The sequence below is a fragment of the Rhizobium sp. 57MFTsu3.2 genome, assembly GCF_012932765.1.
Classification (GTDB): Bacteria; Pseudomonadota; Alphaproteobacteria; order Rhizobiales; family Rhizobiaceae; genus Rhizobium; species Rhizobium altiplani.
Window position 1 is genome coordinate 1 of record NZ_JDWI01000022.1, and the last position, 56,293, is coordinate 56,293.

The following is a 56,293-nucleotide window of genomic DNA, read 5'->3' on the forward strand; positions in this document are numbered from 1 at the left end:
CTCGCGCCATTTGGCCACCGTCTTCGAGTTCAGGCCGTAGCGGGCGGCAAGGGACCGGGTACTTTCTTGCGACGCTTGGAGTTCGGCTCGAAGACGCGGCGTCGTGCGGGCGCTGCCGTGAAGAATACTTCCCATAATGCATCCTCTTCCTGACGACTCAGGTTCAATGATGCACCATCACACTCAGGGACTACACACCTAGCGTGGTTTCGCCTCAACGGAGCTCGACTGATGCCAAATATGATTAACGATCACCTTTCGCTTCTGCCGACGTCAGCCGGCAGGGCGAGCGCGACACTGCGGCCGCGCCTTTTCCACTACACGACACTTCAAGGGTTTCTCGGTATTGTCAGTTCGAAAGTGATGTGGGCGACAAACATCCACTATCTGAATGATTCAGAGGAAGTTCGTATATGGGCTGGGCTACCTGAAGGCGGAACCAGAAGCGTACGAAGGCCGCATCGTCAAGACAGCAGGCCATATTGCTTCGGGTAGCTTCTCTCATCGATTTCTTCCAGCAGGGATATGTCTACACGGAGTCCTTTGCGGAGGACGACGATCTCCTGAGCCAATGGAGGGCTATGGTGCGGGTGGAGGAGTATGCTTGAGGAGTTCATCGATCACTCGTTGGCGACGATCGATGCCACCACGCCCTTGGACGATGAACGGGTCGAAGAGTTCGCAAACCAGATTGTCACTCGTTACCAGCAGCTAGCCTGTGCCTTCAAGGATCCGTCCTTTCGTGAGGAGTGCGAATGGCGCATCATTCCGAAGTTCGTACCACGTGACCATCAGTCCGTGAGAGTCCGCGGGACGGCGACGATGCTGGTGCCGTATTTTGAAGTCGACCTTGATCTGGGCAACGATAGTGAGGGCCGCACAAACCTCGGGTTTGACACGGTGATCGCGGGACCCAGCCTGCAGAAAGAGCGAATACTCCAGGCAGCTTCGCCCCCTACCGATCACTATAGCAGCGCTCTCTGGCAGGGGCCAAGAGCCTTCCTGCAATGGACGGACTGTTCGAGCGATACTAGCCCCGAAGCTCGTAAAGCTCGGTCTGCCCCGTTCGGCCCCTGACGCTGACAGTGCCGATAGGTAGGAAACTGAAATTCTCCGCAACTGCGTCGCGGACCGCGCTGCTGACGAGGATCGAGGTTCCATAGTCGCGGTTCAGGCCCTCCAGTCGCGAGGCGATGTTTACAGTGTCTCCGATCGCGGTGTATTGCCGGCGGGTTTCGGCGCCGACGCTGCCGACGACGGCCGGTCCGGTGTGCAGGCCGAAGCGGGTGACGAGTTCGGGGCGATCGGCGGCGCGATTGGAAGCATTCATCTCGTCGATCGCCGCTTTCATCGACAAGGCACAACGGCAGGCGTTTTCGATATGCCGCTCGTCATGAACCGGCGCGTTCCACATCGCCAAAACGGAGTCGCCGATATATTGCACTATGGTACCGCCGTGGCGCTCGACAATCATATTGAGGGTTTCGAAATAGGTGGAAAGCAGGGCGACGACCTCTTCGGGCGAGCGCCATTCGGAGATGGTGGTAAACTCTTTGATGTCGGTGAAGAGGACAGTGATCTCCTGCCTGGAGGCGGAGCCGATCGCTGATTGGCCTGTCATGACAATCCTGCGGACCAGTTCACGCGGCACGTAGAGCGAGAACATCCGGATGGTATCACGGGCGGAACCGAGCGCTTTGCCGAGCGCGTTCACCTCGGATATCCAGGAGCGCGAGACGCGGCTCTGCTTGAATTCCAGATTGCCCAGTTGCCTCGCCTCGTCGGCCAACGCATAGAGCGAGCGGCTGATCAACCGGGAGATGATGATCGCGGCGATCGCGCCCGCCGACAGGAAGGCGGCCGCGGCAGCCAGATTGCGCCTCAGGGTCCGCTCGACAGGACCGACCAGGTCGTCAAGCGGTGCTGCGATGACGACCGTGTAGTTTTTCAGCATGCCGGCTATTTCCGCACGAAAGCTTTGGGCCAGATACTCGCGGCCATTCACCAGAAAGCGGACGACATCGCCATCTGGCCGGCTGCGGTCCTGTGCCAGATTCGCGACGGCCGGGATGGCTGGGTCTGTCGCTGCCACGTCTGCAACAGACATCAGCCTCCCGCGACGCATCTGATCGCGCAGTTTCGTCATGATCGCGGGGTCGGAGTGAACGATCAGGCGGCCGGTGCTGTCGAATACGTAGCCATGCGCCTCTTCCGAGATCGTCCCGGTATCGACAACCTCTCCCAACGTCACAAGCATCACATCGGCGCCGATAACGACCTGGTCCTTCCCGGCTACGGGCGTAGCGAACGTCAGTGTGAGGTAGTTGGTCGCAGCGGAAATATAGGGGCCGACCGATGTCGTCCGGCCCTCTGAGACCGCGGCCTTGTACCAGGGCCGGGACCGCGGGTCGAAGACATCGTCGCCGTCTGCGCGGCGAGCGAGAGGGCGAATGTCCTGGTCGAAGAACGTCCAGGTCGTCACTGGAATACCGATGACCTTCGTGATCGCACGAACGGCGAATGCGGCGTCGGCCGGAGCATTCAAGGCGTCGCGCCACGCCGGATTTGTCGCAAGGTTCGTGGCCTGAATGTACGTCCCGTCAGCAAAGCCGACATAGACCCCGTCTATGTGGAAGGACGACTTCAGTTCTCGCAGCAGCAGGGCCTGCTTCGCCAGCAGATCCTGGGGTGGCGGCGTGAGCATTTGCGGGACGGCGGCGGCCGTCTCGATCGCGGTGTATCCGCCGTTGAACACGTCGCGGTAGTTCTCGATGGTGCGCAAGCCGAGTTGACGCATTTGTGCTTCGCCAGCGGAGAGGGCGGTCACCTTGCCTTGGGTATATGCCATCCACACGAGCGGCAGCGCCGTGCAAGCCAGCAGCCCGACAATGATGACGCTGAGGTGCAATCGCAGGGGAAATGCCCAGTCCGATGCACTCCTGGTCCCTGTCGCGGGCGGTGGCGTAGCGCGGTCCACCATCCCTACCCCCCAAGAGCAATCGCAATGCCGACCAGCGCGAGGCCTAGGCACGTCATCGTTATGCCTGCGTTGAGCGGCTTTGCGTCCGAAAAATGCGCCCAGGCACAGCCTGTCAGGAAGAGCAGGGCAATCAGTAGAAAATTGCTGGTTCTCAGCGCAAGGTCCGCACTGCTGATCATGAAGAAGGGGATAACCGCAGGCAGCGATGTCGCCGATACCAGGAGAAAGACGATGACGGCGGCGAGAAAATCATCTCTCGACAGACGAGTGTTGGCAGGGCTTCCTCGCCGCGCGAGGCCGAGCATGGCTTGGTAGAGTGCCTCTTCATCCGCTGCCGCGGAAACTAGCGGTTCGCCGTCGATCGGAAATTCCTTCCGGAGCGCAGCAATGGCGTCCCGCTCGTTTTGAGCGGCCCTGACCTGCCGAAAGACGTGTCCGCGCCGGCTCTTGTAGAATACCACGCCCAAGACGAACAGCACGGCGTCGATGATGCCCCATGCCACGTTGCAGCCGATGGTCGCGACGATCAGCTCGCGGACGTCAAGGCCCCCTTCGGTGAAGATGACCCGTGAGCCGACGGTAAATGTCAGCGCCATAATCAGTCCGAAGAGGACTTCGCCGAGGGCATCACCCGGGTCGATTACATCGGCGATCTGTGGCCTGCCGGATGCCATGAAATGCCTGCTCCTTCGCGGCTGCTGAATTCCTCATATGGAACGATCCACGACTTCAACGAAGCAGCGCGGACGCAAAACTAATGATGAGGATCCCCGAGATCCGTCGCTGTCTTGTCTCCGTGGCAAGCGAGACATTGAGCGCTCTTTTCGAGTCCTACGACCTGGGGGTCGACGCCTTGGAGCGCTTCCTCGGCCAGCTCGACGGATGAGCGGCGCATCCTTGAATCTGAACGGCTTTGCTCGAACCTCGAGGCGGAGGTGGTGGTGTACTGCAATGAGCGATACGGCCAGGAGATGCGTTCGCAATATGCTTCAATCGCCTTCATCGCCACGGGCTCCGATGCCTTGAGAATACGTCCTGGCGAGTGCTGTGCGCTTCCATGCCGTCTTGGCGCACCGTGGCATCGCGTGCTCCGTTGGCGCGGAGGGCCAAGCTTCTCCCCGCTTACCCCGCAAAGCGCAGGACGTTCGCAAACCCTGTCGGCCGGTATCGCGCGCTTTCCGCTCCGAATTATTCGACGGGCGGCTCCCAGGTCAGGTAGAAGCCGACGTCGCCGGGGATGCCCCCCGGAAAATTGATGATCACCGCCTTCAGCCCATAGCCCTGGGGCTTGGCCGCCGTCTCGAAGAGATCGTAAAGTTCCCTTGCCTTGCCCTGGAGGGTATTCTGCCAGCCGGGCAGGTTGTTGTTGATGTGTCGACCGCCATCCGAGCAGAGGCTCGACGGGAAGCTGTAGACCATCGCTTCGTATTTTCCGTCCGCGGCGGCTTTCATCACCAGCCGTTTGATGACCGCCCGCTCTGTCTCGCCGATATGCTTCTGGAAAAAATCCTCGACGAACTCTGCATGTTTCGTCGCCTCGCGGGCCTTTATCTTGTCGTCGCGTTCCATCTCCGCAAGCTGAAGTTCAAGGGCACGCTTGCGCAGATCTTCGGCACTGGTCATCGACTGAGGGGTCGTCTCGTTTGCAGTCATCGCCATGTCCTCCGAGTTTTCCAAAGGATAAGATGAGTACGGGCGTCAAGGCAGTAAAATACACAGGGGATGAGGTAGTATACGGTATATTACGCCGTGGGCCACTGGCTGATCTTGTTCCCAGTGCATGTGCTCGGCAGACAGAGTTGAAACGGCCCCTGGGGGGAAGCCGCCAAGTGCGGCATGGACATTTGGTGATCGAAGGGGCGTCGACCGCATATTAATTAGTAATCTGTAATAAAATCCCGCAGTCGCCGTTCAGGAAATGTTGCTGGCGGTCCCTGGAACATTTAGCGCAGTCGCAGGTTGCTTCTGGAAATTAGGAGCGAAGCGATGCTAATTCTTGAAGAAGTTCTCCTCGTTTCTGCCGATCGGGTGGCCTGCTGTCGCGGTCAGCTCGAACTGGATCTCGACCAAATGATCCTGCAACTCGAACGGTCGGGCTTCTCCCGCAAGGAGATCCTGGTCGCCATGAGCGAAATGATCAGCGAAGAATTCTCGGCGCTTCCCGACATGCCGAAATTCCATTGACCGGCTATCACCTTGCACGTCCGATATGGTGAGGCTTCGCTCATTGCGCTATGACATCGCGATGAGCGAGACGTTTCTGATCACCGGCCCGGACAATCCCCCAGCCACCATCCTGCTTGCCCACGGTGCCGGCGCACCGATGGACTCGAAGTCCATGACGGCGGCTTCCGAAGCGCTTGTCGGTAAAGGCTTCCGGATCGCGCGCTTCGAGTTCGCCTACATGGCGGCGCGGCGGACGTCGGATGCAAGAAAACCGCCGCCGAAAGCCGAGACCCTCATCCCCGAATACATGGAGGCGGTAAAGGAGGTCGCGAGCAGCGGGCCGCTCATCATCGGCGGCAAATCCATGGGCGGACGAGTGGCCAGCATAATTGCCGACGAGCTATATGACCAAGGCGCGATCTGTGGATTGTTGTGCCTTGGCTATCCTTTTCATCCACCCGGCAAGCCGCAACAACTGCGCACCGCGCATCTGAGAAACCTGCGTTCGCCGACGCTTATCTGCCAGGGGACGCGCGACGAATTCGGTACGCGCGAGGAGGTCGAGACCTATCCGCTTTCCCCCGCAATATCATTGCGTTGGCTCGAGGATGGCGACCACGATCTCGCGCCGCGCAAGAAGATATCCGGCTTCTCCGTCGCCGATCATCTCGCCACGATGGCAGCGAGCGTCAAGGCTTGGGCAGACGAAAACTGCCTTCGCTAGGACCGGGTGCGAACGTCAATTCGACTTGACGCATGTAAATGCTTTATGCATGTTCGCCTGCAAGATGTGACGTGCATTTCTGCGATCCTTTCTCGCATGTTTGGGGGCAGCATGATGAAGTGCGTAGCATGTTCAGGGCTCTTCTCATCCATTCTCGCCGCAGCGCTTGCGATGAGTAGTGCCGCCTTCGCCGCCGATCTCGTGATCGCGATGCCGAACTGGCCTTCCGGGCAGGCGACGGCGAATATTCTCAAGGTCAGCATTGCCAAGGAATTCGGGCTCAATGCCGATGTGCAGGAGCTCGGGACGCTACTTGCGTTCAATGGCATGGAGAAAGGCACGGTGGACATCCAGCCGGAGGTCTGGCAGCCGAACCTCGAAGATGTCATCAAAACCTTTGTCACGGAAAAGGGTGCCGTGGTTCTCGCCAAGCATGGCGTGCCGGCATGGCAGGGCATCTGCGCGACGCCGGCTGCCGCCGAAAAGGGGCTGAAGTCGATCGCGGATCTCAGCGATCCGGTGAAAACAAAGATTCTCGACACTGATGGTGACGGCAAGGGCGAGCTGTGGCTCGGCGCGCCGACCTGGGCTTCGACGGGGATCGAGCGGGTGCGGGCAAACACCTACGGCTACGCCAAGAACCTGACGCTGGTCGAGTCGGAAGAAGAAGTCGCCATGGCGGGGCTGGATATCGCGATCGCAACAAACCAGCCGCTTGTCTTTGCCTGCTACGCGCCGCACTTCATCTTTGACCTGCACAAGATCGTCCGCCTTACCGAGCCGCCGCATGATGCCAGCAAGTGGAAGCTCGTCGGTCCCAGTGATCCGCTCTGGGTCACCAAGTCCTCCGCATCGACGGCCTGGGATACAGCCAACTTCCGCATCGGATACGGCGCCGCTTTCGCCAAGAAACGCCCCGAGATCGCGGCGTTTCTGGAAAAAGTCGATCTGACGCCGGAGGAGGCGACGGCGATGAGCTATGCGCTTGAAGTCGACCGCATACCGCCGCTCGACTACGCGAAAAAATGGGTCGCCGACAACGCAAAGCGCGTGGATGGGTGGGCTAAGCAATGACGGCACGCTGCAAATTTCCGGTGAAGAGGAAAGAGGCCATCCGGCCGCGCAAGCTGACTTTGGCTCTGCTTGCTGCGGCAGCCTGCCTCGGCCCCCTGGCTGCCTGGGCTCAGACACAGATCTATGACTCCAAGACGCACACTTGGGTCGACTACGACAAGAGGAAGGCTCGCCAGTATTACGCGCGCAACAACCAACCGCCTGAAGCATTCCGGATGCAGACCGTGACCTTCAGGACCGCGGAGCCGCCAGGAACGATCATCATCGACGGCAACCAGCATTTCCTCTACCTCACCCAGCCTGGCGGGCAGGCCATCCGCTACGGTATCGGCGTCGGGCGCGAAGGCTTCGGTTGGGCCGGGATCGTGCGTGTGGGCCGGACAGCGGAATGGCCGACCTGGACACCACCGGCCGAAATGGTGGCGCGTGACCCAAACGCGGCCAAGTGGGCAGCCGGGATGCCGGGCGGACCGGAAAATCCATTGGGTGCCCGGGCGCTCTACCTCTACGAAGGCGACCAGGACACCATCTATCGCATCCATGGGACGGCGGAACCTTGGACCATCGGTCTCGACGTTTCCTCCGGCTGCATCCGTATGAACAATAACGACATCGTCGACCTCGCCTCGCGGATCAAGATTGGCGCCAAGGTCATCGTGCTGATGCAGGGGGCGGCGCTCTACAAGGGCGTCTGACAATAGGTCCGGCACAAGCGCCGGAAATGGAGAAAACAACGCTAGTCGGGGGACAGGATCTTGGGGCAGAGAATCGCGAGGGGAATTTCGATCGGCTGGGCGATAACGGCAATGGCGAGCGCGGCGTTGCTCGGCGCTTGCACGCCGCCGACGCCGCCAGCGCCTGACAGCATGGCCCGCACCACGTTGCAGACCGCACCGGCGGATCTCCAGCTACTCTGCGCCAATTCGGCGGCCGGAATTGCCGGCGCGAACGCCAAGGTACTGCCCACGGCCTCCCGTCAACTGCCCGACGGCACCTTCGGCGTCGATCTCGATGCCGGCGGCAAGAAGTTCTCTTGCATCGTCGACAACAACGGCACAGTCCGGTCAGTGCAGCCGGCGCGGTCCGGCTGACGGCACGCCCCGCGAGGTCGGGCGTACCGCCATTATGCTCAAACGGCGGTCAGTTCGATCTTGACGGCAGGGAGCCGGCTGCAGTTCGCCTGTACGCTGATCGCGCCGGTCAGTCCTGTCGCTTCCAACCAGAAGCCGGCCGTGCCGCCCTGTAGCGGAATCGATGCCGGCCCGACAATCTTCGCCGGTCCGTCGACGTGCATGGTGACATTGTCATTCATGAAGGGCAGGCGCTGTCCCTGCTGATCGAGCGCGCGGATGATGACGCGGGTCGTGTCGCGCTCCCGGGCCTTTAAAGTCGGGCTGTCGGCAACGACCTGCAGCGTTGTCGGCAGCGGGTCGGCCGCGAGCGTCAACCTGGCAACCGGCTCGCCCGCAATGTAGCCGGTGAATTCGCCATCGATCCATTCAAGCCCCCACGTGCCAAGCTCGTCCGGCGTGAAATGGCGGTGGTCGAGAACGACAGGCGGATGCGGCAGGTGCGGATAGTTCTCGCGGTCCGGGCCGATCCGCTTCGTCACCGCGCCGTATCGCAATTCGACCTCATCGCAGTTGGTCAGGATGATCAACGGCAAAACGCCGCCGATGTTGCGCTCGCCGCGAGCCCAGAAGGTGACGGGCTTCATGACGACCTCTTCGGACGGATCGCATTGGCTCGCGTAGACATAGGCGGCAAACTTCGGCTCGCGGAACATGTCCATGACGCCGTGGTAGCAGATGCGGTCGCCGGAGCCGAAGTCCTTGTGGGTGTTGTAGTCGAACATGCACCAGCCGATCGCACCCGCGATATCAGGATCGCCATAGGCTGCGTTCAGCACCTCGAGATGTCGGCGGACATGCTCGGCTTGGCGAGCCTCCTGGTCGTAGATCTTGGTGGGATACATGTGGCCACCAAACTCGGTGATCATGTAGGGCACCTTGTACGACAGACCGGTGGATTCCTGCTGTGGACGAAGCGCCGTGCGCGGGCGGTTGTTGCCGGGCAGTTCCTCGTTGCCGAGGATGAAGTCGTTCATCGTGTAGACGTCTTCGAGCAGTTCGCTGTCGGTTATGTAGCGGACGCCGCCGGTCTGCCGCGTACGGTCCAGTTCACGGGCAAGTTGGTTGGTCTCGACATAGAAATCGTGGCTGTCCTGTGATTCGTTGATGCGAACGCCCCAGATGATGATCGAGGGATGGTTCCAGTCGCGCTCAATCATGCGCCGCACGTTGCGGATCGATTCCTGCTGCCATTCGACGTCGCCGATATGCTGCCAGCCTGGGATTTCCTCGAAGACCAGAAGACCAATGCGATCGCACCGATCGAGGAACCACTTCGATTGCGGATAGTGCGACGTGCGGACAATATTGCACTTCAGCACGGATTTCATGATATCGGCGTCGCGTTCCTGGGCCGATCTGCCAGCGGCATAGCCGACATAGGGGAAAGCCTGGTGGCGATTGAGACCGCGTAGCTTCAGCGGCCGGCCATTGAGAAGAAAGCCTTCGATCGTGAACTCGGCGGTGCGGAAGCCGAAGTGCGACGAGACGCGGTCGGAACCGTGACTTGTCTTCAGTTCGACGGTGACTTCGTAAAGCGCCGGATTGTCGATATCCCAGAGCGATATACCGGTCAGCTCATTGAAAGAGAGAGTAACATCTTCACCGGTCGTTTCCGCGGAAGCCGTGGCGAGCACGCGCCCATCCTCATCCTTCAGGGATGCGGATACCGAGCCCAGGAAGGTGAGTTGTTGCAGATTGGCAAGATCGACACGCACGCTTGCCGACTTTTCCTCCGCCAACACATTGTGGGTTTCGATCTTCAGGTTGGCGATGGAAACCGGGTCCGTGACCTTCAGCCAGACGTCACGGTAAATGCCGGCATAGGTCAGGTAGTCGATGCGGCCGCCGAAGGGCGGGATTTCAGGGTTTTCGCTGCCGTCGATTTTCACGGTAATCAGATTGTCGCCGACCACCAGGCTGCCGTTGAGGCGCGCCTCGAACGGTGTGTAGCCATCCTTGTGCGCGATGATCTCTTCACCGTTCAAATAGACGACGGCATCGGCCATGGCGGCGTCGAAGACAAGCGAGACCTCACGGCCCTCGAATTCCGGCATCCAGCGCAGGATCTTTTGGTAGGTGAACGCCCGCTGGTAGCTTGTCTCGTCGAAGTAGTTGAACGGCAGTTCAACGGCCGTGTGTGGCAGGCTGACGGTCGCTGAGCCATCGAAGCTCCCGAGCAGGCGCTGGCCGAAACCCTCGTGGAAACTCCAGCTCTCGTTGAAAGAGACGACGGAACGCATCTCAGGCTCCCATGCAAAAGGCGTTGCGAACAGATTGGCGCTGCTGAAGGGCGCGTGGAAACTCAAGCATCGATGGTTCTTTCTGGATTGGAGATGGCTGACTGGTAGTCAGCGCTGACGTCCTAGTGGCGCGCGATGCTATCCTATGGATATTGGGCGCCGTTGGTCGTGGTGTAAATCGAATAGAGCGATTGGGTGGCGGTGATGAACAGTCGGTTCTTCTTTACGCCGCCGAAGGCGATATTCGAGACCGTCTGCGGCACCTTGATCTTGCCGAGGAGCGTGCCGTCGGGCGCGAAGCAGTGAACGCCATCGGCAGCGCTGGTCCAGAGATTGCCGCTGACATCGAAACGGAACCCATCCGGCACGCCGCTGTCTATCGAGCAGAAATACCGGCTGTTCGCGAGCCTTTTGCCGTCCACGATGTCGAAAACGCGGATGTGGCGGGGGACATCATGGTTTCGGGAGCCGGAATCGGCGATGTAGAGCTGCTTCTCATCCGGCGCGAAGGCTAGGCCGTTGGGCTGAATGAAATCCGTGGCAACAGCTTCGATCTCGCCCGTCGATGCGTCGATGCGGTAGACGTTGCGGGTTTCCTGTTCGGGCTCGGACTTATGGCCCTCGTAGTCGGACATGATGCCGTAGGTCGGGTCGGTGAACCAGATCGAGCCGTCCGATTTCACGACGACGTCGTTCGGAGAGTTCAGGCGTTTGCCTTTGTAGCTGTCGGCCAGCACCGTGATGCGGCCGTCGAATTCAGTGCGAGTCACGCGGCGGCCGCCGTGCTCGCAGGAAACCAACCGGCCCTGGCGGTCCCGGGTGTTGCCGTTGACGTAATTCGAGGGAGAGCGGAAAACTGAAACGCTACCGTCGGGCACCCAGCGCATCATCCGCTCATTGGGAATATCACTCCAGATCAGGCAATTGAGGTCCGAGAACCAGACGGGACCCTCTGCCCAACGACAGCCGCTATAAAGTTCTTCCAGCCGGGCGCTGCCGGCGATCAAGCCACGGAAACGGTCGTCACGAATGTCATAGAGCGCATCTTCTGACACGGGTCAGCTCCTCCCAAAGCGATGTGACGATCTTCGTAAACGTAAACGGTCAAGTGTTCCAGAGCCCGGCGCCGGCAAAAGCGCCGGGCTCTGCATTTTTTAGAGGGCTGTGTCCGGATGCGGCGAGCCGTCATAGGCGCCCCAGATCGACTGGTCGAAGCAGATCACGGACCCGGTCATGAGGCCTGATTCCGGCGAGGAAAGATAGGCGCAGGCACGCGCCACTTCCTCGGGATCCACGAGGCGGCCGAACGGCTGGGCCGCGGCCGCCTTTTCCAGCCAATCAGCCGGTGCGTCGTGATATTCCCGCTGAATGCGGTCCTCGCCCTCGGAGGCCATCCAGCCGATATTGAGGCCGTTGACGCGGATGCGGTTGCGTAGAAGCGCGTAGGCGGTGTTCTTTGTCAGGGTTTCCAGTGCACCTTTCGAGGCGCAATAGGCGGCAATGAAGGGCTGCCCTGCCTTGGCCGACATGGAGCCGATATTGACGATGGTGCCCTCGATTTTTTCGCGCCGCATCACTTTTACTGTCTCCTGCATCAGGAAGAACGGGGCACGGACATTGACGGCGAACATGGCGTCGAAGAGCTCCGGACTGGTGTTCAAAATTGTGCCGCGGTCGGTGATGGCGGCCGCATTCACCAGGGCATCCACGCGACCGAATGTCTCGTCGCAGACTTGAACGACGTTTCTGGCATCCTCGACCTGACCAAGGTCGGCCTTCACATAAACGACCTTGGCCCCGGTGGCGGCAGCGATCTCATGGGCCTTGGCCTTTCCCTTCTGCTCGTTGCGGCCGCAGATGACAAGGCCCTTGGCGCCGCGCTCGGCGAAGAGGCGGGAGATCGTTGCCCCGAGTCCCTGAGTGCCGCCGGTTACGATGGCGATCTTGCCGTCGAGGCGGCTGTGGTTTGTTGTCATGTACTCCTCCTTTGAATGATGGCCTATATGCCGAAAGCTCCCGGCACCAAGGCGCCGGGAGCTGATTTCGTCAATGCGGATGCGTCAGCTTAGTCGCCGCTCGCTCTGTTGCGCCAGTGCCGAGAGGAACCGCGCGTCATCCCAATCCTCCCGCAGCGCCTCGTGCATCAGCTGCGCTTGCGTCTTCGGCGCGAGGCCACCAAGCGGTGGGTCGCGGTCGAGGTTGGTCGGGAACGAGTAGCCCTCGGCGCAGGCGGCAACGGCATAGCCGATCTCGATTTCGGACAGCTTGCCCCTCAGGGCCTTCAAAGCCGGGAACAGCTTGGCGCTCATGCGCTCGCGGTTCACGGTCTCCATTGCCCGCCCGAATGCCGAGGAGACCTGCAACAGATTAGCGACGCGCTTGATGTCGGTCGAGCGGTTCGTACCAGCCGCGTGGAACAGCGCCGGATTGAAGAACACCACGTCGCCCTTTTCGAGCGGCAGCTGGACATGATGCGTCTCGAAATAGTCCTTGAACTCCTGGCGCTTGAGCGCGAGGTAGCCCGGCTCATAGGTCTGGCTGTGCGGCAGGAAGAGGGTTGGACCGCTTTCGAGCGGCATGTCGCAATGAGCGATCGCGCCCTGCAGGGTCAGCACCGGCGAGAGCCGGTGCACATGCGCCGGGAATTGCTCGATCACCTTGGAAGACTGGAAGCCGAGATGGTAGTCGCGGTGCGCGGACTGTGCCGCGCCACCCGGATTGACCCGGTTGACCTGGGCGGTCATTTGATAGCTTGGGCCCAGCCAGGCTTCGCTTGCGATCGCGACGATGGGGTTTGCGTAGTACTCGGCGAAGTTCTCGGGATCGGCGAGGCAGTGCTTTTCCAGCGAGTTCCAGATGCGGTCATTGGCACCCGGCTTAGCAAAGTGATCGCCGCCGCCGCTCGCGGTTCGGTGTTGCTCCTCGATGATCTCGCTGAATATTGCGCTGGCGCGGTCGATGACGCCGGGATCCCTGTAGGCGCGCTTGAAAACGACGACGCCCGGGCCGTCGCCAAAGGCTTCGCAGATCTCGGCGAGAACCGCTCTGCGGCCGCTGGCGATCGCTGCAGCGACCTTGGGGCTATCATAAATCAGAATGTTCTTTTCGACGGCGTCGGCCGTCGGATAGTCGGCGAGAGCCGTTGTCTTTTCGGCAAGCTTGCGGAAGTCGCCGAGATCGCAAGCATCCTCGGTCAGCCAGACGCGATCGGCGCGCAATTTCTGAAGGTTGTCGGTTTTCATCAGGTGCTCCTCCCTTTCCGATGAGGGCACTATACGCCGCCGACTGGTGTGTTATAGATCAGGAATCCATCAAAAAACCATCAAGACGGATTGTGTGGCACACCGGTTTCTCGTCAAGGATATCGCCTTCCAGGCCGGGCTGAGCACAGCGACGGTGGATCGCGTTCTCAATGGCAGGAGTGGTGTCAGGCATCAGACGATGATGCGGGTGCAGGCTGCGATCGCAGAGCTGGAAAAGCAGCAGATCGGCGGCGAGGTGAGCGGGCGGAAGCTCGCCATCGATGTCGTGATGGAAACGCCGGACCGCTTCAGCACCGCCGTTCGCGATGCCTTTGAGGCGGAGGTCGCCACCTTTCTGCCGACGGTGTTCCGGTGCCGCTTCCATTTCGCCGAGGTGATGAAGCAGGCAGAGCTGGTGCAGTTGCTCGACCGGGTCCGGCTGCGCGGCACGAACGGCATCGTCTTGAAAGCACCGGATGTTCCGGAGGTCACTGCTGCGGTTTCCCGCGCAACGGACGCCGGCATTCCGGTAGTCACTTTGGTGACGGACCTGCCGAATTCCTCCCGCAGTGCTTACGCGGGCGCTGATAATCGAGCGGCCGGTGAGACTGCAGCCTATCTTATTGGCGAGCATTTCGGCGACGCGCCCGGGCGGGTTCTCGTCACGCTCTCCAGCGGTCGATTTCGCGGTGAGGAGGAGCGCGAGATGGGCTTTCGCCGCGTGCTGCGCGAACGCTATCCCCAGATTGGGATGATCGAAATCAGCGAAGGCCACGGAACGGATGCAGCGACGGGCACGCTGGCCGCTCGTGCAATCGCGGCGGATCCGGCGATCAACGCGGTCTATTCCATCGGCGGCGGAAACCAGGCAGTGCTGGCCGCCTTCGAGGCGGCGAAGCGGCCGATCCGCGTGTTCGTCGCGCATGATCTCGATGCGGACAATCGCGCGCTGCTTGCCGACCGCAAGATCGGCTTCGTCTTGCACCACGATCTGCGCACGGATGCCCGCTCGGCCTTTCGCGCCGTCATGGGCCGTTCTGTCAGGGGCGGAATTGCGCCTCCGGCATTGTCGTCGCTGGAGATTGTTACACCTTACAACATGCCTGCTACGGATTGAGGTTTGCCTTTCCCTTAGCGGTAAAATCGCGATAGTGCTTTCGCAGGAGCGAGGGAAACGGTATGGAATACAGCGATATAGGGACAGTTGCGGCCTGGCTGACGGAGCAGGGGCTCAAGGGCGCGTCGGAGGCCGAACTGTTGACCGGCTTCTGCGACGCCTGCCGCGAACGTGGCTTGCCGCTCGATCGCGGCATGGCTCTGATGGACACACTGCATCCCGTACACGAAGGCCGGGCATTCCGTTGGGACAGCCAGGAGGAGATCGAGACCGAATTCGAGTATGGCTCCACCAGCGAAGGACCGGCATTGGAGAGCTGGCAACGTTCCGCCTTCTACTATCTGTGGGCGGGAGAGGAGAACGAGGTCAGACGGCGCATCGGTTTTGGCGATCCGGCCGACTTCGCCATGCTCGACACGATGCAGGCGCAGGGCCACACCGATTTCGTCGCGATGGTCCACCGGTTTGCCAAGGCCGGCACGATCGGCGAGATGGATTGCTTCTTCTCTCATTTCGCGACCCGCCATCCCGAGGGATTTTCTGATCACGATCTCATCATTCTGCGGAAGCTGGTGCCGGTGTTGGCCCTTGCGATCAAGTGTATCGCGCTGGCGCGTATCGCGAGGACCATCGCGGAGGTTTATCTTGGCGATGACGCCGCGCGGCAGGTATTGGAAGGCAAAATCACCCGAGGCAAGTCGGAGCGGATCTCGGCGGCTCTCTGGTTCTCGGATCTTCTGAACTATACGAAAATATCCGACACCGCGCCGCCGGAAGAAATCCTGCCGATGCTGAACGCCTATAGCGATGTGGTCATTTCCGCGATCCATGAGGCCGGTGGCGATGTGTTGAAGCTTATCGGCGACGGTGTCCTGGCGATCTTCAAGGCGGACGAGCCTGCCGATGCCTGTGCTGCGTCGCTGCAAGCCGAGCGATTGCTGCGGCAGAAGCTGAAGGCGTTGAACGATGAGCGCGCGCTGGAAGAACGGCCGACGACCGAGGTCTATATCGGCCTGCACATCGGTGATGTCTTCTATGGCAATATCGGCAGCCGCGAGCGACTGGACTTTACCGTCATCGGCCCCGCCGTCAACGAAGTCAGCCGGATTGCCTCGATGTGCCGATCGGTCGATCTCAACGTGCTGATGTCGTCGGAGTTTGCGGCGACGATCCCGGAGAACGAACGCGGCGCGCTGGCCTGCATCGGCCGTTACGCGCTCCGTGGCGTCAAGCGCGCGCAGGAGCTTTATACGCTCGACACGGCGCGAATCGAGATCTGACGCCTTCTGTCCGTGCGCCGTCAGAAGAAATTTCACGGCGTTGTCGCCTTCTGCCGATAGAGGATTATATCGGTCGAAGAGGCGGGTTGCCTCGTAGATCGGGCGAAGCGGCGACAGCCCGCTTTCTCTCATCCAAACAGGAGGACGGCATGCAGATCAATCGTACAGGTTCAGCGCAGTGGTCCGGTGGACTGAAGGACGGCAAGGGGCAGATCTCCACGCAGAGTGGCGCGCTCAAACACTATCCCTACGGTTTTTCGAGCCGTTTCGAAGGCATCCCAGGGACAAATCCGGAGGAACTGATCGGGGCGGCGCATGCCGGCTGCTTCACGATGGCCTTGTCGCTGATCCTTGAGGAGGCGGGTCTCAAGGCGACCGATATGGAAACGATGGCAAAGGTGACGCTCGAGAGCGTAGAGAGCGGCTTTGCCATCACGGCGATCCATCTCACGCTGACCGGCACGGTTCCGAATGCCGATGAAAGGACATTCATCGAGCTCGCCAACAAGGCCAAGGCCGGATGCCCTGTCTCCAAGGCCCTTTCGGCTGTCCCGATCTCGCTCGACGTCAAGCTCGCCTGAGCCTTGAGGTGAGACCGAGTGCCGCACCGAGGTGTCGGCACTTCGTCACCTGTCCATCTTTCCAAGCTTCGATCGACTGAATCTATGCGCCCTGCGGCCCAAGCCGTCGGGGCGATTTTCCGTGCTCGCCACGCGCGCAGATAAGCGGGAACGGCGAGAGTTGGCAGATGCCCATCCTATTTACACCAGATCGGCCGTGAGTCTCAGATGCGGCCAAACCTTGACAAATTACGAATGATGTCTTACGACTGACGAAATTCAAAAATCGTCAGTCGTAAGTGAGTGCGCAAAATTGATTAACGATGCTGCGGAAAACACGATCGAAATAACGCGCCAGGAGAATGTGACCCGCATTCTCGACGCTGCCGAGCGGCTTTTCCGTCATTACGGGTATTCGAAGACGACGGTGGCAGACATCGCTCGTGATCTCGGCATGTCGCCGGCCAACGTCTATCGCTTCTTCGCCTCGAAGGTGGAGATCCACCAGGCGATCTGTGGCCGTATGCTGGTTCACAGCTACCAGATGGCGTACGACGTCTGCCACCTGCCGATCAGCGCTTCCGACCGGCTGCGACGTTTTGTGCAGGGCCAGTATCAGATTACGGTCGACACCATGCTCGATCAGGAAAAAGTGCATGAGATGGTCATCGTCGCCATCGAGCGCGACTGGCACGTAATCGAAAGGCATATCGACAGTATTCATGAATTGCTCGCCGATGTGATCCGTGAGGGGATCGCTGCCGGCGAGTTTGCCGAGCAGGACGCGGATGTCGCGTCCCGCTGCTTCGGGGCTGCAACAATCAGCCTCTGTCATCCGCAGATGGTGGCGCAATGTCTTGCCAAGACCAACCGCGCCACCGTCGACGAACTGGTCGAGTTCTCGATCAGGGCGCTAAAGAAATAATTCGCGGCAAGGGCCGCAAATCAACCGATAGCCGATTTCAGGAGTGCGAAAGATGATTTCGCTGAAGAGAGTTCAGTTGCCGTCCGTAGTCAGTCTCGCGCTCCTCGGCGCCGTCGCACTTGCCGTATCCGGATGCAGCGACGAGAAGAAAGCCGAGACGAAAGAGGTCATCCGGCCGGTAAAGGTCGTGGAGATTGCCGAGGCCGGCGATACCCGCGCGCTGGACTATTCCGGTGCAGTGAAGGCTCGTGTCGAGATGAACCTCGGCTTCCGGGTCGCCGGCAAGATCACCGACCGCCGTGTCAACATCGGCGATCGCGTCAAGCCGGGCGATCTGCTCGCCCAAATCGACCCGACGGACTATCAACTGGCGGTCAAGACCGCCGAGGCGAACCTCGCCGCCGCCGAAAAGGGCGTGGCAACCGCTGATCTCGCCAACAAACGCGCGCAGCAACTGTTCGACAAGAGTGTCACGGCGAAATCGCAGATGGAGCAGGCAGCCCTTAGCTATGATCAGGCCGTCTCGACGCGCGATGCCGCGGCGTCGTCGGTCGACCAGGCTAGGAACCAGGTCGCCTATACCGAGTTGAAGGCCGACCGTAGTGGCATCGTTACCTCGATCAGCGCCGACACAGGCGCGGTCGTCGCGGCTGGCACGCCTGTCGCGACCGTCGCGCTTGATGGCGAGAAGGAAGTGCAGATCGCCGTTCCGGAGAACGACATCGCGCAGTTCAAACCCGGCAAGACCGTCAAGGCCAGCTTCTGGTCGGACAACAAGCTCGTGCTCGATGGCAAGGTGCGTGAGGTTTCCGGCAGTGCCGATGCGCAGTCGCGCACCTTCTCGGTCCGCGTCAGCCTTCCGAACGACGATCGCGTGCTGCTCGGCATGACGGCGACGATCGAGGCCGCCGTTGGCAATGCCGAGACCAACGTCGCCATTCCGCTCAGCGCGCTCGCCGAGAAGGATGGCAAGAGGATCGTCTGGATCGTCGATCGCAATGCATCGACCGTCCATGCCCGCGAAATCAAGGTTACGGACTTCACCGGCGCTGGCGTCCACGTCGCCGACGGCCTGAAAACCGGCGACCTCGTCGTCGCGGCCGGCACGCAGTTCATGGCCGAGAACCTGAAGGTCAAGCTGCCCGAACAGCAGTCGGCGCAGGCCGAAACCGGCGACGTCATCCGTTAAGGCCTGGTCAGGAGAGGATTATGACCATGGACAACTCCAACGCCGAAAAGCGCCCCTTCAACCTGTCACGCTGGGCGATCGGCCATCCGAGCATTGCACGCTTCCTGTTCGGCCTGATCCTGATCACCGGCGTCCTTGGCTTGATGCGCATGGGCCAGAAGGAAGACCCGGACTTCACCTTTCGCGTCATGGTCGTGCAGGCCATCTGGCCGGGCGCCTCCATCCAGGAGATGGAAGACCAGGTCGTCAACAAGATCGAGCGCAAGCTCCAGGAAACGCCGCATATCGATTGGGTGAAATCCTACACGCGGGCCGGCAGCGCCATCATCACCCTGCAGGTGAAGGGCGATACCAACAGCCAGCAGGTCGCTGACGCCTTCTACCAGGTGCGCAAGAAGGTCGGCGACATTTCCAGCGAGTTGCCCGAAGGGCTGCTTGGACCCTATTTCAACGATGAGTTCGGCGATACCTACATCACGCTGCATTCGATCAGCGGCGAAGGTTACAGCTATCCGGAGCTGAAGAAATTCGCCATCCAGGCGCGTGACATGCTTCTGACGACGCCGGGCGTTGAGAAGGCTGTCATCATCGGCGATCAGCCAGAGAAGATCTACATCGACGTATCCTCGAAGGCTCTGGCCGAACGCGGACTGACCGTGCTCGACCTGCAGAACGCGATCAAGGGACAGAACAGCGTCGATCCGGCCGGCTCCGTCGACACCGGCATACGTTCGGTGCGGATTTCCGTCGAAGGCGACGTAACGAAGGCCGAGGACATCCGCGAACTGCGGCTAAAGGCCGGCAATCAGGTCACGCGTCTTGGCGATATAGCTACCGTCTATTCGGGCCTCGAGGATCCCTATCAGCGCAAGTATCGCTTCAACGGGCATGAAAGCGTCCAGGTCGGCGTCGTCATGGCCAAGGGCTTCAAGGTCACCGATGTCGGCAAGGATGTCGAATCGACCTACGAGCGGTTCGCGGGATCACTGCCCTACGGTGTCGCCGTCGACCAGATCTCCAACCAGCCCGACGTCGTCACCGATGCGATCAGCGAGTTCATGCATGCGCTTGGCGAGGCCCTGATCATCGTGCTGATCGTCTCCTTCCTGTCGATCGGCTGGCGCTCGGGTCTCGTTATCGCCATCGCCATCCCGCTCGTGCTGGCAGCGACCTTCGCCATCATGTACGAGTTCGGCATCGATCTGCAGCGCATTTCGCTCGGCGCACTCATCATCGCGCTCGGCCTACTCGTGGACGATGCCATGATCGTCGTCGAGCTGATGGAGCGAAAGCTAGAGGAAGGCCTTGTAAAGATCGAAGCGGCCAGTTTTGCCTACTCCTCGACCGCCTTCCCGATGCTGACCGGCACGCTGATTACCACCGCGGGCTTCATCCCGGTCGGCTTTGCGGCGTCGACCGCCGGCGAATATGTGCGTACGCTGTTCTACGTGGTCGGCATTGCGCTGGTTGTCTCATGGTTCGTGGCGGTCTATTTCACGCCATGGCTCGGCTACATGATCCTGAAGCAGCGCCACCATGCGGGCGAGCATCACGATGCCTTCGACACGCGGTTTTATCATCGCCTGAGAGCGACGGTCAGCTGGGCGGTGCGCCATCGCATTATCGTCATTGCCATGACGCTGGTGACCTTTGCGACCAGCCTTTGGGCGTTCCAGTTCATCCCGCAGAACTTCTTCCCGCAATCTTCGCGCCCGGAAATCCTTGTTGATCTCTGGCTGCCAGAGGGCACCAGCATCAAGGAAGTCGAGACGCAGGCAAAAGCGCTCGAAGCCAAGATCATGGATGACAAGGACAAGAAGTTCGTCGCCACCTACATCGGCGAGGGCGCCCCGCGCTTCTTCCTGCCGCTCGACCAGCAGCTCCGCAATCCGAACTTCGCGCAGCTTCTCGTCATGGCAAACGACGAGCCGGCGCGCGAGCGGTTGATTGTCAAGCTGCGGACCATCCTTGCGGAAGACTTCCCTGATATCAGAGGCAAGGTCGATCGTCTGTTCCTTGGCCCGCCGACGGGCTGGCCGGTGCAGATGCGCATCATGGGACCGGATCGTCAGGAAGTCCGCAAAATCGCCGACGAGGTGAAGGCGAAGTTTGAAGCCAATCCGCAACTCGGTGCGATCCACGACGACTGGCTGGAGCCGGTGCCGGCGATGAAGCTGGTGATCGATCAGGACCGTGCCCGTGCGCTTGGCGTTACGTCGCAGCGTGTTCGCCAGATGCTGCAAACGGCTGTCTCCGGCGCCCCGCTCGATGATTTCCGTGACGGCGAGGAGACGGTGTCGATCGTCGCCCGTGAGCCGGAAACCAATCGCTCGCTGTTGTCGGCCGTCAACTCGGTCTACGTGCCGACGGACTTCGGCGGCTTCGTCCCAGTCTCCCAGGTTGCCAAGGTGGTGCCCGTTCTGGAGCAGGGGATCGAATGGCGGCGCAACCGTCTGCCGACGATCAGCGTTCGTGCAACATTGCCGGATGGCGTCCAGTCGAACGACGTAGTTATGAAGATGTATGCCGACATGCAGCCGCTACGAGACAGCCTGCCGGCCGGTTACAAGATCGAGATCCAGGGTGGCGCGGAAGATTCCGCCGAAAGCCAGGCCTCGATCGCGGCCAAAGCACCGATCATGCTCGTCGTCATCGTCCTCTTGCTGATGGCGCAGCTGCAGCACTTCGGCAAGGCGATGCTGGTGCTGGCGACCGGTCCGCTCGGGATCATCGGTGCGGCTGCGGCCCTGCTGATATCGGGCGCTCCGTTCGGCTTTGTCGCCATCCTCGGCGTCATCGCGCTGCTCGGCATCATCATCCGCAACTCGATTATCCTCGTCGACCAGATCGACCAGGACATCAAGGCGGGGATGAACAGGCAGGAAGCGATCGTCGGTGCTGCCGTGCGGCGGTTCCGCCCGATCATGCTGACGGCGCTGACGGCTGTCCTGGCGCTGATCCCGATCTCGCGCGGCGTTTTCTGGGGTCCGCTCGCCTATGCGATGATGGGCGGCATCCTTGTCGCGACGGTGCTGACAATCCTGGTGCTGCCCGCCGCTTACGCCCTCTTCTTCGGCAAGGAGCCGAAAGCAGCTGCGGCCAAGGACGGTGTCGCAAACGGCAACGCACCTGAAGAGGCGGAGGAAATGCACCCGCCGGCCCTGGCGGCCGAATGACGGGAAAGACGATGGCGCGGTGAGAACCGCGCCATTTTCGTTAGTCAGACCGTGGTTTCCGCGGCTTCCGCTTTCAAGCCGAGCAGTGCGGCGCCGATCAGGCCCGGCTCGACGCGGCATTCGCTGCGGACCACGAGCGGGCGATCGAATTTGCGCAGGATGCGCTGGCGGACAGCCTTGTCCAGCTCCGCAAGCAGCTCTTCGACATTCGAAAGACCGCCGCCGACGGGCACGATGGTGGCACCCGTGATATTCACCGTCAGGGCGAGTGGCGAGGCGACGAGGTCGACGAAGACATCGATGGTGCGAGCCGCCTTGGTCTCAGCCTTCAGCCAATCATCGATGATCTCCTGGCTGGACAGGTCGATTTCATGCAGCGTTTTGTGCAGCCGCTCGAGGCCGCGGGCGCCGCCGACCGTATCGACGCAGCCCGTCTGGCCGCAGCCGCAGGGAAAGGCCGGAATGGCAACCGGCGGATTGCCGGCATGAGATGCCAGCGCCGGGCCATGACCCCATTCGCCAGCAAAGCCGCCCGCGGCATTGATCAGCCGGCCATCTGCGACGACGCCACCGCCGACGCCGGTTCCGAGAATGGCGCCCAGAACGATGCGGTGGCCGCGCCCGGCGCCGAGATCGGCTTCCGCCATAGCGAAACAATCCGCGTCATTTGCAATCAGGACGGGCAGGCCAAGTTCGGCCTCGAGATCAGCGGCGAGGTTGCGGCCGTGGATACAGGGAATATTGGCGCAGGTCAGCCGCTGCGTATCCGGATCGACGACGCCGGCGATCGAGAAGGCCAGGCGTGTCGGTTGCTCGCCGGTTTCCGCGATGATGGCACGCAGCGTGTCGACGAATGCGGCAAAATCGTCCTTGGGGGTGGGACGCCGGCCGAGCGGCGTGATGTCGGCTTCGGAGTGCGCCACTCCGCCCTTGATGGCGGAGCCGCCGATGTCGAAAGAGATGATCATTCGGGTTCTGCTGGTTGGATGGCCTCTGCGTCTGCTCGCACCCTTCCGCGGGTTTTGCAAGCCAAATCCGGGTCAGGCAGGCAGGGTCATCTTGGCTTCGAAGCCGGCTTTCTCGCCAGCTGGCGGGGAGCGCAATTCCAATGTACCGCCCATCTGGGAGACGATACGGTCGGCGATGGCGAGCCCGAGGCCCGAACCGGATGCTGTCGTCTTGCCGCGGCGGAAGCGCTTCTTCAGGCCCGCCATCTCGGCCTCGCGGATCGGTGGCCCGCCGTTGACGACACGGATGATGCCGCCACTTTCGAGACTGACATTGACCGGCAGGTCGGGATCGCCATGGATCAGGGCATTCTCGATCAGGTTTCGCGTGACGATGCCGAAGGCATCCATGTCGGCGTTGCGGACGAGCTTTGCATCGGGCGCAGCAGAATACTTGAGCCTGCCGTTCGTACGGCTGTCGCGCTGGAAGTCGGTGACGACCATGTCGAGGACAGGACGCAGGTCGATCGGGCTCGAGCTCCCGCCGATACCCGCCTCGGCGCGTGACAGTTGCAGAAGCTTTTCCGCCAACCGGCTGAGATTGACCAATGAGGCTTCGACCTGCTGTACGCGATCCTGCGTTGGGCCGGGCGGCAATTCTTCCGCAAGCCGTTGGGTCTGTGCCAGCGCACCGGCAATCGGCGTTCTCAGCTCATGCGCACTGTTGGCGGTGAATTCGCGCTCCGCTTCGAGGGCCGCTCGCAGGCGCCCGAGGAGGAGGTTGACCGATCGAGCGATCGGCCTAAGCTCGACCGGCAGGTTCTGGCCATCGACCTCAACCATGTTGCCGCTGTCCTTCGTCCCGATGTCTCGCCGGAGCGCCTCAATCGGCCGCAGCGCCCGCCCGACGACGAACCAGATCGCAAAGATGCTGGCGGGAATCAGTGCTGCCAGGGGGATAAGCAGCGTCACGGCGCTTTCGCGCGCGGCTTCGTTCCGGTTCTTGAACCGGTCGGCCACCTGCAGGAACAGCGAGCCGTCGGCCGCCATTTCGGTGTAGATCCGGGCCGTTGGTGTATCGTGAAAGCCGGTGCTCAGCGGCGCGTCGAACGGCTCGGCTGGAGCGTCATTCGAATGCAACACGACCTTGCCGCTGGCGTCGCGCACTTGATAGGTCAAATACTCGCGTCTGGCGGCAGCGTCGAACATCGCCATGTTGCGTGGATCGCGATCTGTGCCCTGGTTCAGCTCGGCTAGGATAAGCGCCAGCAGGCGCTCGGTCGTCTCCTGCTGGGCAGCGTCGAAAATTTCATCGAATTCATGCTGCATCACGCGGAAACTCAGGCCGATCGCTGCAAGCCAGGAGACAACCAATACGGTCGTCAGGGCAAGGATCAACGGGCCGGTGATGCTGCGTTCACGTTTCATTTTCATCCGAGTGTGTAGCCGATGCCGCGTGCCGTGCGGATACGGTCCTTGCCGATTTTCTTGCGCAGGCGGCTCACATATACCTCGACCGTATTGCTTTCGATTTCGGAGCCGAATGCATAGAGCGCTTCCTCGATCCGGTCCTTTGGAACGATCGCGCCCGGGCGCGCCGTCAGGAGGTCGAGCACCGCCCACTCGCGGCTCGTCAGGATGATCGGCTCGCCGGCCACGGAGAGCTGATGCAGTGGCCGGTTGATCTCGATATCGGAAATGCGGATCACCGGATGCGGATTGGCGTCGTAGCGGCGCGCGACGGCCATGATGCGCGCTTCCAGCTCGTCCAGATTGAAGGGCTTCACGAGATAGTCATCGGCGCCGGCGTTCAGTCCGTCGATACGATCCGAGATCTGATCGCGCGCGGTTAATATGATGACGGGCGTTTTCAGGCCCCTTTCGCGAAGACGGCGCAGAAACTCGACGCCGCTGCCATCCGGGAGCTGAAGATCGAGAAGGATCAGCCCGTAATCGACAGGTCGAGCGGCGGCGTCGGCATCGGCGAGATTTTGCACCCAGTCAACGGCATGATTGGCAGCGGCGACGTGATCCCGCACTGCTCCACCAATCATCCTGTCATCTTCAACCAGCAGAATTCGCACAGTTTTTTCCTCGGTGCCAGTTAGCTCGCAGTTCAACCTTCGGTCAAGCAAGGCTTGATCGACAAAGATGACAAGCAGATGGCACCCGGCTCCAGCTCCAAGCCAAAATAGGCTGTGCAATTTCTCAATGCACTCGACATTTGCCCGAATTCTGGTTTGATTTGGCGCGATGTACATCTTCCCGTCGGCGGTGGCCGCCCCTTTCAGCATGGTAGAGACTTGATGGTACGAAAATCCGAGACTTCGGGACGGCTGGATGATGCGGCGCGTGCGGGATGGCTCTACTACGTGGCGGGGCGAACGCAGGATGAGATTGCTTCCTCCATGGGGATTTCCCGGCAGTCGGCCCAACGGCTGGTGTCGCTCGCGGTCGCCGAACGGCTGATCAAGGTGCGGCTTGACCATCCGATCGCTGCCTGCCTCGAACTCGCCAATGCGGTGCGCAAGAAGTTCAACCTGAAGCATGTCGAGGTCGTCCCGAGCGATCCCGGTTCCAGTTCGGCGACGGTCGGCATCGCGGAGGCCGCCGCAGCGGAGATCGAGCGCTGGCTGAAGCGGCCGGATCCGATCGTGCTGGCGGTCGGCACAGGGAGAACGTTGAAGGCGGCGGTCGATCAACTGCCCGCCATCGAATGTCCCAACCATCGCATCGTATCGCTGACCGGCAACATCGCGCCCGATGGTTCGGCGGCCTACTACAACGTCATCTTCAGCATGGCCGACGCGGTGAAGGCGCGGCATTTCCCGATGCCGCTGCCGGTTCTCGTGACGTCGGCGGCGGAACGGGAAACCCTGCATGGCCAGCAGCTCGTTCGCTCGACACTCGAGATCAGCGCGCAGGCGGACGTGACGTTCGTCGGCATCGGCGAGCTCGGCATCGACGGCCCGCTTTGCGTCGACGGATTTCTCGAGAAAGACGAGATGATGGAGCTGATGCGCAACGGTGCCGTCGGCGAGATCTGCGGCTGGGTGTTCGACAGCGAGGGCAAGCTTCTCGACAACCCGATCAACGAGCGGGTAGCCTCGGCCTCGATTCCCTCACGCGAGTCGTCGACGGTCATCGGAATCGGCAAGGGAAAGCGCAAGTTCAAGGCGATCAAGGCTGCTGTAATAGGCCATCAGATCAACGCGCTGATCACCGATGAGGATACTGCCGAGTATTTGCTCAAGGCATGAGCAAATATTTATTTCTTTAAAATCAGCTAGATAACACCATTGTTCGCTGATGCAGCAACGAATGGTGATTGACATTCTTTGCCTGCGGGTGAGTAATTGCTCATGAGCAAAGCGAATGCTCGCACTCATCTTCTGGGAGGAAGATATGACATTGAGAACTCTCCTGCTGGGCGCCTGCTCAGCACTGGCGTTTGCCGGCATGGCTTCGGCCGAAACGTTGACCATCGCGACCGTGAACAACGGCGACATGATCCGGATGCAGAAGCTGACGGATGACTTCAAAGCAAAGAACCCCGGTATTGAACTCGAGTGGGTAACGCTCGAAGAAAACGTCCTGCGCCAAAAGGTTACGACCGACATCGCAACCAAGGGCGGTCAGTACGACGTTCTGACGATCGGTACCTATGAAGTTCCGATCTGGGCAAAGCAGGGTTGGCTGCTGCCACTCGACAATCTCGGCGCCAACTACGATACCGACGACCTGCTGCCGGCAATCCGCAGCGGCCTGACCACCGACGGCAAGCTCTACGCAGCGCCGTTCTACGGCGAAAGCTCGATGGTCATGTACCGCAAGGACCTGTTCGACGCCGCCGGCCTGAAGATGCCTGACGCGCCGACCTGGGATTTCATCGCGGATGCCGCGAAGAAGATCACCAACAAGGACAAGGAAATCTACGGCATCTGCCTGCGCGGCAAGGCTGGCTGGGGCGAAAACATGGCCTTCCTGACGGCTATGTCGAACTCCTTCGGCGCCCGCTGGTTCGACGAGCAGTGGAAGCCGCAGTTCGATCAGCCGGAGTGGAAGGACACGCTGAACTTCTACGTCAACCTGATGAAGGACGCCGGACCTCCCGGTGCTTCGTCGAACGGCTTCAACGAAAACCTGGCGCTGTTCCAGACCGGCAAGTGCGGCATGTGGATCGACGCGACCGTTGCTGCGTCCTTCGTCAGCAACCCGAAGGAATCGACCGTGGCTGACAAGGTCGGCTTCGCTCTGGCTCCGGACAAGGGCCTTGGCAAGCGCGGCAACTGGCTCTGGGCCTGGAACCTCGCCATCCCGGCAGGCTCGCAGAAGGTCGAAGCGGCCGAGAAGTTCGTCGCCTGGGCAACCAGCAAGGATTACACCAACCTGGTCGCCGAGAAGGAAGGCTGGCTGAATGCACCTCCCGGTACCCGCTCCTCGCTCTATGCGAACGCGGATTACCAGAAGGCGGCGCCTTTCGCGAAGATGACGCTCGACAGCATCAACGCGGCTGACCCGACAAAGCCGACCGTCAAGCCGGTCCCTTATGTCGGCGTCCAGTTTGTCGCCATTCCTGAATTCCAGGGCATCGGCACGGCCGTCGGACAGCAGTTCTCCGCAGCTCTTGCAGGACAGGTTTCTGTCGACCAGGCACTGCAGAGTGCGCAGCAGCTGACGACCCGCGAAATGACCAAGGCTGGTTATATCAAATAGGTAAAACCTCCTGAGAAGGCGGGGGAGTTGAGACCCCGCCCATCTGGGTCGCCGAATGCCCAAATTGCGTCGGCGCCCCTTTTTTCTTAGCTGCCCTGCAGCCGTCTGCCCTTTTGAAGAGGATCGGTCATCGCCATGGCAACGTTACACACCCGCTCCGCAGCGCGAATGATGATCGCACCGTCCGTTGTGCTTCTCTTCCTGTGGATGATCGTCCCGCTCGTGATGACGATCTATTTCTCATTGCTGAATTACAATCTGCTCAGCCCGGGCATGGAAACCTTCGTCGGCTTCCTGAACTACAAATATTTTCTGACCGACCCGGCCTTTATCGCCGCCTTGCTCAACACGTTGCTGCTGGTGCTCGGCGTGCTCCTGATCACTGTCGTGGGCGGCATCGCGTTTGCGCTGCTCCTGAACCAGGATATCTACGGGCAGGGGATCGTTCGCATCCTGGTGATCGCACCCTTCTTCGTGATGCCGACGGTTGCGGCTCTGGTGTGGAAGAACATGTTCATGAACCCGGTCAACGGGCTCTTCGCACATCTCGCCAAGGCGCTTGGATTGCAACCCTTTGACTGGCTTGCCAACGCGCCGCTCTTCTCGATCATTCTGATCGTCGCGTGGCAGTGGCTGCCTTTCGCGACGCTGATCATGCTCACCGCCCTTCAGTCACTGGACGAAGAACAGCAGGAAGCTGCCGAAATGGACGGCGCCGGCGCGATCTCGAAATTCTTCTACATCATCCTGCCGCACATGGCCCGCGCCATCACGGTTGTGATTCTGATCCAGACGATCTTCCTGCTCTCCGTCTTTGCCGAAATCCTGGTGACGACGAACGGCGGGCCTGGCACGCAAAGCACCAACCTTACCTTCCTCGTCTATTCGCAGGCATTGCTGCAATTCGATATCGGCGGCGCCTCGGCGGGTGGTATCGTCGCGGTTATCCTTGCCAATATCGTTGCGATCTTCCTCGTGCGCCTTGTTGGCAAGAATCTGGAGGCTTAAGATGGCTAGAAAGGTCTCAACTCGACGCAAAATGGTCATGACGGCGGTCGCCTGGGCGCTCGGCATCCTGATCTTCTTCCCGATCCTCTGGACGTTCCTGACGAGCTTCAAGACGGAAGCGGATGCCATCGCCTCGCCGCCGCAGTTCCTGTTCTTCCACTGGACGACCGAGAGCTACGCGGAAGTGCAGAGCCGCTCGAACTACCTCAGTCACTTCATGAACTCGGTGATCATTTCCTTCGGTTCGACGCTGATCGGACTGATCATCGCGATCCCGGCCGCCTGGGCGATGGCGTTTTCGCCGACCAAGCGGACGAAGGACGTCTTGATGTGGATGCTGTCGACGAAGATGATGCCGCCGGTCGGGGCGCTCATCCCGATCTACCTGATGTTCAGAAATTTTGGCTTGCTCGACAGCCGCAGCGGTCTGGTGATCATTCTCACTTTGATCAACCTGCCGATCATAGTGTGGATGCTCTACACCTACTTCAAGGAAATCCCCGGCGAGATACTTGAGGCGGCCCGCATGGATGGTGCTTCGCTCTTCAAGGAGATCATCTACGTGCTTACGCCGATGGCGGTGCCGGGCATTGCATCGACGCTGCTTCTCAACATCATCCTTGCCTGGAACGAAGCCTTCTGGACTCTGAACCTCACTGCCTCGAAAGCAGCGCCACTGACGGCGTTCATCGCTTCCTATTCCAGCCCCGAAGGCCTGTTTTATGCCAAGCTTTCGGCAGCATCGACCATGGCGATCGCCCCGATCCTGATCCTCGGCTGGTTCTCGCAGAAACAACTCGTCCGCGGCCTGACCTTCGGCGCGGTGAAATAAGACACTACGGAGAGAAACATGGGCAGCATTACCCTTCAAAAAGTCTCGAAGGTCTTCGGCGAAGCCAAGGTCATCCCGTCCATCGACCTCGACATCAAGGACGGCGAGTTCGTCGTCTTCGTCGGGCCTTCGGGCTGTGGCAAGTCCACTCTGCTCAGGCTGATTGCGGGCCTCGAGGACGTGTCGGATGGCAAGATCGTGATCGACGGAAAGGATGCAACCGAGAAAGCCCCGTCAGAGCGCGGCCTTGCGATGGTGTTTCAGTCCTATGCGCTCTATCCGCACATGAGCGTGCGCAACAACATCGCCTTTCCGCTGAAGATGGCCAACGTCGACAAGGCCGAGATTGACAGAAAGGTCGCAGACGCCGCACGCGTCCTCAACCTCACCGACTATCTTGAGCGCAAGCCGCGCCAGCTCTCGGGCGGCCAGCGCCAGCGCGTCGCCATCGGCCGCGCGATTGTACGCCAGCCATCGGCGTTTCTGTTCGACGAACCGCTTTCGAACCTGGATGCCGCCCTTCGCGTCAACATGCGCCTGGAGATCAGCGAACTTCATCAGCAGCTGAAGACCACGATGATCTACGTCACCCACGACCAGGTGGAAGCCATGACCATGGCCGACAAGATCGTCGTGCTGAACCGTGGAAATATCGAACAGGTCGGCTCACCGCTTGAACTCTACCACAAGCCGCGAAACCTTTTCGTCGCGGGCTTTATCGGCTCGCCGAAGATGAACTTCGTCAAAAGCCAGTATGCCGCGCAATTCGGAGCGCACACGATCGGCGTGCGGCCGGAACATGTGCTGTTGTCGACCGAAAGCGGCGACTGGAAGGGCAAGGTCATGGTCGCCGAACATCTCGGCGCGGACACCTTCCTGCACGTGGATGTCGAGGGTATTGGTCATGTCACCGCGCGTGGCGGCGGCGATTTCCCGGCAAAGGCCGGCGATGTCGTCTATCTGACTCCCGACAAGACGCGGATCCACAAATTCAACGAGGGTGGTCTCACCATCTGAGAGCATTGCTGCCGGGTTGGGGACAAGAGCGCACGCCGGACAAAGCGCCCGGCGTACCGATGCCGGGATCTTAGCCGATCCCGAAGACCTTCAAGAGGACTGAAACATGACGTGCAAACTATCGCTGGCAACGCTTTCCGAGGTGGCAAAAACGGCCGCCGTACCGACCTACGAGCGGGCGTCGTTGAAGGCGGGCATCGTGCACTTCGGCGTGGGCAATTTCCACCGCGCCCACCAGGCGATCTATCTGGACGACCTGTTCAATCTGGGTCAGGATCATGACTGGGCGATCATCGGCGCGGGTATTCTCCCTTCCGACGCCGCAATGCGCGAGAAGCTCGCCGCCCAGGATTTCCTGACGACGGTCGTCGAGCAGGACAACAACAAGACTGCTGCGCGCGTTACGGCGCCGATGATCGACATCCTGCCGGTCGGTGACGCCAAGGCGATTATCGCCAAGCTTGCGGATCCAGCGATCCGCATCGTTTCGATGACGATTACCGAGGGCGGCTACTTCATCGACGCCTCGGGCAAATTCAATCCCGGTCATCCGGCGATCGCTGCGGACGGCCAGAATCCTGCCGAGCCGAAGACCGTCTTTGGCCTTGTCGTCGCCGGTCTCAAGGCGCGCAAGGAGAAGGGCATCGTGCCTTTCACCGTCATGTCCTGCGACAACATTCCCCACAACGGCGTCGTCACGTCGAATGCCGTCGTTGGCACGGCGCGTCTCTCCGATCCTGCCTTTGCCGACTGGATCAAGGCGAACGTCGCCTTCCCGAATGCCATGGTGGACCGCATCACGCCGGCAACGGGTCAGCGCGAAATCGACTTGTTGAAGGACGCCTTCGGCATCGAGGACAACTGGCCCGTCTATTGCGAAGAGTTCAAGCAGTGGGTGCTGGAAGACAAGTTTACGGCGGGGCGGCCGGCGCTTGAGAAGGTCGGCGTCACCTTCGTGCCCGATGTAACGCCCTACGAGCACATGAAGATCCGCATTCTGAACGGGGGACATGCGGCGATCGCCTATCCGGCAGCGCTGATGGATATCCATTTCGTGCACGACTCGATGGAGGATCCGTTGATCCGTGCCTTCCTCGCCAAACTTGAGAAGGATGAGATCATCCCGATCGTTCCGCCGGTCCCGGATACCTCGCTGACGGACTATTTCGCGCTGATCGAGCATCGGCTTCTCAATCCGAAGATTGCCGACACCATCCCGCGCCTGGCACAGGACGGATCGAACCGACAGCCGAAATTCATCCTGCCCTCTACGCTCGACAATCTGAACCAGGGGCGGGACGTGGTCGGGCTCGCGCTGGTTTCTGCTCTGTGGTGCCGCTATTTTGCCGGCAAGACGGACAGCGGCAAGGACATCGTCTTCAACGACGCCAGCGCCGATCGGCTGCATGCGGCCGCACTGAAGGCCAAGGACAATCCGATGGCGTTCCTCGTTTTCGACGACACCTTTGGCGAGGTGTCAAAATCCGAGCTGTTCCGAAAGCGCTTTGCCCACGCATTGAAAACCCTGTGGGAAAAGGGCACGCGTGAAACCCTGCAGCTTTATCTTGATAACAAGCTTGCTGTGTAAGGATCACTGGCGGCATTCCTGCCGCCGGCTTCCGCCTTATCCGGCGGATGCATCTTCCTGCACCAACTGCGATTGGGTCTGCCATGGCTGAGGCTGAAACACGGCTCGTCATCTTTGATTGCGACGGCGTGCTCGTCGATAGCGAACCGATATCGGTGAGCGTTCTCGTGAAGGCGATGAACGATCTCGATGTCCCGATTACCGAGGAAGAGGTCTATGGCCGTTTCCTCGGGCGAAGTCTCGCGACTGTCATCGAGACGATGAAGACCGAATACAACGTCCACCCGGGTCAGGAATTTCTTGAGCAAATCCGCACCGATCTCTACGCCCGGTTTCGCAGGGAGCTGAAGCCGATGGCCGGGATCGCCGAGACGATCGACACCCTCGGCATTCCCTGTTGCGTCGCCTCTTCCAGCCAAGTCGAGCGTATCCGCCTGTCGCTGACGGTCACCGGCCTGATCGACCGGCTGCCTGATATCTTCAGCGCAACCATGGTCAAGCATGGCAAGCCCGCGCCCGATCTCTTCCTGCATGCGGCGCACGAAATGAACGTAGAGCCCGCCAATTGCGTGGTCGTGGAGGACAGCCCCGCCGGGATCGAGGCGGCGAAGGCAGCGGGCATGAGGGTGTTTGCCTTCACGGGCGGATCACACGCCAATTTTTCCGGCTATCGCGCTGAACTTGACCGACTTTCTCCCGAAGCCGTGTTTGACGCCATGCCGGATTTAATACACCTTGTCCGCAAACATAAGCAGGACGGGATGCACCTTTAATGCCTCAGCATGTGGTTGCGGTTGATATCGGCACGGGCAGTGCGCGCGCCGGCGTCTTCGACGCTCGCGGCGCATTGCTGGGCAAGGCCGAACACCCGATCATCATGAACAGGCCGCGTGAAAACCACGCCGAGCATGACTCCGAAGACATCTGGTCGGCGGTCTGCATTGCCGTTCGCAAGGCGATGGAGCAATCAGGCGCGGCGCCAGCATCGGTGGGCGCGATCGGTTTCGATGCTACCTGTTCGCTCGTCGTGCGCGATGTCGACGGCAACCAGATCAGTGTTTCCACAGGCGGAGAGCGCCGTTTCGATACGATCGTCTGGCTCGATCACCGGGCGCTGAAGGAAGCCGATTTCTGCACGGCGACGGAACATCCCGTGCTGGAGCACTCCGGGCACTTCATGTCGCCGGAAATGGAAATGCCGAAGCTGATGTGGCTGAAGAAGAAGCTGCCCGGCACCTGGATGAACACCGGCTATCTGTTCGACCTCGCCGATTTCATGACCTGGAAAGCAACTGGCGCGCTCGCCCGCTCGCGCTGCACGCTGACGGCCAAGTGGAATTATCTCGCACATCTCGACAAAGGGTGGCGGAAGGATTTTCTCGAGCGGATTGGGCTCGATGACCTACTGGATCGCGGACGGCTGCCGGAGGAAACGGTGCCGGTCGGCAAGAGTGTCGGGACGCTGACGCAAGAGGCCGCCTCGGCGCTCGGGCTGACGACGGCGTGCCATGTTTCCTCAGGCATGATCGACGCCTATGCCGGGGCGCTGGGTGCGCTTGGCGGCGAGGCGCAGGATGCTCGCAGGCTGGAACGCCAATTGGCGCTGATCGCCGGCACCTCGAGCTGCATCGTTTCGTTCTCGCGCGAGCGCAAACCGAGCCACGGCATGTGGGGGCCGTATTACGAAGCCGTCTTTCCTGAATCCTGGCTTGTCGAGGCGGGGCAATCGGCAACGGGCGCGCTGCTCGATCATATCGTGCGGATGCACGCAGCCGGTGGCGAGCCAACGGCTACGCTGCATCAGAAGATCGTCGAGCGTATTGCGCAGCTTCGCGCCGAGGAGGGCGACGAGTTCGGTGCCCGCATCTTTATACTGCCGGATTTTCACGGCAACCGCTCGCCACTCGCCGATCCGCATGCCGTCGGCAGCATCAGCGGCCTGACGCTCGACACGTCGTTCGACGGACTCTGCGCGCTCTATTGGCGCGCAGCAGTCGCGATCGCGCTCGGGATCCGTCACATCCTCGAGCGGATGAAGGAATATGGCTATGTGCCTGACACCCTGCATGTCGCAGGCGGCCATGTGAAAAATCCGGTGCTGATTGAGCTCTATTCCGATGCAACCGGCTGCAGGGTCGTTGTGCCGAAGATGAACGAGGCGGTGCTCCTCGGTACGGCGATGGCCGCTTCCGTGGCGTGCGGTCTCTATCGAGATCTCGCAGAAGCAGGGGCGGCCATGTACTCCGGTGGCGAAGAGCGATTGCCGGATACAGCCAAGCAGGCATTTTATGACCGGGATTATCGCCGGCTGCTTGCCATGTATCGCCACCGCGCGGAACTGGAAGCGATGGAGTAGGCGCCTAATCCTGGAAGACTCTACCGGTTTCCGCCGTCTCCAAGCATGCTGCCGAATTCAGCCATGCGACGGGTGCGGGCGCCTGCTTCTTCGCCGGCCGCAGTGACAACGTCTTCCGACAGACAGTCGAGGAGGACCATCAGCGGCGGCAGGTTGTCTTCGTCATCGGATCGGGCAGGCGGAAGGGCGAGTACGATATTGGCCTGATCCGGAATCCAGTTGGTGCCTTGTGCTGTAATCAAGATAACCTTGTATCCATAGCGCCGTGCCGTCCGGGCCAGCAGCCGGGCTTTGCCAAAGCGCCGGCTGTCGATCACGATCAGCAAGGCGTCATTGCCATCGAGCCGTGCGAAGAGTTCGGCGAAGCGGCTGCCCGTTCCATCAAGCGCGTGGACGCCGTCGCGCGCATGGGTCAATCGCTGAGCAAAGTGGGACGCGAAGCCGGAAAGATGAGCATGCGAGGCGACAAGAACCTCATGAGCGGATGATATCATCGACACGGCTTCATTCCAGAGGGGCTGGCCCGTCAAATGGTAGATATGGTGCAGCGCCTGGATCTGCTCGGAGACCAGTACCGCGAGCGGCTTGCCGGCAGAAGCGTCGGCCTGCAGCTGGGTGAGCGATGCCTGCATCTGCATTGGCGAAATGGTGGTTGTTTCGCGGATATGGACCTTGACGCTGTCGAGCCCCTGATAGCCGAGCGCGCGTAGAAAGCGGCCCACCGTCATGGGGCTCAGATCCAGCCGATCGGCAACCGACGCGGCTGTTTCGAACGGCAGGTCGTTCAGATGCTCGGAGAAATATTTCGCGATTCGTCGTTCGGCCGGCGTGCCGGACTTGGCATACTGGCGGAGCTTCTGAACAAAATCTTCCACGTTGGCCCGTCCCGATCTTCCCGAAAGCATTTCTCGGATACGCATGGCCAACGCTTGTCGTTTGCAACTATTCCGGAAGCTGCGTTTCAGGATCAAGCAATCATAGTTGATAAATTACTATATAGTAACATAGATTTTCCGACAAGTTTTGGGCTAGTCATCCGAGTTTGTTTCAGCCTTGCCGTTCAAAGTTCGGATTCCTACATGGTTGTTGCAACCGGAGACCTCGGAATGATCTTTCAGGCGGCCCGCCTATCTCTCATCAATCTTTTCGCGCCAGAGACGCGGTCAGTGTTCTGGAAGGTCCTGGGATTGACCCTCCTGTTGCTCGTCGGGCTTTGGCTGGCGCTGCGCAGTGCGTTCATATCGTACGTCTTCCCGTGGATTGCCAGTTTCTTTCCCGCCATGCCGGACTGGGCAGGGTGGCTCGGCTTCGTGTTTGCGATCGCAGCCAGCCTCGGCCTTGCACTTGGCCTGGCGCTTTTGCTGTCACCGGTGACGGCATTGGTTGCCGGCCTGTTTCTCGACGATGTGGCCGAGGTGATTGAAAGACGGGATTATCCCTCGGATCAGTCTGGAACGGCGATGCCGCTCGGTCCGGCGCTCACAAGCTCGATCAAGCTTCTTGGCGTGGTTATCCTCGGCAACATCGTGGCGCTTTTTCTGCTGTTCGTGCCGGGCGTCAACATAATCGCGTTCTTCCTCGTCAACGGCTACCTGCTCGGCCGCGAATTCTTCGAGTTTGCTGCAATGCGGTTTCGTTCGCCGCAGGAGGCACGATCGTTTCGGGCCAAACATGCGGTGACGGTGTTCCTTGCGGGGCTTGTTATTGCGGGCTTCCTTGCCATCCCGATCGTCAATCTGCTGACGCCGCTTTTCGCCGCTGGATTGATGGTGCACCTGCACAAGCTGGTTTCGCGCGAGGACGCGGGCTTTCGCGGGTAGGGCCAAATCGGTAGCGCCGCGATCTGCCGCAGACTTACTCGACGGCCTCTCCAACCACTTGGCGCGGTAGCTCGACCAGCGGCGCCGGCACGTCGCAGCTCTTTTCCGGCGACTTGCAGATATCGGCGATGACGCAGCGCTCGCATTCCGGCTTGCGTGCCTTGCAGGTATAGCGGCCATGCAGGATCAGCCAGTGGTGGGCATGATAGAGATAGTGCTTCGGTACCACCTTCATCAGCCGCTCCTCGACCTCGTCGGGCGTCTTTCCCGGCGCCAGCTTGATTCGGTTGGCGATGCGGAAAATGTGTGTGTCCACCGCCATCGTCGCCTGATCGAAAGCCATGGAGAGCACGACATTGGCGGTCTTGCGGCCGACACCGGGGAGCATCACCAGCTCGTCACGCGTTTGCGGCACAGCGCCGCCGAATTTCTCGACCAGCATCTGTGAGAGAGCGATGACGTTCTTCGCCTTGTTGCGGTAGAGGCCGATCGTCTTGATGTAGTCGCGCACCCGCTCCTCGCCGAGTGCCAGCATCTTTTCGGGCGTGTCGGCAACCCTGAAGAGTGCGCGTGTCGCCTTGTTGACGCCGGCATCCGTCGCCTGGGCGGAGAGGGCTACAGCGACGACGAGCGTGAACGGGTTCGTGTGTTCCAGTTCGCCTTTCGGCTCCGGCCGCTGGATGGAGAAGCGACGGAATATCTCCTCGCGCTCGGCTTCGGAATAGGCAGAACGGACCGTTGCCGGCTTCTTCTGGCGAACGATCACTTTTGAGTTCTGCGACGATGTGACGGCGGATTTGAGTTTCGGAGTTGGCATGGAAAACCTATACTTGCCAGCCATGATGGAAAGCAACGCCGATAAAGCCGACGAACAACCTGTTTTTGCCGCCGAGCTTTTTCCTTACCGGTCGCTTGGCCGCAAGGGTTTCAAGGTGTTGCTGCTTTTGACCGGCGCAGTGTGCTGCCTGTATGGCATGTTCTTCGTCGTGACGGGCGCCTGGCCGATCGGCTTCTTCTTCGGGCTTGATTTTCTGCTCCTCTACGGCGCCTTCTGGCTGAACTATCGGTCTGGCCGCGCGCGGGAGGAAGTGACCGTGTCGCGTACGGATATTTCCGTCCGCAAGTTCGCGCCCTCCGGTCGGATGATCGAGCATCACTTCAATCCCTTCTGGACGCGCTTCTTCGTTCGCAGACATCAGGAGATAGGCATTCTTTCCATGTATATTTCCGGCGAAGGAAGGGGCACGGATATCGGCTCCTTCCTCAATCCCGATGATCGCGAGAGCTTCGCTAAGGCCTTCAAGGGGGCGCTTGCCACCGTCAAACAACGGATTTGACCGGCACGCAAGAATCGGGTGGCTTGCGAGGGGTCACTTGACTATCTCCTTGGTACAAGGAGAAAGATCATGAATATGGTAGCCAAGCTGAACAAAGACATCACGCCTGATGGCTCTGATTACGAGACCGTGCGCCAGGTGATCGAACTCATCACCGAGGACTATCGCGATCAGCCGTCGTTGGAGACGATCGCAGCGCGGCTCAATCAGTCGCCGACGCAGTTGCAGAAGACGTTTACGCGGTGGGCCGGCCTGTCTCCGAAGGCTTTCCTGCAGGCAGTCACGCTCGACCACGCGAAGCGGCTTCTACGCGAGGAAGCTATGCCCCTTCTGGAGACCTCGATCGAGGTCGGGCTGTCCGGCCCCAGCCGCCTGCACGATCTCTTCGTCACGCATGAGGCGATGTCGCCCGGCGAATGGAAGGCCAAAGGCGGTGGGTTGACGATCCGCTACGGCTTCCATCCTTCACCCTTTGGGGTTGCGCTTGTGATGGCGACGGACCGTGGCCTCGCGGGGCTTGCTTTCAGCAATTACGGTGACGAGGCCGCGTGTCTCGATGATATGACATGCCGCTGGCCGAATGCGACCTATGTCGACGATATCGAAGCGACGGCACCTTACGCAACGCGGATCTTTGAGCCGGGCCGCTGGACATCGGACCAGCCGCTGCGTGTCGTGCTGATCGGCACCGATTTCCAGGTGCAGGTGTGGGAAAGCCTGCTGAAGATCCCCTTCGGCAAGGCCGTCACCTACAGCGACATCGCCCACGACATCGGCCGACCGACAGCGATGCGCGCGGTTGGTGCGGCGGTCGGCGCCAATCCGATTTCCTTCGTGGTTCCCTGCCATCGCGCGCTCGGCAAAAGCGGGGCGTTGACGGGGTACCATTGGGGCCTGACGCGCAAGCGGGCCATGCTCGGCTGGGAGGCGGCGCACGCCTGATCGCGGCGACGCATCGATCCAACCTGTGGATACGCTTCCTCCCTCGGGAGTCCTGCCATCAAAAACTCAGGATTCACCTGCTTGATTCCATGGCTGGGACTCGAGGAGGCGGAAATGAACCCTGGAGAAAAGCCATGCAAGGTCGTCGGCATTGCCGTTGGCCTGCTTGCGATGTCGCTGGTTCCGGCCTGGGCGGGCTGCAAATCGGCGATGAGTAGCCCGGAATGGCCGGATGTGGCGCGCGCGATATCGACCGCGCAGTTATGCGAACAGCTTCCCGTGGGACCCAATCGAACCAGCAGCTTCAAGGTTGTGTCTGCAGATGTCTGTTCGACGGGGGACAGTCTCGCATCCATCAGGGCGACGGCGCTATTGACCTGCGAAACTGGCGACAATTCGCTCTTCCAGATGGCGCCGGTGGAAGGCAAGGTTGTTGCCACCGTCGCCCTTGATGTGGGTGCATGCAGGATCACGGACACCCATCTAGAAATCGATGGCGAGATCGGAAGTCTTTTATCGGCACTGCCGGATACCCAGGATTTCGGGCGCAACTGGGCGCAATCGCAACTGTCGCATCTGTGCCAGCTGCGATAGCGGATGCTGGCTAAACGCCCCTAAGCCGCCTCTGCCAGGCCCAGCAGAGCCTTGGCGGCACCCTCGTCTGTGATCAGCGTGTTACAGCCGATCCGCTTGATGGTGGCACGGATTGCGACCGCGCGATGCGTGCCGCCGGATGACAGCACGATGTGCTTGGCCCTCTTCAATGTGTCGAGATCCACGGACATGACGCGGCTGTTGATCGAGTGATCGATCGTGTTGCCGTCCTTGTCGAGGAAGTTGAACATCGTGTCGCAGACGCAGCCGGCGTCGATCAGCTGCTGCAGCTCGGCCTTCGAGATCCACCCTTCCGACAGGGAGGTAGAGTGCGGGCCGATGTCGCCACAGCTGACGATCGCGAGATCCAACGTTTCCGCCAGCCGATAGATCGTGTCCAGGCCACATTTCTCGATGAGGTTCCGCTTCGTTTCCGTAGAATCCACCAGAAGCGGGGCAAGGAACATATAGCATTCGGCGCCGAGCTGGCTCGCGAGGCGCCAGGTGTAGTCGATCGGGTTCGTCTGGTGGACGGCGACGACGCCTCCGAGGAGGGAGACGACCTTGCAATTGTCGCGGCGGGGCGGCCGGAAGCTTGAGAGCGAAGCCGTCATGGTTCGGCCCCAGCCGACGCCGATTGTGTAGTCGTCTGGAATGGCCTCGGAGAGGAACTGTCCCAACGCAAGGCCAACGCTTTTTGCCAGCGAGTTGGCGTCAGGCTGCGCCGGCGCCGGCACGACGATCGCTTCGTCGAGGCCATAGGCGCGCTCGAGTTTTACCGAAAGTTCGACGCAATCGCCGATCGAGTCGTTGATCCAAATCTGCACTTCGCTGCGCTTCATCGCCTCGTCGAGCAGGCGGATCACGGTCGTGCGGCTGATGCCGAGCTGTTCGGCGACATCCTTCTGCGTCAGTCCCTGATTGTAATAGAGCCAAGCCGCACGCAACCTAAGGGAGGATGCTTCGGAATAAGCCGTATGCGTGCCACGTTTGAGCTTGACCACATCTCCTCCGGAGCGAATTGCGCCCTAGATCTATCATCAAGCCAGGACAGGTTCGTTGTTCCGCCGATAATGACGGGTGTGACACTTATGTCAATTGAAATGCACAAATGTCCTTGACATATCTGGCGGGGAATAGTGATAGTCGCCGCCAAGAAGTCGCATCCGTGCGACCGAGGAGGTAATGTGCAGGTAAGCGGGACGTCCCATCGGCACTTGGCGGCCGAGGCGTGACGCCGTTTCGCGGGGATGACGCGACCGCTGCTTACACAGGCGGCTCGCAGACTGCCCATTCGTAGATTATTTGCCGGGCGAAGTTCGCATCGGCGCGCAGCTCAAGTCAAAAGGACCAGTAACCATGACATCCAAGCTTGACCACCTCCGCGAGATTACCACGGTCGTTGCCGATACCGGTGACATCGAGGCTGTTGCCCGTCTGAAGCCCGTCGATTGCACGACGAACCCAAGCATCGTGCTGAAGGCACTCGGTACGCCGATGTTCGCAGATACCGTCAAGGAAGCTGTTGCCTGGGGCAAGAAGCAGGGCGGCAATCCGGAGGCCGTTTCCGCCGCCGTTGCCGATCGCCTGGCGATCTCCGTCGGTGCTGCGCTCGTGAAGCTCGTTCCGGGCCGCGTGTCAACCGAAGTCGATGCGGACCTTTCCTTCGATACCGAAGCGTCGCTTGCCAAGGCCCGTTCGATCATCGCTGCCTACAAGGAACGCGGCATCGAGCGTGACCGCATCCTCATCAAGCTGGCTTCGACCTGGGAGGGCATTCGCGCCGCCGAAATCCTGCAGAAGGAAGGCATCGACTGCAACCTGACGCTTCTGTTCTCCAAGGCCCAGGCGGTTGCCTGCGCTGACGCCAAGGTGTTCCTGATTTCGCCGTTCGTTGGCCGCATCCTCGACTGGTACAAGAAGTCGACTGGCAAGGAATTCACGCCTGAGGAAGATCCGGGCGTCATCTCCGTCCGCGACATCTACAACTACTATAAGGCCAACGACATCAAGACGATCGTCATGGGTGCCTCGTTCCGCAGCGCCGGCGAAATCGAAGCCTTGGCCGGTTGCGATCGCCTGACGATCGCGCCGAACCTGCTCGACGAACTCTCCAACGATCAGGGCAAGCTCGAGCGCAAGCTGTCGCCTGATGTGACGAAGCCTGCCCCGAAGATCACCGTCGACGAAAAGATCTTCCGCTGGATGATGAACGAAGACGCGATGGCGACCGAAAAGCTCGCCGAAGGCATCCGTGCCTTCGCCAAGGACCTTGGTACGCTTCGCAGCAACGTTCAGAAAGAACTGCAGCTCGCAGCTGCTTAAGGCTTACGAGCGCTCCAACCAAGAAGGGCGGTGCCATTCGGTGCCGCCCTTTTTCGTGTCATATCGACCAGATGCGCTTGGCGTTGGCCTGATAGAGCTTGTCGCGCTCTTCCGGGCTGCAGCCCGAGGTCAGCGCATGGGTGGCAGCGACCCAGGGTGCCAGCCCGCCGCCGAGCGTGCAAACGGGCCAGTCGCTGCCCCAGACGACGCGATCCCAACCGAAGCTGCCGATCGTATGTTCGACATACGGGCGGAGGCTCTCGACCGACCAGTTTTCGAGATCCCCATAGGCGATGACGCCTGAAATCTTTGCCGTCACGTTCGAGCGGCGGGAGAATTCCGTGATGCCCTTGCGCCAGACGTCGCTCATCCCATCCGTGATCGGCGGGTTGGCGCAATGGTCGAGAATGAAGCGAACATCCGGGCAGTGATCGACCAGCGCGAGGATGGTCTCGAATTGATGCGGGAAGACACAGAGATCGAACGTCATGCGGGTGCCGGAGAGGCGCTTGATGTTCTCGCGAAACAGCGGTCGGGCGGCTGTGTCGTCCGGGGCCACGTGGAGGACGCGGCGGAAGCCTTTGACGAAGGGATCGGCAGCCGATCGCTCCAGATAGGCCGCGAAACCATCCTCTTCCGGCCGGCAGGCGGCGATGACGCCACGCACAAGACTGCCCTGGCGGCGGCTGACTTCCCTGACGTAATTCGTCTCGTCGTCGATACGCGCCGGTGCAACGTCCACTTCCATGTGCAGCACATTGGAGATGCCGCAGCGTAGCGCATCGCGCGCATAGTCTTCGTAGAGATTGTCACGATTAAGATCACCCGCGCCGGAGAGCCAGGGATAGTCGAGCGCCTGCCGGTCGACGATGTGCAGGTGTGTGTCGAAGTGCATGCGGTTCCTCCCATTCATGCGATGCTGTTTGCCGCAAGGTGCGGCGGCGGCGCCGACTGGCTTTTCGGCCACCAGATTTTTCATGCCCGGCCACACAAGATCAACTAGGCTTCCGGCGCAAACCTCGCTCCATCAGGTTGACGCCAATCTGAATATATTGTTTGCATATGAATGAATGCGCCGCAAGCGCCGGAATTTGGGAGGATGTATGAGCCACGGTCTGGAAGGCAAGAAAGTCGTCATCACGGCGGCAGGTCAGGGTATCGGTCGAGCAAGCGCTGAGCGCTTCATTTCACTCGGCGCGCATGTCTATGCGACCGATATCAACGAAAACACGCTTTCCACCCTGGAAGGCGCCGAGAAGCATGTCCTCAATGCGCTCGATGGCGACGCAGTCCGTGCCTTCGCAGCCACGATCGGCCCGATCGACGTTCTCTTCAATTGCGCAGGCTTCGTTCATGCAGGCTCGATCCTCGAATGCGAGGAGAAGGACTGGGACTTTTCCTTTAACCTGAATGCCAAGGCGATGTATACGACCTGCCGTACCTTCCTTCCCGGGATGCTGGAGAAGGGGAAGGGGTCGATCGTCAACATGGCTTCGGTCGCCTCCAGTGTGAAGGGCGTTCCCAATCGCTTTGCCTACAGTGCATCGAAGGCAGCCGTGATTGGCCTCACCAAGTCAATTGCCGCCGACTTTGTTGCCAAGGGTATCCGCGCCAATGCGATCTGCCCCGGTACCGTGGACAGCCCGTCGCTGCACGAGCGCTTGCGTGCGACCGGCGACTATGAAAAGGCACTGAAGGATTTCATCGCCCGCCAGCCGATGGGTCGCATCGCCACACCCGAGGAGATCGCCGCTCTGGTGACCTATCTTGCCGGTGACGAGGCAGGCTTCACGACGGGCCAGATCCATGTCGTCGATGGCGGCTGGACCGGCTAAAGCCATATTGCTCCTGCCGCCATCAAACTGATATCAAAGGCAATCTTGCAGCGGTAGGATTGTGACGGCGGCAGACGCTGGGCGCCGGGAAAGTCAGGTCATGGAGCAACTACGCAGACACATGGTGTTCGTCGTCGCCGTGACCGCTGGACTCGTGACTTTCCTGTTGCTCACCAGCCGCGAGGTCAATCCGCAGAACCTGATTTTTGGCTGGAACGCCGGCGCCATCGTCTTTACGGCGCTCACCTGGCGCCGAATGCTGCGCGCGACCGTCGCTAGCATCCGCGAGAGAGCTGAGGATCTCGACCTTTCAGACGTCTTCCTCATGGCGCTGTCTATTTTGGCGGCGCTCGCCAGCATTGCCGGTATCGCGCTGGAACTTCATGCAGCCAAGGGGGCTGACGCAAGCGAGGCGCTCGTACGATCGCTTGGTGCAATCGCCACGATCCTGATCTCCTGGGCATTCCTGCACACCTTGTTCACGGTGCACTACGCACATCGCTTCTATGGCGGAGAGGCCAAGGGGGAAGGGCTGAAGTTTCCGGAAGGCAATGACGAGCCTATTTATTGGGACTTCCTCTACTACTCCTTCACGATCGGCGTTGCCTCACAGACGGCCGACGTTGCGACGACATCGGTCACCATGCGCAAGCTGACGCTCCTGCATTCCATCCTCTCATTCCTGTTCAATACGACGATCCTGGCCCTTGCCATCAATGTCGGAGCAAGTCTGCTCTAACGCCTTTGGCTGCGTGGAGGGACACACGGATTTGATGTATGAAGCAATCTCATCCCCCAGAGGTTGCCGTGATGGAAGCATTGCCGTGTGAGAGATTGTTGGTCCTTGCCGGCTGTGACGATGCCCGCTTGCGTGATCTCGAGCGCCTAGAGATCATTGGTCCTGGATACACAGGCTATGCCGCAAGCGATGTCAGCCGGCTCCGATTGATAGTTGCCCTGCAGGAAGCCGGCATCAGCCTCGATGTGCTGGCGGAAGGTCTGAGGCGGCGGATCTTTACTCTGGAGTTCGCCAATCAGCTGATGTTCGAGCCCGTAGCGATGACCGAGGCGTTGTTTCGGCCGAGGTGGCGGCAGGGCAACTGGATCTCGACGAGCTGAATGGCATAAGGGCATGCGCCAGCTTGCCGCCGCTTTCAGCGGATCAACCGCTTCGCGAGGACGATGCGGAATTTATCTGGCTGTTGGCGGAGTGCAGGCAGCTTGGTGCCTCCGTTGTCGGGATGGAGCGGGTGCTGCGCGTTTTCGGTCAGTCGGTTCGCCGCTGTGTCGACACGATGCGCGACCTCTTCCGCGGCGAGGTCGAAGAGCCGATGCTGAATGCGGGCCTTAGCTACCATCATCTTTTCGAGGTTGCCGCCACCAAGCGCTTGGCACTACAGCGGATCGGCTTCCGGATGCTGTTCCTGCTGCAGCGGCGGATGCTGGAGGAGGCGGTGTTCGACAATATCGTCGGAAGGCTGCAGGATGCCCTGCGCGAACACGGGCTGGAGCCTGGCGACGAGGACAGCCTGCCGGCCGTGGCCTTTGCCGACCTTTCCGGCTTCACGGGCTTGACGCGTGAGATTGGCGATGTGTCTGCCGCCGAGAAGGCCGCCCGTTTTGAAGCAATCGCCCAACGGCTTTCATGCGCGTTCGACGGACGTATCGTCAAGCCACTGGGCGACGGCGTCATGATGCTGTTTCCGGATGCAGCCTCGGCGGTGCAAGCATCGCTATCGCTGGTGGAGCAGAGCCGTTTGGATGAGTTGCCGCCTGTGCGGGTCGGTGTAGCAACGGGGCAGGTTGTGCCTCGTGACGGGGATATTTTCGGCCGGACGGTCAATCTCGCGGCGCGCGTTTCGGCCGTTGCCGGGCCGTCCCAAACACTTGTCTGCCTCAATACGCGTGCTGCCGCCGAAGCGGCAGCACGCGGTCTTGCCTTCCAGGGTCTGGGAGCTGTTTCCCTGAAAGGCTTCAAGGACTCGGTGCCTCTCTTTGCCGCCCAACGCGCGGCGGCAGGTTAAAGCACCGCATTGCCGGCCATCAGCGCCAGAATCAGGAAGATCAGGAAGATCACCAGCGCGATGCCGAAGAGAACGCGAGCAATCGTTGCCGTTGCGGCCGAGATGCCGGAGAAGCCGAAGAAACCGGCAATCAGCGAAATAACGAAGAATATGAGAGCCCATCTAAGCATGGATTTTTTCCTTTTTGCTCATCGTTTAGATGACGCAGGGCGAGGAAATTTGTTCCATATTCTACGCAACCGGTGGGCGCAGCCCGCAGCGGTAGCTGAAAGCGTTGGCGACGCCCCTGGGGAGCGCCGCCGGCCGGATTGCCATGTTACATCAGGCCCAGTTGCTTGTAGAAGCCAAGGGCGTCGTAGTAGTCCGACTGCTGCTTGATCACGTTGTTCTCAATGACGAAGACCGAGGCACCGTCGAAGGAGAAGGACTTGTCGGTTGCCTTGGTCCCATCGGCCCAAGGACCGCTGTTCTTCCCTGAGAAGGTCCACTCGAAGGAAACCTTGTTTCCGCTGACGATCGGATCACCCCGCATCTCCCATTTCAGATCCGGCGCAGCGGTCATGAAGTTGTCGATCACGGCCGCCTTGGCCTCGGCCTTGCCGACGGTCGGCTTGCCAACCGATGCGTCGTAGTAGCTGATCTTGTCATCGAAATAGGAAGCGGCCTTGCCGGCATCGTGGGCGTTCCATGCGGCCAGGTACTGTTGAACGACCTCAACCGGCGTCTGATCGGCCGCATAGACCGGCATGGCCGAAAGCGTCGAGGCGAGACAGATGCCACCGAAGGCGGCAAGAATGGTACGGCGTTTCATTTCGACTCCCCTTTTGTTGCATGTTCTTGTTTGCAGGTTACGGCCCGCCCGTCGGCCCGGCCGCGCGGGATCAACCGTGGTTGATCATTACGTGCCGGACGGCGGTGTAGTCCTCCAGTGCGTAGACGGACATGTCCTTGCCATAGCCTGATTGCTTCAGGCCGCCATGCGGCATTTCGTTGGTGAGCATGAAGTGCGTGTTGATCCAGGTGCAGCCATATTGCAGGCGGGCGGCAGTTTTCATGCCGCGGCTGATGTCCTTGGTCCAGACCGACGAAGCGAGGCCGTAGTCGCTGTCGTTCGCCCAGGTAACGGCATCCTCGACACCGGTGAAGCGGGTGACGGAAACGACCGGACCGAAAACCTCGCGGCGAACGATCTCGTCATCCTGCGTGGCGCCGGCGACGACCGTCGGCGTGTAGAAAAAGCCCCTGTCGCCGGAGGTCTTGCCACCGGTGGTGATTTCCATGTGCTTGTGTTCGGACGCACGGGCGACGAAGCTTTCGACGCGGTCGCGCTGGCGCTTGGAGATCAGTGGGCCGATCTCGTTCTCGGTGTCGTCGGCCTGATTGAACTTGATCGAGGAGACGGCTGAGGAGAGGTCGGCGACGAACCTGTCGTAGACCTTCGCATCGGCGTAGATGCGGCAGGCGGCGGTGCAGTCCTGGCCGGCATTGTAGTAGCCGAAGGTGCGGATGCCCGCGACAACAGCGTCGATGTCGGCGTCGTCGAAGACGATGACCGGCGCCTTGCCGCCGAGTTCCAGGTGGGTGCGCTTCACGGTCTTGGCGGCTGCCTGCAGAACTTTCTTGCCGGTAGCGACGTCGCCTGTGATCGAGACCATCGAAATCTTCGGATGATTGATCAGGGCATTGCCGACGCTCTCGCCGCGGCCGAGGATGACGTTGACGACGCCTTCCGGCAGGATATCGGCAAGCAGCTTCGCCATCTTAAGTGCGGTGAGCGGCGTCTGTTCGGAGGGCTTGAAGACGACGGTGTTGCCGCCGGCGATTGCCGGAGCGAGCTTCCAGGCCATCATCATCAGCGGATAGTTCCACGGCGCGATGGAGCCGATGATACCGACCGGATCGCGGCGGATCATTGATGTATGACCAGGCAGGTATTCGCCGGCGACGGGGCCGTGCAGATTGCGGACGGCGCCTGCAAAGAAGCGGTAGCAATCGACGATTGCCGGGATTTCGTCGTTCAACACGGCATTGATCGGCTTGCCGCAGTTCAGGGCTTCCAGTGCGGCAAACCCCTCGGCGTCCTTCTCGATCGCATCGGCGATCCTGAGGAGGTAGCTGGAGCGTTGGCCCGGTGTCGTCTGCGACCAGTCCTGGAATGCGGATTCTGCGGCGTCGACGGCAGCGTCGATCTGGGCAAGCGAGGCTTCCGGCAGGTCAAGCACGGTCTCGCCCGTCTTCGGGTTCAGGATGTGCTCTTCCGTTTCCGTGCCCGCTTCGAAACGGGACCCAATCAGCATCGCGGTGTCCATGATGTTCTCCCTTAATTATTTGCCGGCTCCGGCGACCTGGTCGCCGTCGCGAGTGAGGTAGTAGGCTGCCAGGATCGGCAGGAAAGTGACGAGCACGACGACCATCGCGACCACGTTGGTGACCGGGCGTTGGCGTGGGCGGATGAGTTCTTCGAGCATCCAGATCGGCAGCGTCGATTGCTGGCCGCCGGTGAAGGTGGTGACGATGACTTCGTCGAAGGACAGCGCGAAGGCGAGCATGCCGCCGGCCAGAAGCGCGGTCCCGATGTTCGGCAGGATGACGTGGCGGAAGGTCTGGAAACCGTCGGCGCCTAGATCCATCGATGCCTCGATCAGTGAACCCGAGGTGCGGCGGAAGCGGGCGACGGCGTTGTTGTAGACGACAACGACGCAGAAGGTCGCGTGACCGAGCACGATCGTCCAGACCGAAAATGGAATGTCGAACAGGCTGAAGGCCGAGCGCAGTGCAATGCCGGTGATGATGCCGGGCAGCGCGATCGGTAGGATGACGAGGAGCGAGATTGCTTCACGGCCGAAGAACTTCGTCTGGCTTACTGCGGCTGCGCAGAGCGTGCCGAGCACCAGCGCGATCGCGGTGGCGATGCAGGCGACCTGCACGGAGAGGCCGAGCGCTGACCAGACATCCGGGCGGTTCCACGCGATGGCGAGCCATTGCGTCGTCAGTCCCGGTGGCGGCCATTGATAGCTCTTCTCTTCCGTCGTGAAGGCATAGACGAAGATCAAGAGGATCGGCAGGTGTAGGAAGAGCAGGCCACCGGCTGCGGCGATCTTTAGAAGCAGCGGTGAACGCTGGGAACGGTCAGAGCGCATCGAAGGCCCCCTGTTTCTTGGCCAGCCAGAGATAAACGGCCATGATGACGATCGGGACGACGGAGAAGGCGGCCGCGAGCGGGACGTTGCCCGCGGTGCCCTGCTGGGCATAGACCGCCTGGCCGATGAAGAGGCGCGACGAACCGATGATCTGCGGGATGATGTAGTCGCCTAATGTCAGCGAGAAGGTGAAGATCGAGCCGGCGACGATACCGGGCAGCGCCAGCGGGAAAAGTACGGTGCGGAAGGTCTGGCTCGGTGTGGCGCCGAGATCGGACGACGCCTCGATCAGGTTGCCTGGGACGCGTTCGAGTGCTGCCTGTGTCGGCAGGATCATGTAGGGCAGCCAGACATAGACGAAGACGACAAACGTACCGAGATAGCTGACCGACAGCGAATTGCCACCGACAACGGGCAGGTTGAGGATGCCGTCGAGCAGCCAGGACAGGTGCAGCTTCTCGAAGATCCAGGTGAGGATGCCTTCCTTCGCGAGGATGAGTTTCCAGGCGTAGATCTTCACGAGATAGCTCGACCACAGCGGCAGCATGACACCGAGGTAGAACAGCGCCTTCCATTTGCCCTGCGCATAGCGAGCAGCGTAGTAGGCGATGGGAAAGGCGACGACGGCAGAAGCCAGTGTCACCAGCGCCGCCATGATGATGGTGCGGATGATGATGTCAAAATTCGTCGGGCTGAGGAGTTGCGCATAGGTCGCAAGCGTGAACTCGTAATTCACCAGGCCCGAGAAATCATCGATCGAGAAGAAGCTCTGCAGGAGCAGCGCGATCAGTGAGCCGATGTAGATGATGCCGAGCCACAGGAGCGGCGGCGTCAGCATCAGGAAGAGCAGCAGTCTAGGATGGCGCCAGAAGGCGTCCGAGAGCTGTCCGAAGAAACCGCCGCGACCGGGAAGGATCGAGGTCTCGCGCAGTTCCGCCGGTTTGGTGAGGGCAAGCGCTGTCATGCTGCGTCATCCATGTAATGCACGTCGACGGGCTGCCAGACGAGGCGGACGCTTGTGCCGACATCCGGCACGTTGGCGCCGGCCGGCAGCATGACGTGCAGGCGGGTGCCGCGGATATCGACCGAGAGGCGGGTTGCCGCGCCGAGGAAGCTTGCATGCTCCACACGCGCCTCAACGCCTTCGCCGGCGACGTGGATCGCTTCCGGACGCAGGCTCGCCCAGCGCTTCTCGCCGCCGAGCGCGGTCATCATATCGGGCGCAATGACATTGGAGGAGCCGACGAAATCCGCGACGAAGCGCGTCTTCGGGCGCCGATAGATGTCGTGCGGCGTACCTTCCTGGACGATGCCGCCGTTGTTGAAGACGGCGACGCGGTCGGCCATCGACAGGGCCTCGCCCTGGTCGTGGGTGACGAAGATGAAGGTGATGCCGAGCGCGCGCTGCAGGCTCTTCAATTCCTCCTGCATCTGCTCGCGCAGCTTCAGGTCGAGCGCGCCGAGCGGTTCGTCGAGGAGAAGGACTTTCGGCTTGTTGACGAGGGCGCGGGCGAGCGCCACACGCTGCCGCTGGCCGCCGGAGAGCTGTCCGGGTTTGCGCGCGCCGTAACCGGGAAGCTTCACAAGCTCCAGCGCCTGCTCGGCGGCTTTGGTGCGCTCTGGCCTACCGACACCCTTGACCATCAGCCCGTAGGCGACGTTGTCGAGGATGTTGAGATGCGGGAAGAGCGCGTAGTCCTGGAAGACGGTGTTGACGTTGCGGCGATAGGGCGGGATGCCTTCGGCGGTCTCACCGAAGATTTCGATGTGGCCGCCCGTCGGCTGCTCGAAGCCTGCGATCAGGCGCAGGCAGGTTGTCTTGCCGGAGCCGGAAGGGCCAAGCATGGCGAAGAACTCGCCGGGCGCGATTTCGAGATCGACGCTGTCGACGGCGCGGACCGGCCCGAAATGGCGCGAGACCTGTTGGAAACGGACGGCGGGAATCATTGTAAAACTCCGGGATGTTGCGTCTTTCACCTTCCCAGCGGGAAGGATGCGGCCCAAGGGGCCCCGACGAGGGGACAATTCGGCGTTCCGTCGTTGCCCCCAGCGCTCGGACGTTTCGCTCTTGTCTTCATTGTCCCCTCGCCTTGCCCTCAGCGGGCGCCTTCTCCGCTTGCGGAGAAGGAGAGGTTGTGCGGGCGGATTATCGTCCGCCGATCACACCGATATAGTCGGAGACCCAACGGTGATACGGTACGCACTCGCCCTGCGTTGCGCATTTGGCCGTCGGCGTTCTCCAGAACTTGATCTTGTCGAAGTGATCATAACCGTTCGTTGAGCAACCCTCGTCGGTCAGCAGCTCGTTGCCCTTGCAGGCAGCGGGAACGGAAGGAACGGCGCCGAACCAGGCAGCGGCATCGCCCTGGACCTTGGCCTGCAGCGAATGCTCCATCCACATGTAGGCGCAATTCGGGTGTTCGCTGTCGACATGCAGCATGGTCGTGTCAGCCCAGCCGGTGGCCCCTTCTTCCGGGAAGGTGGAGGCGATCTTCTGTTTGTCGGCTTGCATCAGGTTGACCTGGAACGGCCAGGAACCGGAGGCCACGACGCCTTCGTTCTTGAAGTCGTCGATCTGGATCATCGCGTCGTGCCAGTAGCGGGAGACGAGCTTGCGCTGGCCGCGCAGCAGGTCGAGCGCCGCCTTGTACTGGTCTTCGTTCAGTTCATAGGGATCCTTGATGCCGAGTTCCGGCTTGTGCGCCATCAGGTAGAGAGCGGCATCGGCAACGTAGATCGGACCATCATAGGCCTGGACACGGCCCTTGTTGGACTTGCCGTCGGGAAGGGTTTCTTCCTCGAAAACGACCTTCCAGCTGGTCGGTGCCTTATCCTTGAAGGCATCGGTGTTATACATCAGCACGTTCGGCCCCCAGAGATAGGGAACGCCGTAGTGGACGTCTTTGACCGTGTACCATGCGCCTTTCTGCAGGCGCGGATCGACGTTCTTGAAGCTCGGGATGAGATCGGTGTTGATCGGCTGGACACGCTTGCCTGCGATCAGGCGAAGCGACGCGTCGCCAGAGGCCGTGACGAGGTCGAATCCGCCTTCGTTCATCAGCGAGACCATTTCGTCGGAGGTCGCCGCCGTCTTGACCGACACTTTGCAGCCGGTTTCCTTTTCGAAGCCGGTGACCCAGTCGTAGCTCTTGTCGCTTTCACCGCGTTCGATGTAGCCCGCCCAGGCTACGATGCTGACAGCACCTTCGCCCTTGCCAAGCGCCTTCAGCGGTTCGGCTGCGGCAACCTGCGTCACGAAGCTCACGCTCGCGAGGGCAGCAGTGCACGATTTCAGAAGATATTTCATCTGATGTCTCCCGGTTGTTGCCACTTTTCGTGGCGTTATGTTCCCGGTTGAAAGGTGCGCTGAATTTTCCGGTTTCGCAAATTCATTTATCAGAAAGGCGATATCGGAATTTCCGATATCGTCCGAAGGATCACCGGGGCCGGCCGGATCGCAGGGCTTCTGCGATGCCCACGAAGTCGCGCGCCGCTTGCGGCAAACTCGAGCCCTTTCGCCAGACCATGCCGACCTGGACGACCGGAAGGGAGCCGGACACGTCACGGCTCTCGATTCGGTCGCCTTCCAGCGACCAGGGGCGATAGACCAGGTCGGGCAATAGCGCCACGCCGGCACCGGTCGCGACCAGACTGCGTACCGCTTCCACCGAGCGCGTGCGGAAGGCGACATGCGGCCGTGCGCCAAGCGCCGACAGCAGCTTGCCGGTGTTTTCCTCGATTTCGTCGACGGTCAGCATGATCAGCGGTTCGCGAGCGATGTCCGCCACGGAAATGATGTCGGCGGAAACGAGTGGATGGCCCATGGGCAACCACAACCGGTAAGGTGACGTCTCCAGGATCTCTGCCTGCAGGGCCATGCGGTCGCGCAGGTTGGAAATGACCATGACGGCCACATCCAGTTCGCCGCCGACCAGCAGGTGCTCGAGATAGCCGCCATTGTCTTCGATTGCGCTGACTTCGACGCCCGGGCAGGCGCGGCGATAGCGGGCCAGGAGGTCGGAGAGCACATAGCCGGCGACGAGCGAGGTGACGCCGATGTTGAGTTTGCCGGAGATCTCGTTCTGCTTGCCGGAAAAGCTGGTGCGCGCATCCGTCACGCTTGCCAGGATTTTCGTCGCATGGCGAAGGAACTGATGGCCATTGTGGGTGATCGTCAGGCCGCGTGGATGACGCTCGAAAAGCTCGACGCCGAGGTCGGTTTCAAGCTCCTTGAGGGCCTCCGTGACCGACGATTGCGAGATCGAAAGGTTCTGCGCGGCGCGCGTTACAGAGCCCTGCTCGGCGACGGCAACGAAGTACTGGATCTGGCGAAGCGTGAAGGCCATCAGCCGTTAGAGCATGGCCGTGAGGACATTGGCAAGCATAGGGAAAGCTTGGACCTTTTTTGGTGTTAATCCCATACTGATGCAAACTTAGAGCCCGCGTTTAAGTATTCGGAAACGTCATTTCTCTAGCGTCGAAACCACTCGTATTGCGTTGGAGCTTGTTAATGGCGGAGCAGTTGGCGTGAAGGCCCTACTGCGCATCTTCCGGCCTTCCCGGAAATTGGTGTTTATCATCGCTGGCGTCGCCCTTCTCGGGGGCGTCTCCGGCGGTGCCGCGCTTTTTATCGGCAAGGATAGGCTCCTTGGCCCTTCCGCAGAGACGATGAACGGCCTCTCCTGCACCGACGTCAATCTCGTCACCATCAAGAAGCAGAACCGCGTCTGGATCCGTAAATATATCAAGACCGAGCCGACCGATGGCATGACTCGCGTCAAGACCGCGCTTCGCGTCGCCAAGACGATCTACGATGCGCAGAGGCCCGATCTCGTGCAAGTCGTCGTTCTCGATACCAACGGACCGACGCTGCGCTCGGATATTCGCGGCAGGGCGATCGGCGCTGACGTCGTCTATATTCCGCATCCCGATCCCGTCCTCGAAAGCACGGAAGCCAAGACCTACACCGCCCGCTACTATGACGGGGAGGCGGCGGACAACGGGCTGTTCTTCGGCGAACGCGTCGATCTACCCGAGGACGAGATAACCGCGATGAACGCGTCCTTCAGGGACTATTCGGACTGTATCGATCCCATCGCCGTTGCCGCTACCAAGGGCGGCGAAGGAGAGGGCAAGAAAACTGCGAAGACAGCAGAGGCAAAGGAAGTAAAGCCCGCGGAAGGCGGCGAACATGGCTCCGCACCTGCCAAAGAGCCTGCTGCGCCGGAAGCCGCGCCCGGAGCCGGCCACTAACCCTTTCCAACAAAAAAGCGGCGAGCCCAACGGGTCGCCGCCTTTTTCTATTCCAGGTAAGCCGGCTCAGTCGGCCTTGCTGCGTCGAGCCGGGAAGAGGATGACGTCGCGGATCGATGGGGCGTTGGTGAGCAGCATGATCAGGCGGTCGACGCCGATCCCGAGACCGCCGGCGGGCGGCATGCCCTGGTCGATCGCATCGAGGAATTCGTCGTCCAGCTGCTTTTCCTTTTCGCCGCGGGCGTGCGCCTGCTCCAGCTGCTCGACCATGCGGCGGCGCTGCTCTTCCGGATCGTTGAGTTCCGAGAAGGCGTTGCCGAGTTCCCAGGCGTTGCAGTAGGTCTCGAAGCGTTCGACAAGGCGCCGCTCGCCTGGCACTTCCTTGGCGAAGGGCGAGATGTCCTTCGGAAAGTGGGTGACGTGTGATGGCTGAATGAGCGTGGCCTCAACCTTTTCTTCGAAGATGAAGGCAAGGCATTCGCCCCAGGTCCAGTCCTTCTCGACTTCGAAGCCGGCGGCCTTGGCAGCCGCGCGGGCTTCCTCGTCGGTCTTCATGGCGAGGAAGTCGATACCGGTCACTTCCTTGACGGCGTCTGGCATCGGCACGCGCTTGAACGGCCCCTTGAAGGAGATCGTCTTGTCGCCGAAGGGGAATTCCGTCGTGCCGTGGATCGACAGTGCCAGGCTTTCGAACAGCCGCTCCACGAGGTCCATGATGTCCTCGTAGTCGGCATAGGCCCAGTAGCACTCCATCATCGTGAATTCAGGATTGTGCCGGGTCGAGACGCCTTCGTTGCGGAAGTTGCGGTTGATCTCGAATACCTTGTCGGTAAGGCCGGAGACCAACGTCCGCTTCAGGTACAGTTCCGGCGCGATGCGCAGGTACATGTCGAGCTTCAGCGTGTTGTGATGCGTCTTGAACGGCTCGGCGGTGGCGCCGCCATAGACCGAGTGCAACATCGGCGTTTCGACTTCCATGAAGCCGTCGTTTTCCATGAAGCGGCGGATGCCGGACACGATCTTCGAACGCTGCTGGAAGCGGAGCTTCGATTCCTCGTTGGTCATGATGTCGAGGTGGCGCTTGCGATAGCGGATCTCGACGTCGGAAACGCCGTGCCACTTCTCCGGCATCGGGAGCAGCGACTTCGTCAGCATGGTGATTTCGCGAGCGTTGATCGACAGCTCGCCGCGCTTCGTGCGGCGCACCGTGCCGGTCACGCCGATGATATCGCCGATATCGATCATGCCAAGCATGTTGCGGGCTTCTTCCGGCGTCACGTCCTTGTGGCTGAAGATCTGGATCTTGCCCGAGGCGTCATGGATATCCATGAACATGCCGGAGTTGCGCGAGGAATAGACGCGACCGGCAACGGTCACGACATCCTGCGTCTCGACGTCGGATTCGAGGTCCTTGTACTTCTCCGCCAGTTCGGCATTGGTCATGGTCCGGTGGAAATGCGCCGGATAGACCTCGCCGATCTGTTCGCGCAGCAGCTTCAGCTTCTGGGCGCGGACCTCGGTCGCGTCGGAGGAAAGGGTCGCTGTTTCGGTCTTTTCAGTCATGATGCAAACGTCCGGTTCAGTTCTTCGGGCCGACGAGGGAGGCAACTGCCTGGGCGGCCAGTTTCAGCCGCTGACGCACGACGGAACGGCCGAGGATCGCCATCGAGTCGAAGAGCGGCAGCGAGCGCGACGAGCCTGATACTGCGACGAAGAGCGGGGCCACGACGACCTTCAGCTTCTTGCCCATGCGGTCGGCAATGGCGCGTAGCTCGGCTTCGATCGTCTCGACGTTCCATTCGAGGATCTTTTCGAGATCCGGCTGGACGGTGTTGAGGATCTCGAGGATCTCTTCCGGCGGTGACTTGATCTTGGCGAAGGCCGACGGGTCAACGCCGAGGTCGGACTTCAGCAGGAAGCCTGCGAGGTCAGGTAGTTCGCCGAGCTTGGAAATGCGCGACTGCGACAGGCGCAGGCCCGCCTTCAGGCGATCGTTCTCCATCGCCCAGTCGAGCACGCGGGCCTGGAACTCCTCTTCGGACAGCTTCTCACGAATCCAGCGGCCGTTCAGCCAGTCGAGCTTCTGGATGTCGAAGATGGCGCCGGCCTTCGAAAGGTTTTCGGGATCGAACTTCTCGGAAAGCTCGTCCATATCAAGCAACTCTTCGCCTTCGGCGATCTGCACGAAGAACAGGCCGAGGAAGTTCATCAGCGCTTCCGGGATATAGCCGAGAGCGGAGTAGTAGGAGATTGACGTCGGGTTCTTGCGCTTCGAGAGCTTCGATTTGTCGGCATTGCGCATCAGCGACAGATGCATGAACACCGGCTGCTCCCAACCGAAGTAGCGGTAAAGCAGGATGTGCTTCGGCACGGATGCCAGCCATTCTTCGCCGCGCGCGACATGGGTGATTCGCATCAGATGGTCGTCGATGACGTTTGCCATGTGATAGGTCGGCATGCCGTCGCCCTTGATCAGGACCTGCATGTCAACGGAATCCCACGGAATGCTGACATCGCCATAGACGCCGTCGGTGAAGTCGCAGGAGCCCTCGGTCGGGATCTTCATGCGGATCACGGAGCCTTCGCCGGCGGCCATCTTCGCGGAGACCTCTTCGGCCGAGTACTTCAGGCAGAGGCCGTCATACTTCGGCGCCTTGCCGGCGGCGCGCTGCTCTTCGCGCATCTTCTCTAGACGCTCAGGCGTGCAAAAACAGCGGAACGCATGCCCCTTGTCCAGCAGTTCCTGGCCGTAT

The 56,293-nt window shown here is 60.7% G+C and carries 55 protein-coding genes and 1 pseudogene (1 of these 56 cut by a window edge); 31 read left to right on the forward strand and 25 right to left on the reverse strand.

Features of this window, described 5'->3' with window-relative positions:
- A pseudogene (locus AF71_RS21070) lies at positions 1–135 on the reverse strand (IS481 family transposase); the annotation flags it as partial.
- A 465-nt stretch (positions 136–600) separates the two neighbouring features.
- Here AF71_RS21070 and AF71_RS21075 point away from each other — a divergent pair.
- Positions 601–1,077: a hypothetical protein gene (locus AF71_RS21075; RefSeq protein WP_169682931.1), complete on the forward strand. Its 477-nt coding sequence runs from the start codon at positions 601–603 to the stop codon at positions 1,075–1,077.
- Here AF71_RS21075 and AF71_RS21080 read toward each other — a convergent pair.
- Entirely contained in the window at positions 1,031–2,980 is a 1,950-nt protein-coding gene (locus AF71_RS21080) for an adenylate/guanylate cyclase domain-containing protein (protein WP_169682933.1), read from the reverse strand. The genes AF71_RS21075 and AF71_RS21080 overlap by 47 nt on opposite strands.
- A 2-nt stretch (positions 2,981–2,982) precedes the next feature.
- Positions 2,983–3,654 carry a VIT1/CCC1 transporter family protein gene (locus tag AF71_RS21085; protein WP_113472053.1) on the reverse strand — a complete coding sequence of 224 codons (672 nt, stop codon included), beginning with the start codon at positions 3,652–3,654 and terminating at the stop codon, positions 2,983–2,985.
- Between the two features lie 83 nt (positions 3,655–3,737).
- On the opposite strand from AF71_RS21085, the gene AF71_RS32155 reads away from it, so the two are divergent.
- Positions 3,738–3,866, forward strand: a complete 129-nt coding sequence (locus AF71_RS32155) for a hypothetical protein (RefSeq protein ID WP_018856456.1) — start codon at positions 3,738–3,740, stop codon at positions 3,864–3,866.
- 302 nt (positions 3,867–4,168) lie between these two features.
- Here the strand turns inward: AF71_RS32155 and AF71_RS21095 are convergent, their stop codons facing one another.
- Entirely contained in the window at positions 4,169–4,633 is a 465-nt protein-coding gene (locus AF71_RS21095) for a hypothetical protein (RefSeq protein ID WP_026371699.1), read from the reverse strand.
- A gap of 333 nt (positions 4,634–4,966) precedes the next feature.
- Between AF71_RS21095 and AF71_RS21100 the strand changes: the two genes are divergently transcribed.
- The 5 genes from AF71_RS21100 to AF71_RS21120 all read left to right on the forward strand — a co-directional run bounded on the left by AF71_RS21100 (position 4,967) and on the right by AF71_RS21120 (position 8,035).
- Positions 4,967–5,164: a hypothetical protein gene (locus AF71_RS21100; RefSeq protein WP_018856458.1), complete on the forward strand. Its 198-nt coding sequence runs from the start codon at positions 4,967–4,969 to the stop codon at positions 5,162–5,164.
- 61 nt (positions 5,165–5,225) lie between these two features.
- A complete protein-coding gene (locus AF71_RS21105) occupies positions 5,226–5,870 on the forward strand; it encodes an alpha/beta family hydrolase (RefSeq protein WP_025658831.1) in 645 nt (214 codons plus the stop codon).
- A 111-nt stretch (positions 5,871–5,981) separates the two neighbouring features.
- A complete protein-coding gene (locus tag AF71_RS21110; protein WP_169682935.1) occupies positions 5,982–6,944 on the forward strand; it encodes a glycine betaine ABC transporter substrate-binding protein in 963 nt (320 codons plus the stop codon).
- A 38-nt stretch (positions 6,945–6,982) separates the two neighbouring features.
- Positions 6,983–7,639 (forward strand): L,D-transpeptidase, encoded by a 657-nt coding sequence (locus tag AF71_RS21115; protein WP_245267939.1) that lies wholly within the window; start codon positions 6,983–6,985, stop codon positions 7,637–7,639.
- Between the two features lie 60 nt (positions 7,640–7,699).
- Positions 7,700–8,035, forward strand: a complete 336-nt coding sequence (locus AF71_RS21120) for a hypothetical protein (RefSeq protein WP_100248211.1) — start codon at positions 7,700–7,702, stop codon at positions 8,033–8,035.
- A gap of 38 nt (positions 8,036–8,073) precedes the next feature.
- Here the strand turns inward: AF71_RS21120 and AF71_RS21125 are convergent, their stop codons facing one another.
- The 4 genes from AF71_RS21125 to AF71_RS21140 all read right to left on the reverse strand — a co-directional run bounded on the left by AF71_RS21125 (position 8,074) and on the right by AF71_RS21140 (position 13,559).
- On the reverse strand, positions 8,074–10,317 hold the full coding sequence (locus AF71_RS21125; protein ID WP_113472052.1) for a glycoside hydrolase family 2 TIM barrel-domain containing protein: 2,244 nt from the start codon (positions 10,315–10,317) through the stop codon (positions 8,074–8,076).
- A gap of 143 nt (positions 10,318–10,460) precedes the next feature.
- The gene (locus AF71_RS21130; protein ID WP_169682937.1) at positions 10,461–11,372 is read right to left on the reverse strand and encodes an SMP-30/gluconolactonase/LRE family protein; all 912 of its coding nucleotides are present in this window, start codon (positions 11,370–11,372) and stop codon (positions 10,461–10,463) included.
- Between the two features lie 99 nt (positions 11,373–11,471).
- Positions 11,472–12,293 carry an SDR family oxidoreductase gene (locus tag AF71_RS21135; protein ID WP_169682939.1) on the reverse strand — a complete coding sequence of 274 codons (822 nt, stop codon included), beginning with the start codon at positions 12,291–12,293 and terminating at the stop codon, positions 11,472–11,474.
- Between the two features lie 84 nt (positions 12,294–12,377).
- Complete coding sequence (locus tag AF71_RS21140) at positions 12,378–13,559, reverse strand: phytanoyl-CoA dioxygenase family protein (RefSeq protein WP_018856467.1); 1,182 nt, start codon at positions 13,557–13,559, stop codon at positions 12,378–12,380.
- A 94-nt stretch (positions 13,560–13,653) separates the two neighbouring features.
- On the opposite strand from AF71_RS21140, the gene AF71_RS21145 reads away from it, so the two are divergent.
- The 6 genes from AF71_RS21145 (at position 13,654) to AF71_RS21170 (ending at position 21,806) form a co-directional block, all read left to right on the forward strand.
- Positions 13,654–14,676 carry a LacI family DNA-binding transcriptional regulator gene (locus AF71_RS21145; RefSeq protein ID WP_169682941.1) on the forward strand — a complete coding sequence of 341 codons (1,023 nt, stop codon included), beginning with the start codon at positions 13,654–13,656 and terminating at the stop codon, positions 14,674–14,676.
- Between the two features lie 62 nt (positions 14,677–14,738).
- Positions 14,739–15,956 (forward strand): adenylate/guanylate cyclase domain-containing protein, encoded by a 1,218-nt coding sequence (locus AF71_RS21150; protein WP_018856469.1) that lies wholly within the window; start codon positions 14,739–14,741, stop codon positions 15,954–15,956.
- Positions 15,957–16,105: 149 nt separating this feature from the next.
- The gene (locus AF71_RS21155) at positions 16,106–16,537 is read left to right on the forward strand and encodes an OsmC family protein (protein ID WP_169682943.1); all 432 of its coding nucleotides are present in this window, start codon (positions 16,106–16,108) and stop codon (positions 16,535–16,537) included.
- Positions 16,538–16,832: 295 nt separating this feature from the next.
- A complete protein-coding gene (locus AF71_RS21160; RefSeq protein WP_025658840.1) occupies positions 16,833–17,441 on the forward strand; it encodes a TetR family transcriptional regulator in 609 nt (202 codons plus the stop codon).
- Between the two features lie 52 nt (positions 17,442–17,493).
- On the forward strand, positions 17,494–18,630 hold the full coding sequence (locus AF71_RS21165) for an efflux RND transporter periplasmic adaptor subunit (protein WP_169682946.1): 1,137 nt from the start codon (positions 17,494–17,496) through the stop codon (positions 18,628–18,630).
- Positions 18,631–18,656: 26 nt separating this feature from the next.
- Complete coding sequence (locus AF71_RS21170) at positions 18,657–21,806, forward strand: efflux RND transporter permease subunit (RefSeq protein WP_169682966.1); 3,150 nt, start codon at positions 18,657–18,659, stop codon at positions 21,804–21,806.
- Between the two features lie 44 nt (positions 21,807–21,850).
- Here the strand turns inward: AF71_RS21170 and AF71_RS21175 are convergent, their stop codons facing one another.
- The 3 genes from AF71_RS21175 to AF71_RS21185 all read right to left on the reverse strand — a co-directional run bounded on the left by AF71_RS21175 (position 21,851) and on the right by AF71_RS21185 (position 24,837).
- Complete coding sequence (locus tag AF71_RS21175; RefSeq protein ID WP_169682948.1) at positions 21,851–22,774, reverse strand: ROK family protein; 924 nt, start codon at positions 22,772–22,774, stop codon at positions 21,851–21,853.
- A 72-nt stretch (positions 22,775–22,846) separates the two neighbouring features.
- A complete protein-coding gene (locus tag AF71_RS21180; protein WP_025658843.1) occupies positions 22,847–24,181 on the reverse strand; it encodes an ATP-binding protein in 1,335 nt (444 codons plus the stop codon).
- Between the two features lie 2 nt (positions 24,182–24,183).
- On the reverse strand, positions 24,184–24,837 hold the full coding sequence (locus AF71_RS21185; protein WP_025658844.1) for a response regulator: 654 nt from the start codon (positions 24,835–24,837) through the stop codon (positions 24,184–24,186).
- A 222-nt stretch (positions 24,838–25,059) separates the two neighbouring features.
- Between AF71_RS21185 and AF71_RS21190 the strand changes: the two genes are divergently transcribed.
- From AF71_RS21190 to AF71_RS21225, 8 genes are all read left to right on the forward strand, one after another.
- Positions 25,060–26,013, forward strand: a complete 954-nt coding sequence (locus AF71_RS21190) for a sugar-binding transcriptional regulator (RefSeq protein WP_025658845.1) — start codon at positions 25,060–25,062, stop codon at positions 26,011–26,013.
- Positions 26,014–26,158: 145 nt separating this feature from the next.
- Complete coding sequence (locus AF71_RS21195) at positions 26,159–27,469, forward strand: sugar ABC transporter substrate-binding protein (protein WP_026371702.1); 1,311 nt, start codon at positions 26,159–26,161, stop codon at positions 27,467–27,469.
- Between the two features lie 135 nt (positions 27,470–27,604).
- Positions 27,605–28,477, forward strand: coding sequence for a sugar ABC transporter permease (locus AF71_RS21200; RefSeq protein WP_169682950.1), 873 nt, complete (start codon positions 27,605–27,607; stop codon positions 28,475–28,477).
- A gap of 1 nt (position 28,478) precedes the next feature.
- Positions 28,479–29,309, forward strand: coding sequence for a carbohydrate ABC transporter permease (locus AF71_RS21205; protein WP_026371704.1), 831 nt, complete (start codon positions 28,479–28,481; stop codon positions 29,307–29,309).
- An 18-nt stretch (positions 29,310–29,327) separates the two neighbouring features.
- Positions 29,328–30,326: an ABC transporter ATP-binding protein gene (locus AF71_RS21210; RefSeq protein ID WP_018856481.1), complete on the forward strand. Its 999-nt coding sequence runs from the start codon at positions 29,328–29,330 to the stop codon at positions 30,324–30,326.
- Between the two features lie 106 nt (positions 30,327–30,432).
- Positions 30,433–31,914: a mannitol dehydrogenase family protein gene (locus AF71_RS21215; protein WP_018856482.1), complete on the forward strand. Its 1,482-nt coding sequence runs from the start codon at positions 30,433–30,435 to the stop codon at positions 31,912–31,914.
- A gap of 83 nt (positions 31,915–31,997) precedes the next feature.
- On the forward strand, positions 31,998–32,687 hold the full coding sequence (locus AF71_RS21220) for an HAD family hydrolase (RefSeq protein ID WP_018856483.1): 690 nt from the start codon (positions 31,998–32,000) through the stop codon (positions 32,685–32,687).
- The gene (locus AF71_RS21225; RefSeq protein WP_169682952.1) at positions 32,687–34,270 is read left to right on the forward strand and encodes an FGGY-family carbohydrate kinase; all 1,584 of its coding nucleotides are present in this window, start codon (positions 32,687–32,689) and stop codon (positions 34,268–34,270) included. The genes AF71_RS21220 and AF71_RS21225 overlap by 1 nt, the downstream gene beginning before the upstream one ends.
- A gap of 20 nt (positions 34,271–34,290) precedes the next feature.
- Here the strand turns inward: AF71_RS21225 and AF71_RS21230 are convergent, their stop codons facing one another.
- Positions 34,291–35,145, reverse strand: coding sequence for a MurR/RpiR family transcriptional regulator (locus tag AF71_RS21230; RefSeq protein WP_025658852.1), 855 nt, complete (start codon positions 35,143–35,145; stop codon positions 34,291–34,293).
- Positions 35,146–35,376: 231 nt separating this feature from the next.
- On the opposite strand from AF71_RS21230, the gene AF71_RS21235 reads away from it, so the two are divergent.
- On the forward strand, positions 35,377–36,090 hold the full coding sequence (locus AF71_RS21235; RefSeq protein ID WP_169682967.1) for a sulfate transporter family protein: 714 nt from the start codon (positions 35,377–35,379) through the stop codon (positions 36,088–36,090).
- A 34-nt stretch (positions 36,091–36,124) separates the two neighbouring features.
- On the opposite strand, the gene nth is transcribed toward AF71_RS21235, so the two are convergent.
- Complete coding sequence (gene nth, locus AF71_RS21240) at positions 36,125–36,907, reverse strand: endonuclease III (protein ID WP_113471970.1); 783 nt, start codon at positions 36,905–36,907, stop codon at positions 36,125–36,127.
- Positions 36,908–36,929: 22 nt separating this feature from the next.
- Between nth and AF71_RS21245 the strand changes: the two genes are divergently transcribed.
- The 3 genes from AF71_RS21245 (at position 36,930) to AF71_RS21255 (ending at position 38,963) form a co-directional block, all read left to right on the forward strand.
- Positions 36,930–37,427 (forward strand): DUF2244 domain-containing protein, encoded by a 498-nt coding sequence (locus AF71_RS21245; protein WP_026371706.1) that lies wholly within the window; start codon positions 36,930–36,932, stop codon positions 37,425–37,427.
- Positions 37,428–37,496: 69 nt separating this feature from the next.
- Positions 37,497–38,369, forward strand: coding sequence for a bifunctional helix-turn-helix domain-containing protein/methylated-DNA--[protein]-cysteine S-methyltransferase (locus AF71_RS21250; RefSeq protein WP_018856489.1), 873 nt, complete (start codon positions 37,497–37,499; stop codon positions 38,367–38,369).
- 114 nt (positions 38,370–38,483) lie between these two features.
- On the forward strand, positions 38,484–38,963 hold the full coding sequence (locus AF71_RS21255; RefSeq protein ID WP_018856490.1) for a hypothetical protein: 480 nt from the start codon (positions 38,484–38,486) through the stop codon (positions 38,961–38,963).
- 20 nt (positions 38,964–38,983) lie between these two features.
- Here AF71_RS21255 and AF71_RS21260 read toward each other — a convergent pair whose 3' ends face one another.
- Positions 38,984–39,967 (reverse strand): sugar-binding transcriptional regulator, encoded by a 984-nt coding sequence (locus AF71_RS21260; protein WP_018856491.1) that lies wholly within the window; start codon positions 39,965–39,967, stop codon positions 38,984–38,986.
- Positions 39,968–40,322: 355 nt separating this feature from the next.
- Here AF71_RS21260 and tal point away from each other — a divergent pair, with 355 nt between their 5' ends.
- Positions 40,323–41,288, forward strand: a complete 966-nt coding sequence (gene tal, locus AF71_RS21265) for a transaldolase (protein ID WP_018856492.1) — start codon at positions 40,323–40,325, stop codon at positions 41,286–41,288.
- 58 nt (positions 41,289–41,346) lie between these two features.
- Here the strand turns inward: tal and AF71_RS21270 are convergent, their stop codons facing one another.
- Complete coding sequence (locus AF71_RS21270) at positions 41,347–42,183, reverse strand: amidohydrolase (RefSeq protein WP_169682954.1); 837 nt, start codon at positions 42,181–42,183, stop codon at positions 41,347–41,349.
- Between the two features lie 208 nt (positions 42,184–42,391).
- On the opposite strand from AF71_RS21270, the gene AF71_RS21275 reads away from it, so the two are divergent.
- From AF71_RS21275 to AF71_RS21285, 4 genes are all read left to right on the forward strand, one after another.
- Positions 42,392–43,123, forward strand: a complete 732-nt coding sequence (locus AF71_RS21275; protein WP_025658861.1) for an SDR family oxidoreductase — start codon at positions 42,392–42,394, stop codon at positions 43,121–43,123.
- A gap of 100 nt (positions 43,124–43,223) precedes the next feature.
- Entirely contained in the window at positions 43,224–43,862 is a 639-nt protein-coding gene (locus AF71_RS21280; protein WP_026371708.1) for a DUF1345 domain-containing protein, read from the forward strand.
- A gap of 38 nt (positions 43,863–43,900) precedes the next feature.
- Positions 43,901–44,242 carry a MerR family transcriptional regulator gene (locus tag AF71_RS31825; protein WP_162763489.1) on the forward strand — a complete coding sequence of 114 codons (342 nt, stop codon included), beginning with the start codon at positions 43,901–43,903 and terminating at the stop codon, positions 44,240–44,242.
- A gap of 23 nt (positions 44,243–44,265) precedes the next feature.
- Complete coding sequence (locus tag AF71_RS21285; RefSeq protein ID WP_246733756.1) at positions 44,266–45,147, forward strand: adenylate/guanylate cyclase domain-containing protein; 882 nt, start codon at positions 44,266–44,268, stop codon at positions 45,145–45,147.
- Here AF71_RS21285 and AF71_RS21290 read toward each other — a convergent pair.
- The 8 genes from AF71_RS21290 to AF71_RS21325 all read right to left on the reverse strand — a co-directional run bounded on the left by AF71_RS21290 (position 45,144) and on the right by AF71_RS21325 (position 52,633).
- On the reverse strand, positions 45,144–45,317 hold the full coding sequence (locus AF71_RS21290; RefSeq protein WP_018856498.1) for a DUF1328 domain-containing protein: 174 nt from the start codon (positions 45,315–45,317) through the stop codon (positions 45,144–45,146). The two genes, AF71_RS21285 and AF71_RS21290, sit on opposite strands and share 4 nt — an antisense overlap.
- A 146-nt stretch (positions 45,318–45,463) precedes the next feature.
- Entirely contained in the window at positions 45,464–45,958 is a 495-nt protein-coding gene (locus AF71_RS21295) for an ester cyclase (RefSeq protein WP_018856499.1), read from the reverse strand.
- Positions 45,959–46,028: 70 nt separating this feature from the next.
- Positions 46,029–47,456: a gamma-aminobutyraldehyde dehydrogenase gene (locus AF71_RS21300; protein ID WP_169682956.1), complete on the reverse strand. Its 1,428-nt coding sequence runs from the start codon at positions 47,454–47,456 to the stop codon at positions 46,029–46,031.
- A 15-nt stretch (positions 47,457–47,471) separates the two neighbouring features.
- Positions 47,472–48,287 (reverse strand): ABC transporter permease, encoded by an 816-nt coding sequence (locus AF71_RS21305; RefSeq protein ID WP_018856501.1) that lies wholly within the window; start codon positions 48,285–48,287, stop codon positions 47,472–47,474.
- Entirely contained in the window at positions 48,277–49,251 is a 975-nt protein-coding gene (locus tag AF71_RS21310; RefSeq protein WP_018856502.1) for an ABC transporter permease, read from the reverse strand. Before AF71_RS21310 ends, AF71_RS21305 begins: the two co-directional genes overlap by 11 nt.
- Positions 49,248–50,234 (reverse strand): ABC transporter ATP-binding protein, encoded by a 987-nt coding sequence (locus AF71_RS21315; protein WP_018856503.1) that lies wholly within the window; start codon positions 50,232–50,234, stop codon positions 49,248–49,250. The genes AF71_RS21310 and AF71_RS21315 overlap by 4 nt, the downstream gene beginning before the upstream one ends.
- Before the next feature lie 199 nt (positions 50,235–50,433).
- Positions 50,434–51,594, reverse strand: coding sequence for an ABC transporter substrate-binding protein (locus tag AF71_RS21320; protein ID WP_018856504.1), 1,161 nt, complete (start codon positions 51,592–51,594; stop codon positions 50,434–50,436).
- 130 nt (positions 51,595–51,724) lie between these two features.
- Entirely contained in the window at positions 51,725–52,633 is a 909-nt protein-coding gene (locus tag AF71_RS21325; RefSeq protein ID WP_018856505.1) for a LysR family transcriptional regulator, read from the reverse strand.
- A gap of 181 nt (positions 52,634–52,814) precedes the next feature.
- Between AF71_RS21325 and AF71_RS21330 the strand changes: the two genes are divergently transcribed.
- The gene (locus AF71_RS21330) at positions 52,815–53,540 is read left to right on the forward strand and encodes a hypothetical protein (RefSeq protein WP_113471964.1); all 726 of its coding nucleotides are present in this window, start codon (positions 52,815–52,817) and stop codon (positions 53,538–53,540) included.
- A gap of 66 nt (positions 53,541–53,606) precedes the next feature.
- Here the strand turns inward: AF71_RS21330 and lysS are convergent, their stop codons facing one another.
- Together lysS and gltX are read right to left on the reverse strand one after the other, a co-directional pair.
- The gene (lysS, locus tag AF71_RS21335; protein WP_018856507.1) at positions 53,607–55,103 is read right to left on the reverse strand and encodes a lysine--tRNA ligase; all 1,497 of its coding nucleotides are present in this window, start codon (positions 55,101–55,103) and stop codon (positions 53,607–53,609) included.
- Positions 55,104–55,119: 16 nt separating this feature from the next.
- Positions 55,120–56,293, reverse strand: partial view of a glutamate--tRNA ligase gene (gltX, locus tag AF71_RS21340; protein ID WP_025658866.1) — the 3' portion only. The gene runs 284 nt beyond the window's last position; 1,174 of the gene's 1,458 nt are visible here — the last part of the coding sequence; its start codon lies beyond the right edge, outside the window — the gene reads right to left on this strand; the stop codon is at positions 55,120–55,122.

Excerpts from the sequence above, each read along its gene's own strand:
- AF71_RS21255 (WP_018856490.1), top strand. The coding sequence starts at position 38,484 with ATGAACCCTGGAGAAAAGCCATGCAAGGTCGTCGGCATTGCCGTTGGC.
- AF71_RS21100 (WP_018856458.1), top strand. The coding sequence starts at position 4,967 with ATGCTAATTCTTGAAGAAGTTCTCCTCGTTTCTGCCGATCGGGTGGCC.
- AF71_RS21080 (WP_169682933.1), bottom strand. The coding sequence starts at position 2,980 with ATGGTGGACCGCGCTACGCCACCGCCCGCGACAGGGACCAGGAGTGCA.
- AF71_RS21205 (WP_026371704.1), top strand. The coding sequence starts at position 28,479 with ATGGCTAGAAAGGTCTCAACTCGACGCAAAATGGTCATGACGGCGGTC.
- AF71_RS21180 (WP_025658843.1), bottom strand. The coding sequence starts at position 24,181 with ATGAAACGTGAACGCAGCATCACCGGCCCGTTGATCCTTGCCCTGACG.
- AF71_RS21135 (WP_169682939.1), bottom strand. The coding sequence starts at position 12,293 with ATGACAACAAACCACAGCCGCCTCGACGGCAAGATCGCCATCGTAACC.
- AF71_RS21075 (WP_169682931.1), top strand. The coding sequence starts at position 601 with ATGCTTGAGGAGTTCATCGATCACTCGTTGGCGACGATCGATGCCACC.
- AF71_RS21125 (WP_113472052.1), bottom strand. The coding sequence starts at position 10,317 with ATGCGTTCCGTCGTCTCTTTCAACGAGAGCTGGAGTTTCCACGAGGGT.
- AF71_RS21290 (WP_018856498.1), bottom strand. The coding sequence starts at position 45,317 with ATGCTTAGATGGGCTCTCATATTCTTCGTTATTTCGCTGATTGCCGGT.
- AF71_RS21315 (WP_018856503.1), bottom strand. The coding sequence starts at position 50,234 with ATGATTCCCGCCGTCCGTTTCCAACAGGTCTCGCGCCATTTCGGGCCG.
- AF71_RS21215 (WP_018856482.1), top strand. The coding sequence starts at position 30,433 with ATGACGTGCAAACTATCGCTGGCAACGCTTTCCGAGGTGGCAAAAACG.
- nth (WP_113471970.1), bottom strand. The coding sequence starts at position 36,907 with ATGCCAACTCCGAAACTCAAATCCGCCGTCACATCGTCGCAGAACTCA.
- AF71_RS21150 (WP_018856469.1), top strand. The coding sequence starts at position 14,739 with ATGGAATACAGCGATATAGGGACAGTTGCGGCCTGGCTGACGGAGCAG.
- tal (WP_018856492.1), top strand. The coding sequence starts at position 40,323 with ATGACATCCAAGCTTGACCACCTCCGCGAGATTACCACGGTCGTTGCC.
- AF71_RS21220 (WP_018856483.1), top strand. The coding sequence starts at position 31,998 with ATGGCTGAGGCTGAAACACGGCTCGTCATCTTTGATTGCGACGGCGTG.
- AF71_RS21325 (WP_018856505.1), bottom strand. The coding sequence starts at position 52,633 with ATGGCCTTCACGCTTCGCCAGATCCAGTACTTCGTTGCCGTCGCCGAG.
- AF71_RS21270 (WP_169682954.1), bottom strand. The coding sequence starts at position 42,183 with ATGCACTTCGACACACACCTGCACATCGTCGACCGGCAGGCGCTCGAC.
- AF71_RS21095 (WP_026371699.1), bottom strand. The coding sequence starts at position 4,633 with ATGACTGCAAACGAGACGACCCCTCAGTCGATGACCAGTGCCGAAGAT.
- AF71_RS21305 (WP_018856501.1), bottom strand. The coding sequence starts at position 48,287 with ATGCGCTCTGACCGTTCCCAGCGTTCACCGCTGCTTCTAAAGATCGCC.
- AF71_RS21155 (WP_169682943.1), top strand. The coding sequence starts at position 16,106 with ATGCAGATCAATCGTACAGGTTCAGCGCAGTGGTCCGGTGGACTGAAG.
- AF71_RS21140 (WP_018856467.1), bottom strand. The coding sequence starts at position 13,559 with ATGAAAACCGACAACCTTCAGAAATTGCGCGCCGATCGCGTCTGGCTG.
- AF71_RS21280 (WP_026371708.1), top strand. The coding sequence starts at position 43,224 with ATGGAGCAACTACGCAGACACATGGTGTTCGTCGTCGCCGTGACCGCT.
- AF71_RS21245 (WP_026371706.1), top strand. The coding sequence starts at position 36,930 with ATGATGGAAAGCAACGCCGATAAAGCCGACGAACAACCTGTTTTTGCC.
- AF71_RS21110 (WP_169682935.1), top strand. The coding sequence starts at position 5,982 with ATGATGAAGTGCGTAGCATGTTCAGGGCTCTTCTCATCCATTCTCGCC.
- AF71_RS31825 (WP_162763489.1), top strand. The coding sequence starts at position 43,901 with ATGAAGCAATCTCATCCCCCAGAGGTTGCCGTGATGGAAGCATTGCCG.
- AF71_RS21275 (WP_025658861.1), top strand. The coding sequence starts at position 42,392 with ATGAGCCACGGTCTGGAAGGCAAGAAAGTCGTCATCACGGCGGCAGGT.
- lysS (WP_018856507.1), bottom strand. The coding sequence starts at position 55,103 with ATGACTGAAAAGACCGAAACAGCGACCCTTTCCTCCGACGCGACCGAG.
- AF71_RS32155 (WP_018856456.1), top strand. The coding sequence starts at position 3,738 with ATGATGAGGATCCCCGAGATCCGTCGCTGTCTTGTCTCCGTGGCAAGC.
- AF71_RS21200 (WP_169682950.1), top strand. The coding sequence starts at position 27,605 with ATGGCAACGTTACACACCCGCTCCGCAGCGCGAATGATGATCGCACCG.
- AF71_RS21165 (WP_169682946.1), top strand. The coding sequence starts at position 17,494 with ATGATTTCGCTGAAGAGAGTTCAGTTGCCGTCCGTAGTCAGTCTCGCG.
- AF71_RS21190 (WP_025658845.1), top strand. The coding sequence starts at position 25,060 with ATGGTACGAAAATCCGAGACTTCGGGACGGCTGGATGATGCGGCGCGT.
- AF71_RS21235 (WP_169682967.1), top strand. The coding sequence starts at position 35,377 with ATGATCTTTCAGGCGGCCCGCCTATCTCTCATCAATCTTTTCGCGCCA.
- AF71_RS21085 (WP_113472053.1), bottom strand. The coding sequence starts at position 3,654 with ATGGCATCCGGCAGGCCACAGATCGCCGATGTAATCGACCCGGGTGAT.
- AF71_RS21320 (WP_018856504.1), bottom strand. The coding sequence starts at position 51,594 with ATGAAATATCTTCTGAAATCGTGCACTGCTGCCCTCGCGAGCGTGAGC.
- AF71_RS21105 (WP_025658831.1), top strand. The coding sequence starts at position 5,226 with ATGAGCGAGACGTTTCTGATCACCGGCCCGGACAATCCCCCAGCCACC.
- AF71_RS21310 (WP_018856502.1), bottom strand. The coding sequence starts at position 49,251 with ATGACAGCGCTTGCCCTCACCAAACCGGCGGAACTGCGCGAGACCTCG.
- AF71_RS21300 (WP_169682956.1), bottom strand. The coding sequence starts at position 47,456 with ATGGACACCGCGATGCTGATTGGGTCCCGTTTCGAAGCGGGCACGGAA.
- AF71_RS21295 (WP_018856499.1), bottom strand. The coding sequence starts at position 45,958 with ATGAAACGCCGTACCATTCTTGCCGCCTTCGGTGGCATCTGTCTCGCC.
- AF71_RS21225 (WP_169682952.1), top strand. The coding sequence starts at position 32,687 with ATGCCTCAGCATGTGGTTGCGGTTGATATCGGCACGGGCAGTGCGCGC.
- AF71_RS21210 (WP_018856481.1), top strand. The coding sequence starts at position 29,328 with ATGGGCAGCATTACCCTTCAAAAAGTCTCGAAGGTCTTCGGCGAAGCC.
- AF71_RS21250 (WP_018856489.1), top strand. The coding sequence starts at position 37,497 with ATGAATATGGTAGCCAAGCTGAACAAAGACATCACGCCTGATGGCTCT.
- AF71_RS21175 (WP_169682948.1), bottom strand. The coding sequence starts at position 22,774 with ATGATCATCTCTTTCGACATCGGCGGCTCCGCCATCAAGGGCGGAGTG.
- AF71_RS21195 (WP_026371702.1), top strand. The coding sequence starts at position 26,159 with ATGACATTGAGAACTCTCCTGCTGGGCGCCTGCTCAGCACTGGCGTTT.
- AF71_RS21170 (WP_169682966.1), top strand. The coding sequence starts at position 18,657 with ATGGACAACTCCAACGCCGAAAAGCGCCCCTTCAACCTGTCACGCTGG.